The following is a 41,211-nucleotide window of genomic DNA, read 5'->3' on the forward strand; positions in this document are numbered from 1 at the left end:
GGGGCCTTTTGCATTGAAACGCAAGACCCAGTCGCGGATCACCTGGACCGTCACGCCGCCGACCGCACCCGCATCGCTGCGCAAGCCGCCGTCATAGATCACTGCAAGCGCCAAAAGGCGCCGTGTTTGATCGGCATTCACCGAGCCACGGGCTAGATGACGAAGGGTTGGAGCATCAAAGTCATCTCGAAGACGGATAGGGGCGGACATGGCAAACTCCTCATGTTCCCCATCAGGAATCATATTCGCGAAACTTTGGGAATCCAAAAGAGTCGTCAAATTCGTCGCTTGGTATTATTATTAGATGTATTTAATTGTTATTGTGCCTATTAGTGGAATCCGAAGGCATTGCTGTTTTTATAAATGGGGAGAGCAGTGTATTATCGCTTTTTGTAGTTGCTGCCCCGAACTTGGAAAAATCCTGTCCCAGCGGCCCGAATGCCGACCTGAAATTTCGGGTTGCTCATGGTCACGAAATCATAAAAATGTCTGAGATTGTGATCTGGGTGCGCCTGCCCGGCGACACCGCAGGACAGGCCAATTCCCGCCGCTCAAGGCCAGCCTGATAACAGCACTTTCAGGCAAGCCGTCTGCCATCATTTTCGAAAGCACAGTCTCCTTGAACATGCGCAGCGGGCGACGACGCTCTGCGCGTCGTGCACGCTTTTCTCACCCGGGCAGCATCACGATCGTCGATTTGCCGCCCTTGTTGCGCAGGGCGTGGGTGGCGGCGAGGTCCGGGTCTTCCCGCCAGGCCCTGGCCGATTCCAGGTTGGGGAAGGACATGAGGGCGGCGATGTCGGGTTTTTCGCCGGCGGCTTCCAGAACCTGGGGATCCGGATCGACGACGATCAGGCTGCCGCCGTGTCTGGCAAGGGCTTCTGCCGCCTTGTCGCGATAGGTGCTGAGCGTTTCCCTGTCGGTGATCGTGATCAGGGCGATGGCTTGAACTGTCATGTAGGTCTCCTTTTTAAATGACCTGACGAAGCTACTCTGAATGGGGTTTGCGAAAAAATATTCAAATTTGGAAGGTATATGTGCAAATATGCACAGGCGTTAAGTGAGCATGCTGCCGGGAACAGTATCCTGTCGGAAACGGGCAGTGAGGCTCCTGATGAGCGACGGAGGGTAGTATGGACAATTGGGATGACCTGAAGTTTGTGCTGGCGGTCTCCAAGGCGGGCAGTCTGGTGAAGGCGGCAAGGGGATTGAGGGTAACCCACTCCACCGTTTCCCGGCGCCTGTCGGCTTTTGAAAAGCGCATGGGCACCCGATTGTTCGACCGTTTGCCGGAAGGATTCACGCCGACGGCCGCCGGAGAAGAGGCGATTACCGCCGCAAGGCGCATGGAAGCGGAAATCCTGGCGCTCGACACCCGCATCACCGCGCAGGATACCGAGCTTGAGGGCGTCCTCAGGGTCACCGCAGCCCAGCTTCTGTTCCAGGTACAGCTCGCGGACATCATGAAGCAGTTCGCCGAGCGCCATCCGCGTATCGAGCTGGAGATGATCGCGGCGAACGAGGTGTTGAGCCTTCACCGGCGCGAGGCCGATATCGCGGTACGCGTCACCAACAATCCGGACGCCAACCTCTTCGGCCGTCTGGCGACGGGCCAGCGCCGGAGCTTTTACATGTCCCGCGACTTCGCACGCAGATTCAGCGGCACGCTGGGTGTCAGCCACGATCCGGCGCCGCTTGCCTGTGTCGCCTTCAAATGGTGGGGGCGGGGAGTGCCCAAGGATATCCGCGCCCGCTACCCGGGCGCTTATGTTTCTCTTGTCACGGACGACATGATCGCTCATTGCGCGGCGGTGAAGGCGGGCATGGGAATTGGCCGTCTGCCGTGTTTTCTCGGCGACCCGGACCCCGACCTTATCCGCTTGCCCGGCCTTGAGCCGTTACCCTATTTCGATATCTGGATCCTGACCCATCCGGACCTGAAGAACGTCTCCAGGATACGCACTTTCCTGCGGTTCGCAGCCGATGCCTTCAAGGACAAGAGCGCGCTTTACATGGGAACGTGATCTTCGCTCACCTGATTTCAGATCCAGCGGCGCACCCGGCCGAGATAGTCGCGATAGTCCGCGCCGAAGAGGTCGGTAAGGCGCTCTTCCTCCGGCTTGATCTGGAATTCGGTCATGTACCAGACAAAGCCGGGCACGATGATCAGTGCCGTCAGGGTGCCGAGCCAGATGGCCTCCGCCAGCAGCAGCGCCAGGATGCCGAGATACATCGGGTTGCGCGTGAACCGGTAAACGCCGTCGGTGACCAGAACGGAGGCGTTTTCCGGCCTCATCGGGTTGGTCGTCGTCTTGCGCTGCCGGAAGGCCAGAATGGCCTGAATTCCGGGAACCAAGCCGGCAAGGACCAGCAGCACCGCGAGCAGCTTCCGGCCCGGCAGGGCGATGGAAAGATGCGGCATCAGCCAGGCCCCCACCCACAGCAAAAGGGCCGCGAGCACAAGAACAATGACCGGCGGGACTTTCAGCTCCATATCAGATACGCCCCTTGTCGAGTTCGATAGGCTGGCCATGGGGCGTCGCATGGGCGGCTTTGTCCCAGGCGTCCCTCAGGGCGGCCAGTTGACCGCCGGCGGCAACGCCCTTTGCCGTCAACAGCGTCTCGAATGCCGCCAGCCAATGGTCGTAATAGCCGGGTGTTTTTGTGGCATCATTCCCGTTTCCGGAAAGTTCCGCGCCAAGGGCCTGCGTCCATTCCTTCCAGGTAAAGAGCCCGGCTTCATGGGCCTTCACGGTCATCGCGAACACCCGGGCTTCCCATGGCGCGCCGAACACCGGTTCGCCGTCACGGTCCAGCGGCAGGTTTGGCAACGCGTCCTTTATCGATCTCTCAGGCAAGGTCAAGATAAGGCTCCCAGAGATCGAGGCGCAAGCTCAGGTCCGGGTCGCTGTCCGGTCCCCAGATATCCGTGCCGTTGAAAGCGACGCCGTATAGCCAGCAGGGCTGCTCGCCCTTGCCGTGGGCATTGCTGTCAGGAAAGACATGAACGCCGTGGATGACTTCGATGCGCCCTGCGACGTCGCGGGCATAGCGGGGCAGGCGGGTGTGGGTCACAGGATGCATGCGTTTGGTGTGTACCCTGTCGCCGACCCGGAATCTGGCCGGCTGCTGGCTGGCACGGTCCACCGGAGCGCCCTTGGCCAGAACGCTTTCCACCTCTTTCGCCTTAAGCACCCGTTTCACGGATTTCGGCGGCACCAGAACCCTGGCCTGCGTCAGCTCCTCGTCGGTTGCCAGACCATTGGTGACCAGCAGCTTTTCCAGGCCTTTGGTCCAGATCTCGTAATAGCTGGAGGACAGATAGTCGGCCGGTGGCAGCGTCTCGCGGGCGTAGCGCGAGGCGTCAAGCGTCCATGAGCCCGTCGCGCCCATGGCAAGGGTGATGGCGAAGGCGCGTTCTTCCCATTTGGCGTGGAAATTCGGCTCGTCCTGTTCCATTTCAATCGGCCCGAAGCCCATCTGGCCGCCAAGATCCTGAGCACCATTCATGCGGCCGGCTCCTTTACCAGTGGGTCGATAGCCAGTCCCGTGCCGATCATGCTGTCGCGGGTGACAAGCGCGGCGAGATCGTCTTCGCTCCAGCCGTCGGTTCCCAGCGGCCTTTGCGGGATGACCAGATAGCGGACCTCCGCGGTCGAGTCCCACACCCGGATATGTTTGGCCCGAGGCAGCCGGACGCCGAATTCCTCCAGCACGCCGCGCGGATCGCGCACTGCGCGGGAGCGGTAGGGGGCGGATTTGTACCACACCGGCGGCAGGCCGAGCACGGTCCACGGATAGCAGGAGCACAGCGTGCAGACGACCATGTTGTGGGTCTCGTCGGTGTTCTCGACGGCCACCATATGCTCGCCCTGGCGTCCGGTGAAGCCGAACTCGGCTATCGCCGCCGTGGCGTCCGCCAGAAGCCTCTCCCGGTAGTCAGCGTCCGCCCAGGTTTTCGCCACGACCATCGCGCCGTTCTTCGGCCCGATCTTGGTCTCGTAGGTCTCGATCAGCACATCCAGGGCGGGCGGATCGATATAGCCTTTTTCCGTCAGCAGGGTTTCCAGAGCCCTGACACGCAATTCGGTGTCGGAAAGGTCAGAATGGTCATGGTCGTGATCGGACATGAGCGGCTCCTGAAACGCGATATGCCTCATATGAGGATGCGGGTCCGGTGCTGTCAATTCGGCGGCAGCCTTCGCGTGAAATATGTCCCGGTGCCTGCCCTTAAACGGCACTCGCGGCTCTCACAAGATATGAACCGCAGTCACTTTGACGAGACCAGGGCTTATGCCACCGGGCCGGAGTGTCTACTTGCGGCGATCATGATCGCTGAACGGCGCAACTTTTCAGGAAAGTCAGAAAAATCCATGTCCATCACACTCCGGAATCTCCTCATCGCCGGCCTTGTGGCTGAAATTGCATTCGAAGCCTACGCGTGGTTCTTTTCGCCGCTTCTCTTCGGTGTTGTCCTGCAGCCGGCCAACCTGATCGTCGCATTGGCGAATATCGGCCTCGGCATCACTCTTCCGTACTGGATGGGCTTCCTCGTGCACTTCTGCGTCGGGGCCATCGGCTTCTCGGCCTTCGTGCTGCTGACGCATATGGCCACCCGGTTGAATCTCGTTCTGGCAGGAGCTGTCGCGGGTGTGGTCCTGTGGTTCGTCGCGCAAGGCCTCCTTGCCCCGCTGGTCGGACGGACGTTCATGATGGGTTTTGGAGCCTATACACAGTCATCTCTTGTCGGTCATGTCGGCATGACACTGATCGCCGGGATCGTTCTGTACAAGCTGCGCCCTGCGGAAACCCGGGATTTGACCGAAGGTCTCGGCGGCACAGCGTGAGATCGCTTCACTGCAACAGGGCTGCGGTCGAAGCATTGGGTACTCCGCTGTTTCGGCCACAGCATCCATATCCCGCATCCACAATCTCCTCTGGGGGAATCTCTGCCGAGTCGTTTTGCTTCCCCGCCGGGACGCGTCACACTGTGCGCAGGTCAGGCAGATGACGGAGGCAGAAGTGAAGATCGGGCTGGGCGGCGGGTGCCATTGGTGTACCGAAGCCGTCTTCCAGGCGGTTGCGGGCATATCCAAAGTGGATCAGGGCTTCATCAGCTCCGATCCGCCGGAAGATGCATGGTCGGAAGCCGTCATCGTCACTTTCGACCCGGCGGTTCTGCCGCTTGAAGTCCTGATAGAAATCCATCTCAGAACCCACTCCAGCACCTCCGCTCACAAGATGCGCGGCAAGTACCGCAGCGCGATCTATGTCTATGACGCGGGAACGGGCGTGAAGATCGGCCGTGTGCTGCACGCCTTGCAACGTGGCTTCGATGACCCGCTGGTGACGAAAGTCCTCACCCTGACCGCCTTCAGGTCCTCCGACGAGCGCTTCCGCAACTACTACCTGAGCGGCCCGGAAAGGCCCTTCTGCAAGACCTATATCGATCCCAAGCTGGCCCTGCTGAGGAAGGACTACGGCAGGGTTTTGCGGGAACAGGCAGAAGCGGCAGAATAAAGCGTGCCGGAGCGATGTTTGTTTCTTTGGCCTCCCCGTCATTCCAGAAAAGTGCGCCAAAGGTGCACGCAGATCCAGAATCCAGACGTCAGCGTGAGCGCAGCGCACTCAAACCGTCAAACAGCCCCTTCACATCCGGCCACTCGGCGCCTTCATGATGCGCGGCAATCGCCAGAAATTCTTCCAGAAATTCGAAACAGCCCTCGTCATGGGCCAGGTGGTGGGTCAACAGGCCGAGCGGCTCGCGTCCCGTATTGCGGCGGCGGGCGAGCTGCAGGTCGAAGCGCAGCCGGGCGCTTTCCCAGCCGATGAAGCGTACCTGTTTTTTCCATTTGATGATGTCGACATGCGACTGGACCTGATGGGCGCGCGGAAAATTGTGCCAGGTGAAGGTGGACAGACCCGGAAGGCCAATCTCCGGCAGACGGCGGGAGATTTCCGCATCGATCCGGTTCCAGGGCGGCACCATGGCAGCAATGAGTTTATCGCCGAACAGATCCTCCAGCCGCGCCTTGCCCTCCGCCAGTTGACCCATCAACTCCTGAGGATCCCGGCGCGAACCGAGTTCGGCCGCCTTTTCTCCGAGATCCTTGCGCTGAAAATTCTTGTGCTGCCAGCCGTGCTGCAGAACATGGGCATGGGGCTCGTCGCAAAGCCGGTCGGCCAGCGCCCTGGTGGCGTCCTTCGGAATGACCGCAAGGGCGATATCGACACCGTGCCGGCCGGCCAGGTCGAGCATGCGCTCAAGCGCCGGGGTCGGCTCGACCGCATCGTCGTCCCGCCACCAGAAGCGGACCTTGCGGTTTCGGTTCGCGAACCAGTCCAGATGGGCGGTCAGCTCGTCCCTGAAGCGTTGCAGGTCTTGCGTCATCCCTTGCGGCCCTTGAGATCTTCCAGAAGTATATCGGCGCTTTTCTCCGCGCCGCCGAGCATCACCTGGTGATGACTGCGGGGCAGGGCAAGAGCGTCGTCGATAGCGGCTGCCAGCCGTTCCGGGGTCAGACCGGCTTCCGGTACGACGATCGCGCGGCCATGGTTGGCCAGCGCCTGCGCCCGCTGGCTCTGCTCGGTCTCGTTGGCCTGGGCAAACGGCACCAGCACCGCCGCAACACCTGCGATCAGGATATCGAGCACGGTATTATATCCGGCCTGGCTTACAGAAAGCCGCGCGCGTTTCAGCAGCTCGGGAAAATCCCGGCGGGCCCGCTCGACGATCACGCCGTCTCCGGCGCGATGTTGATAGGCGGCAAAGGCCTCCGGGGACACATCGTGGCCGATCAACACCCGCCAGGTCGTGTCCTCCGCGCGCCGGGAAAGCGGGCGGGCTTCCAGCGCGGCCGACAGCAGCCCTTCCGCCACAGCGCCGCCGCCGCAGGAGATGATCACCTCATCCTCGCCGTCACTTGCCTCCGCCGGGGGGCGGTTGCCGCCGCCGACATAGCCGGTGTAGCGCACGAGCGGGGCAACCCGGTCGGCGAAGGGAAAGCTGTCTGCGAGCTGAATGAAATCCGGGTCGGAATGGATCAGGATGCGATCATAGAATCTGAGCGCCCGATCCGCCATCCATTCCTCTTTCCAGAGTTCCTTCTTGCGCACCAGGATGTCACGGATGGAAGTGGCGATGAGCGGCGGCCTTGCACGAGCCCTTGCGGTTTCCAGAAGCGGCGTCAGTTCGAAATCGAGCTGGCGGCGGCCGAAGGGATAGGTTTCCGTCAGCAGCAGATCGAAGTCATCTGCTTCGAACGCTTGAATCGATGCTTTAACGCGGGCGGATTTCCAAGTATCGTCAATATCTTGATTGTCCATAGTGACAAGACGCTTGAAGGCGGCGTCCGGGCTCTTGCAGGCTGGAAGCTCGACGATTGTCAGCGGGCCGGTGTCCAGAGTCGGCGGGATCCTGTTGCCGCTGGCGAGCGTCACCTCTACGCCCCTCGCGGCCAGCGCCTTGCCGATGCCTGCTGCCCGGACCACGTGGCCGGTGCCCAGCAGATGCTGCACATGGATGAAGGCCTTGAAGCTCATGGAACGGCTGTCTCCGTGCGCGCTTCATGGGTTCCCACCGCCTTGCGGACAAAGGCATCCAGCCGCGCCGCGCCCGCATCGAGCGAATGGCGGCTCTCGATATGCCGGCTGGCGGCATGCCCCAGCCGGTCGGCCAGGGAGGGGGCGTCGAGCACACGCTTCAGATTGGCGGCGAAACCCGCCGCATCGCCTTCCGCCGACAGGAGGCCGGTTTCGCCGTCGATAACGATATCCGGCACGCCGAATGTGTCTCCGGCGACAATGCCGATGCCCGCAGCCTGAGCCTCCAGAAGCACAAGACCGTAGGCCTCGCGGATTGCCGGCCAGACGAGCAGATCGTGGCGGGCATAGTGAACGGCAATCCGGTCCCGGGGAAGGGCGCCCAGCCAGGCGACCTTTTCCGGCGGGAACAGCTTCTTCACATGGTCCATGTTCGGCCCGTCGCCGATGATCGTCAATTGCCAGGACCTGTCCCGCACCTGTGTCAGCGCCTCGGCCAGAACCTCATAGGATCTGGTCTTGTCGCCTTCGCGCATCATGCCGACCGCAAGCAGCTTCAAGGGAAGCGCCGCCAGCGGCTTGGCGGCCTCGGACGCCTGACGGTAGGGGGCCGCATCCAGAAACGGCAGCAGCACCTCCAGGCGCGCGTCGGGGACGGCCGCGCCCAAGCATTCAGCATCGGCATTGTGGATCGCGGCAACTGCATCCGCCCGCCGCAGCGCGGCGTCGGCGGCGGCGAAGCCGAAGGCCCAGTCGCCCGTCTGCCGCTTCGGTGCGCGGCTGGCTTCGACAATCGCGTAGGGCAGGGCGAACCGGTCGGCCAGCGCGGGACCGATCCAGTCCGGCGCCTTGTGATAGAGGTGATAGGTCAGAAAGAGATCCGGCCTGTAGCCGGTTTGTTGCCAGTCGGCGGCGATCCGTTCCACATCCCTCAGGGCCTCAGTCTTCACGGCCGCCTGGATCGTGTCGCTTCCATCCTTGCGCCAGGAGCGGAAGGTGCTTGCGACAGTGACTTCGTGCCCGGCCGTCTCCAGCGCCTTGACGATCAGGCGTCCCATCGTCCGGTCCCCGGAGGGAACAGGATGATCCAGCGGTTTCATCGGAGCGGTAAAGGCGATCTTCATGAGGTTCCTTGCTGGAGCGTAAGGCGGAGACCTGGCGCCTCAGAGCACCTTACGAAATTTTTCCGCAAGGCGGTCAAGCCCCGGATCGGTGGCAAAATCCTTCCGCACCAGCCGGGACGCCGCCAGACCGAGCGCATTGCGGCGTGCCGGATCCCGGATGAGCCCCTCCATGGCCTCCGCAAGGTCTTGCTGTGCACCGGGGGGCACAAGAACGCCGGTCTCGTTGTTCCGGATGAGTTCCGGGATGGCCGACACGCGCGTGGACAGGCAGCAAAGGCCCATCGCCTGGGCTTCCATCAGGACATTGGGCAGCCCGTCCCGGTCTCCGGATTTTGCCAGTTTGGACGGTAGGACAAAGAGATCCGCTTGCTGGCAGGCGGAGATGACTTCCTCGCGCGGCTGCGCGCCGCGCCAGTCGATCCTGTCCGAAAGACCCAATCTGCCGGCTTCGGCTTTCAGGGCATCCGACAATTCGCCGCCGCCGATATGGGTGAAGTGCCAGTGTAGGTCTTCGGGGAGCCGGGCAAGCGCTGCAAGAAGGTCGTCATAGCCTTTTTTCTCCACCGCCCGCCCGACGGAGACAAGCCGGACCGGCTCTCCCGTGCCGTCCCGCCAGGACGGCGTCTGGCCGGGGTCCGGAAAGCCCGAGAAGTCCAGGCCGTGATAAAGCAGCTCGACCTTGCCGGGATCGTCCGACAGGCCATTCAGATGTTCGACGTTGACGCGCGTGCAGGTGACGCCCCAGGCCGCGTCGTTGATTTTTGTCTTCAGGTCCCATTCCGGACTGGTCCAGATGTCCTTGGCATGGGCGGAAAACGACCAGCCGCGCCCGGACAGATGGGCCGCGTAGCGGGCGGCCGAGCAGGGCGTGTGCAGGTAATGGGTATAGATCCAGGAAATGTCGTCTGGCAGTTCGTGGGCGAACACGCAGCCCTGTGCCCAGCGGCGGCGGCGGTCGGCGTTGGGCTGGCGGGCAAGATCCGCATCGAACAGGGCCCTTGCAGCTTCATAAGTCGGCTGCTCTTCGGCCCAGCGTTTGGCCCGTGCGACACGCGCTGGGTCGTCCTTCACATATTCGGGAAGATACATCACCTCGGCGGAAATCTGCCGGTGCAGGTCGTGGATGAACGGGTCGTAGGGCTTTCGCAGGGCGACGATCAGCACGCCGATGCCCCGCCGTTCCAGGCCGAGAATTTCCTGGGCGATGAAGGTCTCGGAAAGGCGCGGGTAGCCTTTGACCACAATGGCGATACGGGACATCGATGGGCTCTTGATGCGGGACGCGGAAGGGGCACGGACCGCCGGTTAGAAATTGACCAGTTTACGGCCGTCATCGACCAGCTGTTCTTCGAAAATCCCGCCCACACGGGCGGTGATCACATCAAGTCCACCGAGAAGATTGTCGACACCGGCGGAAGAGGGCGCGGCCATGTCCGGGAGTTCCGACAAGGCTGCCGACATCAGGTCCGAATCCGGATAGCGATCGATCGGCAGAACCTTGAGCAGACCACTTTGTTCAGCCCGTTCTGCCCGGATCGCCTGCTCGCGGCGCGGGATCACGCGCGGCACCATCAGTGTTGGCTTGTCGAAGGACAGGATCTCGCAGAAGGTATTGTAGCCCCCCATGCCGACGATCGCGGTCGCATGGGCGAGATAGGGCTCTATCTGAGGCGTGAAGCGGATGATCTCGACATCGCGCAGATGTTCCGCCCGTTCGCTGAACTGGGCGGCTGCTGCCGCTGGCATGAACGGACCGAGCACGATCAAGGCCGGAAACAGCGGACGCTGCCGGGTTTCATAGGCGCGCATCACCCAGTCCACCATTTCAACGCCGTCGCCCCCGCCTCCGGGAGTGACCAGAATATACGGCTCCTCGCCGAAGGGTGTCGGCGGCGGGTTGTCCTTGACCGCGTTGGGCAGCTCGCGTCGCAGGTAGCCGGTGTAGCGGAGTTTGTCCGCGACGTTGTCCGGCAGGCTTATGCCTTCAAGCGGGTTGCAAATGTCCTGCGGGCCGTAAATCCAGATGTCGTCGTAAAGATCCCTCAGTGCGGGATAGACGTTCTTGCGGTCCCATTCCTCCTTGAGAACCGCCGGGTCGTCCATAACGTCGCGCAGACCAAGCACCAGACGGGTGTCGGTCTCCTTGAGTGCCTCGAGCGTGCCCAGCACTTCTCCGCGCAGACCAAGCGGTTCCTTGTCGACAATGAAAATGTCGGGCTCGAACACCTTGGCCGTGTGTTCGATGATCGACGAGCGGATCGCCAGCGTCTGATCGATATTTATATGCAGGGAAAGCGGCGTGTATTCACCGTTGCGCAGCTTGATAACACCGGGAATACGCACAAAATCCACGCGCGAGCGGAACTCGAAACTGCCGATGATCGGCGAGCCTGAAAGGATCAGCACGGACAGCGTATCGAAATCGCCGACAAGGGAATGAGCGATCGCGCGGCATCGCCGGAGATGGCCAAGTCCGAAGGAATCGTGGCTGTAAATCAGTATCTTCGGCGTCTTGGAACTCATACTGCCCCTGGCATTGTCATGCTTCCCCAAGCCACATTCTTATTGGACAGGCCAAAAAGGTGCAAGAAACGACCATGCACCACCTGAAACCGGGCCCGCACCGGCCTCGCTTCGGCAAGGCGGGACTCGGTCCCGGGCCATGCTGAATTCCGGGCCTCCAACAATGAAAGCTCCCGCCCGTCCGGCATGTGGCAGGGTTCGGGAACCCGCTCGCTATCCTGGCTTCTTGTCCGGACGAAATCACTCATGTCAGTTCAGCCTGTATTCGTAGGGAGTGGCCGAAGGCCTTATGTCTCAAGTGATTGGCCTTTGTCACGTCCCGATATGGCTTGACACGAAACTTTCGACAGGGAACGGTCAAATGACACTATCAAAGTGCTTGTGGCAAATGCTAATCCAGGCTGGCACATCGAATTGGGATCGTTAATATACCGGATATGATCTGCTTGCACATAATATGATCCATGTCTGTTTGGATGAACTGATGGAAAAAAGCCTTTTTAGCTTTATTTGGAAGTATAGCGCCCGGCAACAGATCTACATTCTTCTGGTCACCGTTTTGTCCTATCCAGTAGTCTATGTTCTGCTGGAGTTGCCGAAACTGATCGTGAACGATGCGGTTCAGGGGGACAATTTTCCGCGCAGTATACTGGGCTTCGATTTCGATCAGGTGCCCTATCTGCTTCTTCTGTGTTTTACTTTTCTCGGCCTCGTGGTCGTCTCCAACGGGTTGAAGTTCTATCTGAACGTCTTCAAGGGCCGCCTTGGCGAGCGCATGCTGCGGCGCTTGCGTTTCGAGCTCTTCCAGCGCGTCCTGCGCTTCCGCCTGCCGCATTTTCGTAAAGTCAGCTCCGGCGAGATCATTCCGATGATCACATCCGAAGTGGAGGATGTAGGCGGATTTATCGGCGAGGCCTTCGCGCTGCCGGCCTATCAGGGCGGCATGCTTGTGGTTCAGATCGGCTTCATTTTCATGCAGGACCCTCTGCTGGGTCTGGCCGCGATCAGTTCCTATCCCATTCAGGGATACGTCATTCCTTATCTGCAGAAGCGGGTCGTCCTTCTCTCGCGCCAGCGGGTCCGCAACATCCGCGTGATTGCCGACAAGGTTGGCGAAAGCATCACCGGCGTGGCGGAGATCCATGCCAACGACGCGGCCGCATGGCACTCAGCCGATATTTCCGAGCGTTTGTATGAGAATTTCAGGATCCGCTACGAGATCTTCAACCGGAAGTTCCTGATCAAGTTCCTGAACAATTTCATGAACCAGCTGACGCCGTTCTTCTTTTACCTGATCGGCGGCTATCTGGTGATCGAAGGCAACTTGAGCATCGGCGCGCTTCTGGCGGTGATCGCGGCCTACAAGGATCTGGCTGGCCCCTGGAAGGAACTTTTGTCCTACTACCAGATGACCGCGGACGTCAGCGTCAAGTATCAGACCGTCGTCGAGAATTTCGATCCGCCGGACATTCACGAGCTCGATAGGCTGACAAGCGACGAGAAGGCCGAGCTGAGCGGCGATCTCAAGTTCGATAATGTGAGCTTCTCCGGTGGGGCCGCCGGCCAGGAGGTCATGGAAATATCCCTGACAGTTGCCGCGGGCACCGCCTGTGCCATCGCAGGACCCGACGGCTCCGGCCGCTCCGAAGTGCTGCAGCTCGCTGCGGGGCTGGTGTCGCCCTCGTCTGGCAAGATCTGCATCGGGGATCACGATCTGGACAAGTTGACGGATTCGACGCTCGGCCGTGAAATCGCCTACGTCGGCGGGGCTGTCCATGTGTGGACCGGCACCATCCGCGACAATCTTTACTACGGTCTGCGTCACAGACCGCTGATTCTGCCGGAACGCGACGGCGAAGCCCTCAAGCAGTATAAACGGCGGGTCAGCGAAGCGAAGGAAACCCGCAACCCGCTCTATGATCTCGAAGCTGTGTGGGACGATCTGGAAGCAGCGGGCGCCGACAGCATCCACACACTTGACGAGAAGGCGCTGGAGCTTCTGGAAGCCGTCGGGCTGGACAAGGACATCTACCGGCTCGGGCTGCAGTCCCGGTTCGACCCGTCGATGGATGACACATTCGCCGGAAAGATCCTGAACGTGCGCAAGAATCTTGCGGACCGCATCCTGCACGAACCGGCACTCGAGGGCCTCGTCGAACTCTGGCATCCCGACCGCTTCAACGCCAGTGCGAACCTCGCCGACAACCTTTTCTTTGCTGTTCCCTCCGATCCTGAAATCACCATGGATCAGGTGCCGGAAATGGAGGAGGTGAGGGCGTTTCTCACCGAGACCGGACTTGACGAGAAGTTGCGGAAAGTCGGCTTGAAAATCGCTGAAACCATGCTGGAACTGTTCTCGAACGTCTCCGGCGACAGCGGGCTTCTGGGGGCGTACTCCTTCATCACCCAAGAAGAAATTCCCGAATTCGAGCGGATTGTGCGGATCGCCAAATCCACACAGCAAAGACCCGGGCTGAGCGACGCGGACAAGTCCAGGCTCAGAGGGCTGGCCTTCAAGCTGGTTCCTGCCCGCCACCGTCTGGGGATCATGACCGATGAGCTTCGCGATGAGATCATAGCGGCCCGTAAACGGTTCCTGGACAGTGTGGTCAAGCACAACCCCGGCTTCGTTGCCTTCGATCCGGACGTCTATCTGCCGCCGCTTACCATCGAGGATAATCTCCTTTTCGGCCGGGCAAGGGTCGATCGCAGGGACGCGCGCAGACGCATTGACGACGTCATCCGCACAATCGTGGAAGAGACCGGCTTGCGGCGCCCGATCATCTACGCGGGCTTCGGTTATCATGTCGGCGTGTCCGGTTCCCGTCTGTCGGCGGGCCAGCGACGCCGTATTGCACTGGTCCGGGGGCTTCTGAAAAATGCAAAAATCACCATATTGGATGATATCGCCACAGGAACGACAGAAGACGACAAAGCATTACGCCGTGGTCTTCAGGAAATATTGTCTGGAAAGACTTTCCTGTTCGGGACGTCCAATGCCGAGATAGCGGCCGAATTCGATCAGCGGTTCGTTCTGGACCAGGGGCGTATTTCAGATAAGGGGTAACGATATGGCGGCGAATACTGGAGCGCGGCGGGCTTGCAGGCCCCGGTCCGATGCAGGCATGCGAATAGGACGGGGTATGCATGATCTGTCGGGGAGGCAAAAATGACATTGGAAACCGAAGTCGAAGCCCTGCGAAAGGTCCCACTGTTCCACGGCATTGATGAAACCAAACTGCGTCTTCTGGCATTCATCAGTGACAGGACGGAATATCCGGCGGGCGAACGCCTTTGCTCCCAGGGAGAAGAGGGCGACTGCGCGTTTATCATTCTCGCGGGCGATGCGGATGTGCTCGTTCACACGCCGGAAGGAGAGAAGAAGGTCGCCCAGGTTTCGGAGAATTCCATCGTTGGCGAAATAGCCATTCTTTGCGATGTCCCCAGGACAGCTACACTGGTCGCCGCAAATAACATGGACGTTCTAACGGTTTCGAAAGATGATTTTCTGAAACTACTGAAAGAATTTCCGGATATTTCGCTGGAAGTCATGCGGACCCTGGCTCTGCGGCTTGAGCGGACGACCCGTGATCTGGCCGATGCGCGCCGGGGAGCTGCCGGCGGTTAGGGAGTAATACGTGTCTGAAGAATTTTCGCTTCGCTGTTGGGGCGTCAGGGGATCTACCCCGACACCCGGATCGAGCACATTGCGGTACGGAGGCGAAACCTCCTGTTTCGAGATCCGGGCAGGTGACGCTCTGGTGCTCGTCGATTGCGGCTCCGGAGCGCGAAATCTCGGCATGGAATTATGCGGATGCAGGCCCCGTTCGTTCGATCTGCTGTTCACCCACACGCATCTCGATCACATTTGCGGACTGCCGTTCTTCAAGCCGGCCTATGATCCCAATTTCGAGGTGACCGCCTGGGCGGGGCATTTTCAGGATGACACCAGTCTGGTCGAAATCGTCAGCCGTATCATGTCGCCGCCGATCTTTCCCGTCGCGGCCAAGACCCTGAAGGCGGTCGAATTCAAGTCCTTCACCGCGGGCAAACCCATTCCGCGCACGGACGATCTGGTGATCAGGACCACCCGCCTCAATCATCCAGGTGGAGCATGCGGCTATCGTTTCGAGTATGACGGAAAGTCGATCTGCATCATTACCGACCACGAACACGGGGATCCGGAGATCGATGCCGGCCTTCAGGATTTTGTGCGGGATGCCGATGTTATGATCTACGACGCCATGTTCACCGACGAGGAATATCCGGCTTTTGAGGGATGGGGGCATTCCACCTGGCAAAAGGCGGTTGAGCTGTCGAAAGCCGGAAACGTCAAGACCCCTGTTCTCTTCCATCACGATCCGCGCCGCTCGGACGACGAGCTTGATGAAATCGGCCTTGCCGCCCAGGACGCCTATCCGGGCATGTTGGTCGCACGCGAGGGCATGATCCTGAAACCCTGATGCGTCAGGATGCAATTGCTTGCAGCGGGCATCCGCTCGGATCCCTGCCGCCGCGCCAACCTGATCATCTTTTCGGGCGCGCATCGCCCCGCAGGCAGTAAAATCAGGATTCCCGGTTGTGTCACGATCCATCAGCCGGTCCAGCCCTTCCGCCCGGAGAAGAAACACTCCTCGAAAAACCGTCTGTGAAGAGATGATCCCGTTGCCGGACGGCAAAAGAGCCATTCGGATGTCGGCGGAGAGCGCGACCTTTGCGTCGCGGTTGGAGAACGCCGGGGCAGGGGGCTGACAACCTCCGGAGGCATCATCGATATGCATTTGGTTCCGGCGTTGCTCCAGAGCGCGAACCCTTCTTGGCGGAAAACACTCGCCAGCGGAAGGGACCACTCCAAGGTGGCTCCCGCAGGCGGGTCAGCCAAGCCGTTTCTTCGCGCGCACGTCGCACTGGCCGACAGTCAGCGGTAAATCGATCTGACTTCTTTCGGCATAAAATCCGGAAAATAGCGCTGTTTTTCGACCAAAACGCAGCTTTTTAGCTCAAATTTCGGCATTTTTGTTCGTCTTCTGCGGATCGATAAAATGCCGTGTGGTGTGCCATGGCCAGTCGAAGAATTGCCAAAAGGCAAATTTCCGTTCGAATGGCGATGACTGTTTCATCCTCACCCGTGCCGGAAAAAAGCGTTTCCGCCACGCCGGGGGCAGTTCCGGCGGCAGGATGCGATATGGCCATGCGCGCCGGGAAAAGGGACTGTCCCGAGCGAAAAGCCGGTGGCTTGAGCTTGTATGGCCGCAAGCGTCAACGGAGCCTGTCCCTCCCGACCCGACAGGTAAAAAAAGGGCGGCCCAAACGGCCGCCCAAAAAAACACTAAAGCTAAAAAATTGATCGATTGCCGATTGCAGGAATGCGGGAATTCCTCAATCGCAACCGGGAAACCACCATCGAAGCTCGAAAAAATGCCCCGAATGGCAATCCAATACGATCAATAGTTGTTTACAGGGTGTATACATTAAGTGCATGGTCCATTTGGACTATGCGGTAACAAAACCGTCAACCGAATGGATGGTGTCAGTTATCTGACCTGCAAGTTCATAGACGTGTAGATGAGCATGATTTGTCTGGAGAGGCTTTTCGGTTGAATTTGGAAGATATGGAAATGGCTTTACCTGGCAACGGCAGCGCACCTGACCGGGTTCGAAGCGCGTTCCACACACTCCTTCTCGAGAGATTTTGCCATTATCGGCACCTTTTCATACTCACGCAGGACACGTTGACTCTGGATTATTAAGATCGGGCCTTTTGGTGGGGAGGGATCGTGAGCATTGCTGCTGAGAAATATTTACACCTTTCAAACCTCGCGGTTGCCGCAGCGATGGATCCGGCCGGCTGGCAGCGGCTGATTGACGAAATGGGACAGGCGATCGGAACGCACGTTTGCACTCAGCTCATCGGCTTTGACCAACTGACCCAGGCAGCTCCGCTTGCCTATGTATCGGGTTACGATCCGGATCTCGTGAAGCTTTATGAAACCCATTACTCCGACAAGAACCCGTTTGCGGAAAATTTCCGAAAATGCGCGGTCGGCAGCTCCATTGCTTGTGTTCAGCTCTGCACCCCGGAGAGCTTGAAGAAAACCGGGTTCTACGCGGATATTATCCGTCCGCATGAGGATGCCTACGGCGGCGGAGGCTCGATGCTGGCTCGCGACGCAGACCGCATGATCCTTATCGGCGGTAATATGCGGGCAAAGGACCGCGAGAAATACGAACGGAAATGGCTTCAGTTGTGCGAATTACTGACGCCGGTTATCCGTCAGTCGCTCGAAATCAGCCGCACCATCTCAGGTCTGTCGTTTGAAAAATGGGCGGCCGAGCAGCATATGCTCGGTGCAGGTACGGCGATATTTGTCGTGGATCCAATGATGACGATCCAGCATGTATGCAGCGAGGGGCAAAGGATTCTGGACAGGGGAACACCGTTGGGCAGCGAGTTCAATCGCCGCCTCAAGTTCTGCCGCGATGAGGATCAAAGGCAATTCGCATCTCTTTGCCGACTTCAGCTCAAGGGTGATCACAACATCTTCAAAAGCTGGCATCTGACCGACGGACAGGGCCAGGGATGGACCTGCCGGCTCATGGGACTGCGCACGGGGGAATTGGAGTGGTCGCCTTTTGCCAGCTTCCTGACGCAATCGATCAAGGCCGTCCTGATTGCAATCCGAAAGGATGTCAGCCAGGTATCCACTCTGGACATGATGCAGACGGCGTTCGGTCTCAGCCAGGTCGAAGCCCAATCCGCGCTGCTGCTTGCCGATGGACTGACACTCGCGGAGATCGCGCAGACCCGCCAGGTCAGCATTTATACAGTGCGGAACCAAATCAAGTCGGCCCTGTCGAAATCCGGTTGCCGCCGCCAAAGCGAATTGGTCGGCAAAACCGAACAAATGCGGCTGCAGGGGGGCTGGTAGCTCCAGAAAAGCCGCCAAGGCACGTCGCTATGGGCGTCATCTCACTCGATAGTCAATTTACCGGTCCGCATGTTGCACATTCCGGCTTGAAAGTTGACACTCAGGACCTTCTTTCAATTCGACCCGCGCTCTTTTGAACGCGTTGGCTGTATACCGGATACGCATGAGTTCTTTTCGCGAGACTTTCCGTTACATTCTCCGCGGCGGCCCGCCGGATGCCGGAATACCGGGCAGGGTGCGCGCGGAGATTAGGTCCAGCGAAGCGACTTCGGAGCGGCTGATCGGCTGGGTTCAGCTTGGGCTGGTGTTCTTCTTTTCGACCCTTTACGCAATTGCCCCCAGGGCGGAGGGGTCGGCCGGGTTCAATTTTGTGCCCATTGCTCTCGGCATCTATTTTCTCTTCACGGTGCTCAGGCTGTTCCTGTCCTACAGGTTCGAGCTGCCGAACTGGTATCTTCTGATATCTATCGGCGTCGACATGGCGCTGTTGGTCGGGCTGATTTTTTCCTTCCACATTCAATACGGCCAGCATCCGACATTTTATCTCAAGACGCCGACCCTGATGTATGTGTTCATATTTATCGCCCTGCGGGCGCTCAGGTTTGATCCGCGCTTTGTTCTGACGACCGGGCTGGCTGCCGTCGCGGGCTGGCTCGGACTGGTTTTCTATGCGATTCTGGCGGACATGGACCACATGCGGGTCACTCGCAACTACGTGGAGTATCTGACCGGAAACACGATCCTGATCGGCGCGGAACTCGACAAGACAATGGTCATCTTCGCGGTAACCGTCATCCTCTCCGTCGCGCTCTACCGGGGGCGGTCGATGCTCTTCGAGGCCACCCGGGATCATGCGGCGGCGATGGACCTGCGCCGGTTCTTCGCCCCTGAAGTCGCTGCGTCGATCACGGGCGCCGATACGCAACTTCAGGCCGGGGAGGGCAGCTTGCGGGATGCCGCGATCCTTTATGCCGACATTCGGAGCTTCACCGCCACATCCGCAACCTTGCCCCCGGAGGCCGTTCTGGCGGTCCTTGCGGAGTATCAGAACCTTGTGGTGGAGGTGATCAATCAGGAAGGGGGACGCGTCGACAAGTTTCTGGGGGACGGTATCCTGGCAACCTTCGGCGCTATCCAGCCGTCGCCGACGTTTGCCGCCGACGCATTGCGGGCAGCCACGCGCCTGATCGAAACGGTCGATACCAGCCAAGAGCGATTTTCCGCAGCCGGTTGGCCAGGCTCCCTGCGGGTCGGTACGGCCGTTGCGGCCGGAAAGGTCACTGCGGGGGTGATCGGATCGAAGTCCAGGCTTGAATTCACCGTCATCGGCGATGCGGTCAACCGGGCGGCGAAACTGGAAGACGCCAACAAGGTCCAAAGCACCAAGGCCTTGACCGACAATGCCACCTGGGAACTTGCCCGCGCGCAAGGCCTGCAGACGCCTCTGATCGAAGAGAGACCCGGCGCCGATGTTGCGGGCATTGCACATCCGCTCGATCTGGTCGTCCTGGCCCGCTGATCCGCAGATCCGCCGGCCGGGATACCCGGCTGCCGCGAGGCGTCGGCAAGGATGCAAACATGCTTGACCGGAACACCAATCTCGGTCACCTTGCGGGCAAATTTGACCTATTCGTCAATGGAAAAGATTTAGTCCATTAATTTCAATGGATTGTGGAGGTGAAAATGAAGCTGGACTCAACTTACTCGGCCATCGTTACCGGCGGCGCATCAGGCCTTGGCGCGGCAACGGCCCGCATGCTTGCCTCCCAAGGTGTCAAGGTAAGTCTTTTTGATCGCAACGCCGATCAGGGGCAGGCGGTTGCCGCAGACATCGGCGGGCTGTTCGTGGATGTTGACGTGACCGATCAGGCCAGCGTGGAAGCTGGGTTCAAAACGGCTCGCGCCGCCCATGGCCAGGAGCGTATTCTGGTCAATTGCGCCGGAATTGCGCCGGTTGCCAAGACGACGTCCCGGGGCGAAGCGCATCCGATGGACATGTTCGAGAAGGTGATCGCGGTCAATCTGGTCGGCTCTTTCCGCTGCCTGTCGATCGCAGCGACCGGCATGGCGGAGCTTGAGCCATGCACGGCCGACGGCGGACGGGGCGTGATCGTGTCAACCGCTTCCGTGGCCGCCTTCGACGGCCAGATCGGTCAGGTCGCTTATGCGGCCTCAAAGGCAGGGGTTGCCGGAATGACATTGCCGGTCGCGCGCGATCTTTCCAGATCCGGCATCCGGGTGATGACCATCGCTCCGGGAATTTTCGAAACGCCGATGCTGCTTGGGCTATCTCAGGAAGTGCAGGATTCGCTGGGACAGCAGGTGCCGTTCCCCTCCCGCCTCGGCCGGGCTGCCGAATATGCGCAACTCGTCAGGTCCATTTGCGAAAACGACATGCTCAATGGCGAAACCATCCGTCTGGACGGCGCCATCCGCATGGCGCCCAGGTAATGAGCACCCGGCGGTGCTCAAGCACCGCCGGGAAATGCTGGTGGTCAGGAAACGGTTTCAGGTTGCGTAGCTGACCACTTCGAATTCGATGCCGTCATCGTCGTGGAAATAGAACCGCCGGCCGGGTTCGTAGTCGGCGTGGTTTTTGGTTTCGTAGCCACCGGCCTTGATGCGCGCTTCCGTTTCGTCCAGATCGTCCACGACCACCGCGATGTGGTTGAGTCCGCCATGGGTGTGGTAGCTGACGGCCTCTGAATTTTTTGGTGGCTCGGCGGGCGAATAGGCGGCGACATAGCTGCTGTCATTACCGATATGATAGGTCGTCCCGCCGCCGAGGCTGTCGCCTTTCCAGCGGATACTCCAGCCGAACCAGTCTTCCAGCCGTTTCGCAGTCGCCGCGGGATCGCTCACCGTAACGTTTACATGTTCCAGAAATGCGGTGCTCATGAGATGTCCTTTCAGGGTTTGACTCAATCAGGACACCTGAGATAATTGCTCAAGTTAAGTTGAGGTCAAGAGGGGAGGGCAGGATTTTTGAAAAAACCCGTCAGAGCCGGAGATCTTACCATTGGCGACCTGGCGGACCGCACCGGCCTTTCCGTATCCGCCATCCGGTTCTATGAAGAAAAGGGCCTCGTCCATCCGACCCGCAATCCCGGGGGGCAGCGCCGTTTCATGCGCGCGGATATACGCCGCCTTTCCTTTGTTCTTGTGGCGCAGGAATTCGGTTTTTCCATTGCCGAAATCGCCGAGCAGCTGAAGTTGCTTCCGGACGGCAGGGCTCCGACGAAGGCGGACTGGACACGCATCAGCGGACAGTTCCGCAGCCATCTGGACAAGCGCATCGACCGTATGAAGGCGCTCAGGGACAAGCTGGACGCCTGTATCGGCTGCGGCTGTCTGTCTCTGAAGAGTTGCCGATTGTACAATGCCGGTGACGCAGCCGCCCGGCACGGCCGGGGGCCGCGATACCTGCTGGGCGACCAGCCCGACCATATCGGGGCGGATGAGGACGAGAGCGGGAACCGTACCGATGCTTGAAAAAAATGCGCGCCGGAAAACCGGCGCGCATTTACCGTGAGGATAGCGTGACCCCGTCCGCTCACCGGTTGTCCGGCTGCGACCGAACCCGCCTCAGCCCCAATTGGGTGATCTGGTAGGGACCGCCGTTTCTGGACGCGATCAGGCGTTTGTATTTCAGTTTTCGGAACAGGCGCACTGAGCAGCCGCCCCAGTACCATCCGTTCCGCGTGACGGTATCTTGTTTGACGATTCGGCCGGTCTCGTCCTTTTCCACGAGTATGCAGCCGCCTTGAGCCAGCAGGTGAAGGACCCGCTGTTCAGCTTTGGAAATATCCATTGAGATTGAGTAGTCCGATTTTAAATGCAGAAATGCAGTCACCGCAGCAAATCGCATGCGGTGCTGATGTGCATCGCCCGGCTGTTGTTCAGCCGGGTATTACCGGGTCTCGCGTAATCCGCGCATAAAGCCTCTCAAATGGACGAAAAGCCATTACCATGCCCAAAGGGCAATGTGCAACGTGGAAAGGCGCGAACTATGTTTGGGAAATGTCACGGAGTGACAATTGCAAAAGGTCAGCTGAATTCCGCCGGCCAATAGCCGTTGCCTGGATTGCGGGAAACGGCAACCGCACTGACATCGCTTGAGCCGCAGGTGCTACAAGTGAGGGTCTTGCTCAACGCTGAAACCTTCTTGTCACCGGCAAATCTGAGCGCGTTCATATACCGGAACCGGCCACAGCAGTTGCAATGGATCGCAAGTCTGCGATCTGATTTGCTCAGATCTTCAACGGTGGGATCGTCAGCTTCTATAGATGTAAGTAATGACATGCGGATTAAATCTTATCGAATAGATAAAGTGCTCGACGAAAGCAGATCGTATTATTTGCTTCCTTGGATGAAACTAGCATAAATATCCTAAAAACAAAATGGTAATAATAATGTGAGTGACCATTCATGTTGTTGAGAACTTGTCCGTCCTGTGAATAAGTTTGTTGGTCAGCATAGTAATTTGACCTTTTGATCAAAGATAAACATGAAACTACTGTAGCAATTTGTCGCGTGCACCAAATGAATGTTGAACCAAAAGGTCTCGCTTTTTCGCTTGGCCGACTGTAAGAGGAGCCCATGACGATGCTTTCCGACACTTGGCTCGACCTCTTTGGACTATCGGGTCTATTCAATCCATTCGCACTTATTATCGGTGTATATCTGGGGTGGCGTGCGGACCTGCCGCAAAAGCTCTGGATAGCGGGCTTTGCCGCGGCCGCTTTATCCCTGATTCTGGAAGCCGCCGTTGGAATGCTGCAATTGCCGCTGCCGATCTCGCAGGATGCCGGCGCGCTGGCAATGTTCCCTTTCCGGTTTGTGGGGGGCTTGCTGGCCGGCGGGCTGGCGTACTGGATCCAAAGGAAAAGGCGCCGGACCTGAGGTCTCGACTGCCGCGGCCTGCGGATCTGGCGCCTGTGACCTACTGGTCTTTCAAACTGTTGAACAGTGATGCGTTCGGGCAGTCCGCCATGGCCCTGTCGGCCCCTCGCGGATGATCTGCCAGCCATTTCCGGCAGGCTTCGCTGCGCGTACATCTGACGCATCGGATGGCGGCGGAGCGAAGAGCCTGGCCGGTCTGCACGCCGGCAGGACCATTGTCCATGGCTCCGATCGCCTCAATCATCCTGCCCATCAGTGCCGCGCGTTCGTTGAGGCGCTCCATCCAGTTCACATTTGCTCTCCTCTTGCAGCCCGACCGGCGGCATTCGGCGCTCCCGACCGATAGCGCGAACCTGCCCGATCCGAAAGGCCTTAGCCTTGATCAGCGTCAAGTCTGGGCAAGCATTGCCAAACCGGCCATACTCGGCACTCTCGATTCTCAGATAGTGTGAAACACCCGGGGACGGTGTGATGGTTGAAACGGTGACGGCGCTGCCGATAGCCCAGGGAGCCTCAGGCAGCGCTTCCACCCAGGGGCTGGAGCCGGGAACGGAAATAAAGGCCAGGGTGGAGGCAAACCTGCCCGGCGGAGTTATCCGGCTTGCAACGGCGGATGCCCGGATCGAGTTGCGTGCATCCGCACCGCTTCCCCCCGGTGCGGAGGTCACTGTTGCTGTGTCGGGCAGCAAGCAACTGCCGGAAATCCGCATCACGCTCGCCAATATTCTCCCCAAGGCTCCCCCGCCCGCCATTCAGCCGGAAGCGGCGGGTCAGGCGTCTTCTGGAGCACCACCGCCCACGGGAAGCAATACGATCCTGCGCGCTGATCCGACCCTGACGCATCTGGTTCAGACCTTTTCTACTCCGGATCAGGCAGGTGGACCCGGCTCAGTTGCCGCACGTCCCGTTCAGGCGCCGGGCGCCCAGCCGCCGCTTCCTGGCAGCCCGCAAGCCGCAGGGCCTTCTCAGGGGGGAGCCGTGACGGGCAGCCAGCCACAGGCTCCCGCGGCATCCACTCAACAAGGCGGAGCGGCCCAGTCTGCGGCGGGAAACCCCTCGCTTTCAACTGCCGCTCCCGTGGCTGCCGGACAGGGGGCGGCCGCCACCGTGCCGCCGGTTTCGGCTCAAAGTCCTCAAGCAACGGTGCCCGGCGGGCAGACTGCTCAGGGCGGCGGAAACCCGGTGCTTCCTCCGGCAGCGGGGCAGGCGACCGCCGGAATCTCCACAGCGTCTCCTGCAGGGACACAGGCTCCGCAGGCATCGCCGTCTGCACCGCAAGTCGGCAACTCTCAGGCGCCGTCCGGCCAACCGCCTGTTCTTTCGGGTCAGCCTGCTGCCGGCGCCACTCTTTCTGCCGCATCAACGGCCACCGGCGCGCAACCGGGGGCCGGACAGACTGTGCAAGGCGGGGTGGCGGGCCAGGGACCCGCGCCGGCGGCGGTACAGCTTTCTTCCGCATCCGGCCAAGGTCTGGCGCAAACGCCAACGGGCGCGCCCGCACCCGGGACACAAACCGCGGCCCAGCCGGGACACTCGGCTGGGGCTGCCACACGGGGAGCGCTGCCTGAAACACCGCTTTCCCGTGCCATTCCCGCGCAGCCTTATCCCGCCGCTGCCGGGGGCACAGCGCGGCCTTCCCCGGCCGGGGAGACTGTTCCGGCCGGAAAAAGCGCGCTGCAACTGGCCGCTGCCGTGGTGCGCCAACCGCTGACCGAGCAGCAAGCTGGCCTCGGAGGCATGTTTGCGCAAGTGGGGGCCTTGGTGAGCGCGCAGGCGGCCGGCCAGGTTTCTCTCCCGGATACGGTGGCAAAGGCCATGCAGCAGATTCTCGGGCTGCGATTGAATCCGGCCACATCCACACCCACAGGCAAGGATCTTCAGCAGGCGGTGCGCCTGTCCGGCCAGTTCAGCGAGGTGCCGGCAATGCGTCCGGGCGGCAGCCAGCAACCCCTTCCGGACCTGAAATCCGCACTGCTTTCGCTCAAGACCCTGCTGCAGCAACTGGGCGCGGAGCCTCAGGTAACACGCCCTGCAGGACAACCGGCTGTACCGTCCAGGCACGCGGCACCGCAGGGGCAGACGCAACAGACCGCAAGCAGCTTTTTGGCCGGGAACGTTCCGCGGAACCTCCAGTCTCTGCTTCAGGAGGTGGATTCCGCACTTGCCCGGATGCGTTTGACGCAACTGGTCAATTCGGGACTGGCGGGAGACGATCGTCCGCAAACGGCAGGACGCCCCATGGATCTGGTGCTCGAACTTCCTCTTGCGCTCGGCCAGGAGACCGCCGTGATGCAGATGCAGATCGGCCGGGATGGCGGTGGCCAGGACGGTGAGGAGGAAACTGAACCCGCATGGCGATTGCGGTTCGCCCTGGATCTGACAGCGACAGGCCCGCTTGAGGCGGCGATCAGCCTGCGCGGCGGCGGCACTTACACCAGTCTTTGGGTCGACCGCAGGGAAACCTTCGATAAATTGAACGCTCTTCGCGACACCATGGAGGCGGCTTTCGCGGACGCCGGTCTGGATCTGCAGGAACTCAGGCTGATCCGCGGCCTGCCGCCCGCAACCGCCGCCAGATACGGCGCACTGATCGACCGGCAATCCTGACGGGGAAAAACGCGTGACGAAAAAAGACAGTCCCGGCAAGAAGCTCGCCGTTGCTCTTCATTACGATACTGAAGGCACGCCTCAGGTCACCGCCAAGGGGGAGGGCTCGATTGCCGAACAGATCGAGGAGATCGCCCGCCAGGCCGGAGTTCCCATAGAAGAGAATCCGATGATGGCCGAAGCCCTGTCGCAGATCGAGATAGACCAGGAAATTCCGGTAGAGCTGTATCAGGCCGTGGCGGTTCTCATCGGCTTCATCATGCGCACGGGCAACGCGCCGCATCCGGCATCTCCCGACGAAGTGTCCGAAGCCAACTGAAATGCGCCTGGGGCTCCTTGTACCCTTGTGCGGAAGCCCGTAAAACTCGGCAAACCTGCTCATCCGCGCAAGGAAAACCTTGCAGGCAGGGCAATTCCCGACTAGATCATCAGACCTCTGATCGGAAACGATCGGAGAGCGAAAAGTTGATCGATTTTAGAGTGCTAGAGCCTCACTCCGCTGGAAAAGCGCGCCGCAGCAATGCTTCCCCCGCTGCCGGAACAGGCGCAGGCAAGAATAGAACAGGATTTTTGACGAACATGACGCTTGTCGACGTACGCACACCCGATCCGAAGAAATTCATCAAGGGCGCGACCGGCGATTGGGAAATCGTGATCGGCATGGAGGTTCATGCCCAGGTGACGTCCCAGGCCAAGCTCTTTTCCGGTGCCTCGACCGAATTCGGCAAGGATCCAAACGACAATGTCAGCCTTGTGGACGCGGCCATGCCCGGCATGCTGCCTGTCATCAACGAGGAATGCGTACGTCAGGCGATCCGAACAGGCCTCGGCCTGAAGTCGGAGATAAATCTGAAATCCGTTTTCGACCGGAAGAACTATTTCTATCCGGACCTGCCACAGGGCTACCAGATCTCCCAGTTCAAGCAGCCGATTGTCGGAGAGGGCAAGGTCCTGCTCGACATGCCGGACGAGCAGGTCGAGATCGGTGTCGAACGGCTGCATCTGGAGCAGGACGCCGGCAAGTCGCTGCACGACCAGCATCCCACCATGTCCTTCGTCGATCTGAACCGCTCGGGCGTGGCGCTGATGGAGATCGTCTCCAAGCCTGACCTCAGATGCTCGGACGAAGCCAGGGCCTATCTCACCAAGCTGCGCACCATCCTGCGCTACCTCGGCACCTGCGACGGCAACATGGACCAGGGGTCCATGCGGGCGGATGTCAACGTCTCCGTGCGCCGTCCGGGCGGTGCGTTCGGCACCCGCTGCGAGATCAAGAACGTCAACTCCATCCGCTTCGTCGGACAGGCCATCGAATATGAAGCCCGCCGTCAGGTCGCTATCCTGGAAGATGGCGGCGAAATCGATCAGGAAACCCGTCTGTTCGACGCCGTGAAAGGCGAGACCCGCTCCATGCGCTCCAAGGAAGAAGCGCATGACTACCGCTATTTCCCGGATCCGGACCTGCTGCCGCTGGAGTTCACGCAAGCCTATGTCGACGAACTCGCCCGTCATCTGCCGGAACTTCCGGACGACAAGAAGGCCCGCTTCATCAGTGACTACGGCCTGACCGCCTATGATGCCGATATCCTGGTGGCGGAAAAGGCGTCCGCGGATTTCTTCGAGAATGTGGCGAAGGGCCGTGACGCCAAGCTTTCCGCTAACTGGGTGATCAACGAGTTCTTCGGCCGCCTGAACAAGGAAGGCCAGGATCTTTCCGAAAGCCCGATTTCCGCAGACCAGCTCGGCGCCATCGTCGATCTCATCAAGGAAGGCGTTATTTCCGGCAAGATCGCCAAGGACCTCTTCGAGATCGTCTGGACCGAGGGCGGCGACCCGTCGAAGATTGTCGAAGAGCGCGGCATGAAGCAGGTGACCGACCTGGGCGCGATCGAGACCATCGTCGACGAGATCATCGCGGCCAATCCGGAAAAGGTCGAGCAGGCGAAAGACAAGCCGGGCCTTCTGGGCTGGTTCGTCGGCCAGGTGATGAAACAGTCCCAGGGCAAGGCTAACCCGCAGGCGGTGAACGACATGCTGAAGCAGAAGATCGGCCTGGAGTAACAGCGGCTCCTTTCCTCTTCCCTGCTTCGGAGGGAGGCGGGTGTTCCGGAGAGGGTCTTCAAACGGGAAGCGTTCGAGATGTCCGAAGATCTGGCGAGCCTGTTTCTGGCGCTCGGAATATTCCTGGTCGGTTTTGTCAGCATCGGTCCGAACATCATGGCCGTCATTCGGGTATGCGGCTCGCGCTGGGCGTCGGTATCGGGTCCGGTCTCTGGGCGATCCTGACTGTTTCCGGATTGACCGCGCTGGTCAGCGCCTATGCCCAGGCTGTCACGGTCCTGAAGGTGTTCGGTGCGCTTTATCTGCTCTGGCTGGCGGTTAAGGCCTTCCGCTCGGCCTCAAAACCCGGTGCAGTTTTGACAGCCCGGTCCACCACGGGAAACAATCTGTTTTTACAGGGTCTGGCCATCCAGATGACCAATCCGAAAGCGGCTCTCCACTGGATCGCGATTGTAGGCATCGGACTGGGTGCGGACGCGCCTTTATGGGCCGGAGCGACACTCATCCTCTCCTGCAGCGCCCTGTCTGTTGTCGGATATATGACCTATGCGTTGACATTTTCCACGCAGCCGGTCATCGCGTTCTACCGGCGCGGCAGGCGCTGGATCGAAGCCGGAATGGGCGTGTTCTTTACATTTGCGGCTTACAAATTGGCAAATTATCGCGGCTGACTGCCGGGAATTTCGATCCGTGTGAGCCAAACGGCAGCCAGACAGGAGATTACTCCTGAGCCGAATGGCGACCTCTGCCGAAATATGCCCCGCCGACAGGCCTTTTCTCGCAACATCTTTCGGCGTCTGGAGCATTGCTTCCGCGTGGGGGCTGGCGCTTCTGCCTTTGCACACAGCATGTGCCGGATGCCTGATTTGCGGGCAGGCTGAAAGGTGTTCGCGCGCCTGATGACGACGACGGTGCGCGTTTGAGTGCAAGACCGTCACTTGGCACGGGGGTTGCTTTCCGCTTGGCAGAGAACCCTGTGGGAAAGACCTTTTATGCCGGATCTGGAAGCCGTACTGGCGTCATTCGATGACCAGTCTTAGATTCTTCGAAATTTACCGAAACCCTGAATATCTCTGGCTTCTCGCCCAAGGTGCCTTCGTCAGTGCGGTGCTGACCGTGGGCGGAGGGCTTTGCGGCTTCATCTGTGCCGTGGTGCTGGCGGCGGTGCGTCACTACAAAGTGCCGGTGCTGGCTCAACTGGCCGCTTGCTACGTAGAATTCATCCGCAACACTCCCTTGATCGTGCAGATGTTCTTCATCGCATTCGGACTGCCGTTGCTGCTGGGCTATCAATGGCCGTTCTGGGCACACGCCCTGCTGGCGCTCAGCGTCAATTTTTCCGCCTATTTTGCCGAAATCCTGCGCGCCGGGCTGGCCTCTGTCGGCGACGGACAAGTCGAAGCAGCCGAAGCGCTGGGTCTGCCACGCTGGCTATGCTTCCTGAAAATCAGTCTGCCCCAGGCTGTTGCCACCATGTATCCATCGCTCAACAGCCAGTTCATCTTCCTGTTCCTGACAACCGGGGTCATCTCGGAAATAGGCGTGACCGACCTGACATGGGCTGGCCTGTACATCGACAGCCGCAGTTTCCGTTCCTTCGAGGTGTTTTTCACGCTGACGATAATTTATCTGCTCATGTCTCTGACATTCAAAAGCATGCTGGCAGTGCTCCATGACCGGCTGTTCACATGGAAGGTGGCCCGGTGAAGGATTTTTTCGTCTTCCTGCTCGGCAAGCCTTTCGGAATTGTGGTCTTTCAGCTTCTGGAGGCAACACAGTTCACGATCTATCTGTCCCTGATCGCGTTTGTCGGCGGTGGCCTGATCGCTCTTGCGGTAACGGCGGCCCGCGTTTCGCCGATACGTAGCCTGAAACGGATCTTCACGGTCTACACCTGGCTGTTCCAATCCGTGCCGCTGCTGATGCTGCTGTTCCTGCTCGGTCTGGGTGTTCCGCATCTCTTCTCCATTCAAGTCGATCCCTGGTATGCGGCGGGCTCGGCACTGACGCTCTACACCAGCGCTTATTTATCGGAGGTCTGGCGCGGTGCGATCACAGCCATACCGGCGGGCCAGCACGAGGGGGGCAAAGCCCTTGGCCTCACGTTCTTCCAGATCATGATCCTTCTCATACTGCCTCAGGCCTTCCGCCTGGCGATCGCACCGACGGTCGGCTTCATGGTTCAGATCATCAAGGGGACGTCGCTTGCCTACATCATCGGCTTTCAGGATTTGATGACCATTGGCAAGCGCTGGGCCAACGCACCGGTCCCCGGCACCCAGCCTTTCGTCATCTATCCGCTGATGGCGATGATCTATTTCTCGCTTTGTTTTCCGTTGTCTATGTGGAGCCGGCGCCTTGAAAAGCGCCTCGGATCCGCATTTTCCAAAGGCGGGGCAACCGCCGCCGCCTGAATAAACCGCGCTAGAAAAACATCTTCATGGAGGGTCGCGCTATGTGGAAGAAATCTGTGGCACTGATCGGAGCGGTGATGTCCACCGCTCTTATGCTGGCAAACCCCGCTTCGGCGGAACTGAAAGACATCCTGGAAACAGGCACGATCAAGATCGCCACACCGGAAAATTTCCCACCCTTTGGCGCCCTTGGCGCCGACGGCGAATACGAAGGCTATGACATCGATGTCGCGAAAATGATTGCTGAAGACCTTGGCGTGGAACTGGAACTGGTTCCGGTAACATCCAAGCAGCGCATTCCTTTTCTTGAGACCGACCGTGTCGATCTGGTGATCGCAACGCTTGGCGCCAATCCGGAGCGCGCCAAGTCGATCTGGTTCTCACATGCCTATGCCCCGTTTTTTTCCGGCGCATTCGCCAAACCTGATGTCGACGTCTCCTCGGTCGCGGATTTCGCCGGCAAGAAGATTGCCGTGACCGGAGGCACTCTGGAGGATCTTGCAATCACGGAAGACGCGCCGGATGGTGCCGAGATCATCCGTTTCGGCGACAACGCTGCGACCATCGCGGCTTACGTCTCCGGGCAGGCGGACGTGATCGTTACGGGAAACATGGTGGCGCTCGGAATTTCGAACGACAATCCGGACTTCGATCTGGAGACCAAATTCGTTATCGCGAATTCGCCGTCTTATATCGGAGTGAAGACCGGCAACATTGATCTGCTGCAGTGGGTCAACGTGTTCGTGCTTCACAAAAAACTGAACGGCAAACTGAACGAACTTTCACAGAAATGGCTCAAGACCCCGCTTCCCCCGCTGCCGGCGCTCTGAACCTGCCATCTTTACACTTTCGAAGCGCGCGGGAGCTATGTTTGGAATTGGGTGATGGGACCGATTAGGCGGCGCGTTGATCTGGCGTGGTCTTGACGGCAACGCCGTCGGCGAATTTGATGCCTTCGACGACCATTGGCAACTGATTTTCGCCCTTCAGCCGCCGCCATGATTTTGCAGCGGCCATGACCAGCTTGAAAACCATGAGCCTTGCCGTCCTGTGCGACAGGCTGCCCTTGGTGCGCACGGTCCGGTGCCGGACAGTGGCGAAGACGCTTTCGATCGGATTCGATGTCCTCAAGTGATCCCAATGTTCGGCCGGAAAGTCGAAGAAGGTCAGCAGTGCTTCGCGGTCCTTCGTCAGGCACTCGACTGCTTTCGGATATTTTGCACCGTACTTGTCGACGAAGACGGCGATGGCGGCCTCGGCGGTGGCCCGATCCGGCGCGTCCCGAACTTCCCTGAGATCAGCCTTCATGTTCGGCTGCACCGATTTCGGTACCTTGTTGAGCACGTTGAGGACCTTGTGCTGCCAGCACCGTTGATGACGGGTTGATGGAAAGACCTCCTCGAGCGCCTTCCAGAAGCCGAGCGCGCCGTCACCGACAGCGATCCGAGGTGCCATGGAAAGGCCGCGGGCTTTCAGGTCAACGAGTAACTCGCGCCAGCTCTGCGTGCTTTCGCGCACACCCACCTGAAAGCCGACCAGTTCCTTCCTGCCTTCCGGCGTCGCGCCGATAACCACCAGCATGCAGGCGGCATTGTCCTCCATGCGCGCCTGAAGATAGACCCCATCGGCCCAGATGTAGACGTAGTGGCGGGCCGACAGGTCGCGGCGCTGCCAGTTATCATAGTCACCCTGCCAGTCCTCCTTCAGCCGCCCGATCACCGATGGCGACAGGTTCGGAGCATCCCGACCCACAATCGCGCCAAGCGCGTCCTGAAAATCGCCGGTCGAGATGCCGCGCAGGTAGAGAACCGGCAACAGGGCGTCGAGGCTCTTCGTGCGCCGTGCCCATTTCGGCACGATCGCCGAGGTGAAGGTGATGCGGTCCTGGTCGGAAGCTTCCGGCCCTCGATCGCGCAGCTTGGCCCGCTTGACCGGCACCGGACCAATCCCCGTCTGGATCATGCGTTCCGGCCCATGGCCGTGACGCACCACACGGGCACGCCCATCGGCCAGGCGCTCCTCGGCCATGGCGGCAACAAACGCCTCGGCTTCCGCTTCCACAGCTTGCGCCAGAAGCCGGCGCGCGCCTTCACGCAAAACCGATGTCAGAGGATCGTCTAAAGCGTCAGGATGCGCAAAGGGTAAAACGGTGGTATCTGTCTTCATGGCGTATCGCTCCTTCGTGAGGGTCTGGCAGGCTTCCTAACCCGCCTCGATACGCCGCCTTCTTCAATCCGTCATCACCCAAATTCCGCCATAGCTCCGCGCGCGGCATGCCGCGCGCTTCGTCTGTTTAGAGGGTGCCGCACCACCGATGGTGGAAGCCAAAGCAGCCCGAGCGGGGGCCGTTGGTGCCTACTACGGGCTTGTGCTTGCCCCGAAACCTCACTAGGAAGATGCTCCAAACCGTATGGCAGGCGCACCTTTTTCTTCCGGAACCCTGAATGTCACAGCGTCAGGATACAGTCACACCCGTTCCTTTTCTAGCAACACCTTTCGGCGTCTGGAGCATAGTTGCCGCGTGGGGCCTGGCGCATCTGCTCCTGCGCGCTCTGTCGACCCCTGTTCTGGGCACCGACGACATGTTCGAGAACGTGCTCGTCCAGACGCTGGAACCGGGTTACATGCTGCGCCAGCCGCCGCTGTATGAGTGGCTGCTCTGGTCAGCGCAGCAGGTCTTCGGACCCACTGTTCAGGCCGCGCTTTTCGTCAAATACGGGCTGATCTCGCTAGCCGGACTGTTCCTGTTTCTGATCGCGCGCAAGGCAGTCGCCGATCCGCGTCTCGCGGCGCTTTGTGTCTTCTCCTATTCGCTGTATTACCAGTTCGGCTGGAACCTGCACGAAGGCGTCACCCACACGGTGGTGCTGACAGCCGCCTGCGCGGCAAGCGCCTATTGCTTCGTCAAGGCTCTGGAGACCGGCAGGCTGGGCTTTTACCTTCTCTTCGGCGTGAGCGTCGGCGCCGGCCTGCTCAGTAAACACTCCTATCCTCTTTTCGCGCTGGCCCTGCTTCTGGCCGCCCTGAGCGACGGTCGATCGCGCTCGAGGCTGCGCCTTGACGGACTTCTGCTTGTGCCGCTGGCGGCCGCGCTCGTCTACAGCCCCTATGCGTGGTGGATCGCCAGCGAAGGCTTGAGGCTGCTGTCATCGGTTTCCCGCACCATGGGCGTTACGGCGGATGCCTCCCACATGGCAAGGGCAGGCGAGGGGATCGGCAAACTTGCCTTCGGACTGATCGGATTCTCCGTCCCGCTGGTCCCGTTGCTGTTGCTCTTCTTCTGGCCACGCTATCTGGGACGCAGAAGCCCGCTCGAACCGGCGGTCAACGATGTCGCCCGGCTGTGCGGTCGTACGGTCCTGTTGATGATCGTCCTGACGGCGTTGCTGATCCTGTTCACCGGCGCGACGCATGTGAAGGAACGGCACATGCACCCGCTTCTGCTGCTCCTGCCTGTGTATCTGTTCGCCGATCTTGAGCGTTTCGGCTTTCACAGGCGGTGGCGCTGGCTTGGCGGTGCTGTTGCCGCCGTTGTCGTAATCGGTTTTTTGGCCCGCGTCCCCGGGCTGGTGGCGCCGGACAAGTTCTGGTGCGGCGGCAATTGCCGGCACATGAAACCCTATGTGGATCTGAAGGCGCCTCTCAGCGAACTTGGAGCCGCGAATGCGACGCTGATTGTCGACAACGGCTACACGGGTGGAAATTTGCGTGTGCTCTTCCCGGACGCCCGGATCGCACTCAGGGCAATTCCGGCCAGAACCGCGCCGCGTGAGAAATGCCTCTTTATCTGGGAAGACCGCGAAAGCGAGCCTGCTGAGGCCGCAGAGGCCCGCTTCGCAAAACGGGCGTTCTGGCCGACAGAGGCGCCATTGTCCGCGCGCTATCTGACCGGCTCCTGGCCGCATCTTTGGCGGCCCGAGGGCTGGCGAACCACATGGTGGGGCGTTGCGGAGCTTGATCCGTCCAGTCCGATCTGCCGGTAGAAACGCGCGCCGGCTCCATTCAATTCAGCCTCCGGGCGCCTCAGAAGTCGGATCAGCATGTCGCAGACAATCAGGATTGAACAAGCCCGCCCCGAACACCTCCAAGGGATCGTTGCGATCATCAATGCAGGCGCCACAAGCGTGCGCCGGGACAAGGAACACTCCAACTGGAAGTCATATCGCCCGGCATTCGACGCCCTGTGCGCAGCGCCGGAAGCCGATATCTATGTGGCCGTGAATAAGGACGGCGAAGTCATAGGCACTTTTCAGATCCATTTCCTGAAGGGGATCGCCTTCCAGGGCCGCCCGCGGGTGGAGCTTGAAAGCGTGCACGTGCGCCAGGACCAGCGCGGAACCGGCATCGGCCGTCTGATGATGGACAAGGCCGAGGAACTCGCCAGACAGGCGGATGCCTGTTTGCTGCAACTCACGTCCAACAGGGAGCGCGAGGGCTCGCATCTCTTCTACAAACGCCTTGGTTACGACCAGAGCCACTTGGGATACAAGAAGATGCTGGTTTGAGGGGAACAATGCTGCCGGCGGAAATCAGGCTACCGCAACCAAAGCGCTGTTCAGTTTACCTTCTGCCAGATCTCTTTTTCGCAGACGTTGAACACTACGCGCACACAGCCCCGAACTTCCAGCTTTGAGCCACCCGTCTTGCGGATGGTGGCATTCGCACTGAAACCGCGCCGCGGATCGTAGACGCGGCCACGCCAGCTGTTGCTCTCCGGTTTCATGCGCCAGAGCACCGTCAACCCGAGAACCTTGCGGTTGCGCTTGGAGGCGTCCCGGTTCTTGGCATCCCGCGTCGAATGGACCGTATGGCCCTTCGGCGGATTGAAATTGACGATCTTGCCGCACGGGACCTTGCCGCAATCGGCGATCCTGATCACTGCGCCTTCCGGTGTCCGCCAGGTGCCGGTGATATCCGGAGCCGCCCAGGCGGTCCCGCCCGCGAATACAATGCCCGAAGCGACCAGGCCGGCCTGAAGGAATTTTCCAACAAACCCGGTATGCGAAAGATGAGATCTGAACATATGCAAGAATTTGCCCCGCCGCAGTGCTGGTAGGAATTGCATGATATTCTTTACCGGCAATTGCGACAGAGCGATGGCCAAATCGCCAGGATCTGGCTGTCTGACCCAAATGTCCGGGGATTATTGAGCGCGGGTCCAGGTCTCGCCCTTGCAGATCAGCCCGGCCATGACGCAATCCTCGAGTTTCAGCTTGTCCGCGCCTGTCAGCGCAATGAAGCCGGTATAGGTCTTGCCGTCCGTGCCGGTCGGCTGCATCGATTGCACGATCTGCACTCCGAGCAGCGGCCTGCCGCGCTTCGCGGCATCCGGATTTTCCGTGTCCTCGCGGGGGTCACGCAGCCAGACCAGCTTGCCGCGGAGCGCGCTGCCACACGGGGCGATCCGGGTTTTGGATGCCCCGTTCGCGCGCACCCAGTCGCCGCTGGCATCCGCCGCAAGCGCAGCCGTCCCGGATGTCGCCATCAAGGCCGATGCAACGATCACAGTGGTCAATAAGGATTTCAGCATGTTTTCCTCCCGACAAGACACGCTTGATCATCCGTTTACGGAAAGGGAATGTTGAGCCGCGTCATTTGACTGGAAACCCGTCTCCCTGCGTCAGCATCGAAGATTTTTTCAGGAACGGCCCGAATGCATCGGAAGGGGTGCATGGCCACCATGGCGATTGACGTTAAGGCGGGTATTCTTGTGAGGAAAGGAATTCATGGTGAACAAACCCTTGATCCCATCTGTAGATTTTTCAGCTAATGGCACTGATTTATAAGGTGAAATCGAAATCACATGCTTACTGTAATATGAATTTCAGACTTATTTAAAACTTTATTCGCATTACGTTAAACTTACATTTTAACTAGCTATTTAATCGTAACTGATCAAGTACTTGTCAAGAAACGACAGGGAAAGCTTCGCAAAAGCTTGCGTTTCTAGGGAAGTCTTACAGAGATAGAAAAGGGGACCGTTATGGCTCGTTTTGAAATGCACTCGGCCGACATGGCCATCATGGGCGAAAAGCCTGTTACCGCCGACATTCTGTTTCAGATGGGCCTGGACAGCGCCTGTGGCCGCCACGGCAGCACAGATCTGGTCACCGCGCACAAGTGGTTCAATATTGCGGCCCTGAAGGGCAATGGCGATGCTGCCCGCTACCGCAAGGAAATCTCCGGCGAAATGAGCCCGGCCGAAATCGCCGAAGCTCAGCGCTCGGCTCGTGAATGGCTTTCAATGCATTGAGGCCGCTGAAGGCTGCCTGCCTCAAGGTCACTCAGTTGCAGGATTGGTTCTGACGCAGCGGCTGACCCGCCGCGTCAGGAGTGTGGACATTTCAATGAAGCATTTGCCCGATCAGTGGATCGGGGCAAGGCCGAGCTCGTCCCATTGCGCGCGGACGATCGGCGCGCCAAGCGCATATTCAAAAGCGGTGATCGCCGAGCCGCCGGCATCCAGCTGGCATTTATAGGCGATTTCATACCAGATCCGATTACTCCGCAGGGCGCCTGCCGGAGCAAACACCACGTTGTCTTTCCGGAATGAATTGCGCAGTGCATGCGGCACGAGCCGCGTCGGGCGGAAGTCTGGTAGCGTGTGGCGAACCTGCTCCATGGCCTCAAGCGCGCAAAGCTGCTCGATCCTGTCGTCTCCCGTCACCTGCGTCAGCGCCTGCCGGGCCTGTGACGACCGGGGATCTTTCAACACATCGCTTGCATAATATCCCGTTGCACTCACCCACCTGATATCCGGGGTCTGATCTTGCGGCACGCTCCCTGCCTGCGGGGGAGGCGGCACTGATTCTGTAACGGCAGCGTCAGGCGTGAGGGCCGCTTGTTCCGCCGGTTCCGCCAACACCGCTGCTTTACTGTCCGCTGCGGGGCTGCCGAGCTCCGAAAGCCCTTCTGACAAGGGAAGGCGAGATTGCACCACGATTTCAACCGACATCGGCTCGGGCGCTGCAGGGACCGCCCGCTCGCGTGCGCTCTGGCTTGCCAGAACCGCGAAGACCAGGAGATGAATCCAGATCGCGCACATCCAGGGAAACCGGTCTGCGATCAGATGGTTGATATTCGCGCGTTCTGCGAACTCCATCGATCCTCCCCCCTTGTTTCCGCCAATCCCACGCGTATCGGAGGCCAAAGACTGTGTCGGATTTATGGTTCGCGGACGTCTGGCGGATGCAACCCGCAGTCCCTGCAAGTGGTGGCTGGTTGACCCCGCCGCCGGGCAACGTCAGCTTGAGCAAGATGTGCCCTGCCGCCGATTCGATCCCGAACCGGCCATCTGCCTGTGCGCTTCTCTCGCCGGCACGCCGGTTCCAATCACTTCGCCCGATGCCGCAGTGGCTAGGGGGAAGCTGTTCAAATTTTTCCGGTTTCGCAGAATAAATTGAAACGATTTTGTAGCCGGATGGCGGCGTGAAACGCCATAAGCCTGTTTCCACAGGGAGGCCGGATGGGAAATATATCTTTGTGATTTTTAAACGCCCGCAATTATACCAATCTGTGAAATAGAAATTCGAAGGGACTTTCCTTGGGGCCGGAAGACATTGCAACTTTGATAAACGCCTATTCTGCGTGTCGTACGCGTCTATTGGCTCTTGGTTGCTCTGTTCAGGTGCTCAATGATTTTGAGGAAGTGGGCCCGCTGCTGACGAACGCCGGCAAGGATGTCACCCCGTTTTTTCAAAGCCGCTTCTTCGACTTCAACAAGCATAACGGGTTTTGTCATGTGGCTCTGGCCGACGGCGAACCGGTTTCGTTTTATTGCAGCCAGCTCTTCGACACGGGGGGCATGGACTATCTGAACTATCACCGGATGCAGCTGTCGCGCATCTATGGCAGCGAGTTCCCGGTCGACCCGTCCTGGGTATGTCCGCCGATGCTGAAGATCAAGGGTAAAGTGATCTATTCCGGTGATGCGCTGAACGTCCCGGGATACGCCTCGGCGCGAAAGTCCCTCGAACGCCTTGCGCTGATCTCCAGAATGAACCTCTATCTGGGCTTCGTGACCTGGCGGGCGGCGATTGCAAGTGTCGGGCTGGCGCGGGCTGACAGGGTGGGCAAGTCCCTGGGCGAGGTCTATGGCGCGCTACACACCTACCCTTACGCGACCAGGTGGCTCAATCTTCCGCCGGACAGACGCCAGGACGACATGTTTCTCTTCAATTCCGCCAAAGATGTTCTTTATCTTGCAAGAATTGAAGTTCGTGAAACTGTGTCAGCGTCGGAAGCGTCAGATTGACGAGCACCGGGCTGGGCGCGCCCAGCCAGAGACGATCGATGAGCCGGTAATAGCTGACCGGGATGCCTTTGAGAGCACCGGGCGGAGTGACTTCCATTTCCACCAGCTCGCAAACGCGGTGACCCTGAGCGGCCCTTGCGAAGCCCCCCGCCACGGCGGCATCGAACCGCGGATCCTGACTGCGTATCGCGGAGGCGAAATCGGCGCCGAACTGGCCGGCCATCACATCCTGAATGTAGCTGCTCTTGCCCACATAGCCGATTTTGGGGATGTGATCCCCATCCGCACGCGGGGACGTGAAGACCACACGGTCGAACAGCGGCATGCCGGGACGCAGAACGCCGGACGTGTGTTTGAGGAACGCGTCGAGTTCCTGAATAAGCTGCCCTGACAGGCCTTTCATGTTGGCCGGGTCGATGCGCTTGATGTGCACTTATATACCCTCCGCAATTTGCAGAAGCTTTGTTGTCATTCGAAACCGCCTGCGGGTTCCGTTGCCCGCTTCACGATCAATCTTCCGTCGGCCGGTTTTCCAACCCCAAGCCCATGGCAGGGAAGAAGACAAAGCTCTCGTCAGGAAAGCCGGATCCTCGAACCCGTTTGCGAAGGCACATGCAGCTTTGTCATGAAGGGGCGGCGGATGCATACGATCAGCGAGCCTTCCTCGCCGTTTCGGGCGTATGCATCGGGGCAGGCTGGGTATTGTTCATCCGGAACGTTTCATTGTTATTTATGAGTTCACACCTGATCTTCAGCATGTCGCCCGGCTCGCTGCGGAGTTTCATGAACATGTCCCGCCGCTCCGCGATGCCGGTGTGACGTCATCCACCTTGAGCTAATATACCAATGAATTGGTTTACTATTGGTTCCATCGGACGAGGAGCAATCGGCGATGCTCCGCATGACCCGCCACACTCACGAGGTCACGACCACACCAAACAGCAAAATTCCGCCCTTTTTCCGCCAACTCTAACCCACGGAGTGGTGCATGCCTTCCGTGACAAGCATGTGAAAATTGCAGTCTTGCCCGGGATCTTTCCCGGAGGATCTTCCAACATCGCAAACGGAGCCCGCACAAAAAAGCCCGTATTTTAGCTAAAAGCCCGGTGCTGTCACATTGTTCGTTTAGTAATAAATTCTGTGTAGCTGCGCGAGCATGAACAAAGCTGCCCCGACTTACAAAAACCATCGCTATCCGATTGAAATCGGCTCACGCGCTGTTTGGCTTTATTTCCGCTTCAATCTGAGCCTGCGTTTTGCAACTGCGCATTGGTCGCGAACTTCGCAGAGTGATGCAGCGATTTCCTCTATGCCGACTACGCGAGTATCCGCACATCAAATCCGATAGAATGCGCCTTCGCCACGATCCGCCGCCGGATAAAGCGCACCAAAGGATGCATCAGCCGCGACGGCATGCTCCACACGATGTTCAAGCTGGGTCAGTGCGCCGAAAAAAGCTGACGAAAATTAAGTGGCTTCGTTCATCTCGCCGACGTCATCCAAGGCGTCGATTTCATAAACGGCATCAAACCAAGACAAGGCCGCTGCGCGATAATCATTCGGACATCAGATATGACAGTTGTTGCTCTCTGGTTTCTCTACTTCCAAGGCCGAGAAGTATTTTACCGTGAAGGTCCGGGGGAATATTGAACTCGTTGGACCCATTTGTCGAAACCGCCGCTTTCAAGACCTGTTGCAAAGCAGCTGACTGGTCCTCTGCCTCGTCAATACCGAGCGAATAGGCTCTGTCAAACCAGATGATCGCCGAAACTAGATTCTTGTAACTGCCGTCGATACCGTCACGATAGTGCTCTCCTCGCTTAAAATAATCCTGCGGAAGTGCGAAAATGTTGTCCCTAATTCCCTGCAGACCTTCTTGGGCTGCAATGTGCTGCGCTTCAATCTTATTGGTTCTTTTGTCGATGAAACTTTGAGGCAGAAGATGGACTTTACCCAAACCCTCAAGCATTCTGTGAAAAAGAGTATTACGTCCGGAATAGCAATTTATCTGATTATTGGTAGTGTCATTGTCACTTCTTAATATGAAGAATGACCAAATCTTCTCAATATTCTTATGAGGTAAGTTGATCTCAGGAAATGAGCGCCGATCCCCTTCTGGCGTCTTGGCATTTATCGTATCCAGTCGCTTTAAGCCTTGATAGACTTTTTTGAAATCCAGATCACCTAGCCCCGCCTGAATAGCATTTGCTGCCTTAGAGTAAGATTTATCCTGACTTGACTTTTTCCATTTTATGCACTTTGCGCGGGTACTTCTGAAGAAATTGGCGAGCCTATCAGACAGTCCCGTATGATGTTTCTGGTTTGATCGCACATTTTTATCTTCAGAGCGAGCAAATCGGTTGGAACTGCTGACGAGCGAAGATCGATGTACGCCCGATGAGGCGTTGAGTGATATACTTGAAATTGCACCGGATCTTATCGCAGCATCACGCACTTCTAGCTCTCCTTAAACCTTTAACGTCTGACCGGCATAACCGACAATGATCAGCGTAAGAGTGCTGAATGATACAGAAAACGTCGCGGCACTTGTGCCGACTTATACCAAGCGACGAATTTGACGACTCTTTTGGATTCCCAAAGTTTCGCGAATATGATTCCTGATGGGGAACATGAGGAGTTTGCCATGTCCGCCCCTATCCGTCTTCGAGATGACTTTGATGCTCCAACCCTTCGTCATCTAGCCCGTGGCTCGGTGAATGCCGATCAAACACGGCGCCTTTTGGCGCTTGCAGTGATCTATGACGGCGGCTTGCGCAGCGATGCGGGTGCGGTCGGCGGCGTGACGGTCCAGGTGATCCGCGACTGGGTCTTGCGTTTCAATGCAAAAGGCCCCG

42 protein-coding genes and 4 pseudogenes are annotated in these 41,211 nt (G+C 59.2%); 26 read left to right on the forward strand and 20 right to left on the reverse strand.

The genetic code is table 11. From position 1 onward, the window contains the following. Together OA90_RS28740 and OA90_RS25245 are read right to left on the reverse strand one after the other, a co-directional pair. A pseudogene (locus OA90_RS28740) lies at window positions 1-210 on the reverse strand (IS630 family transposase); the annotation flags it as partial. 459 nt (window positions 211-669) lie between these two features. Further along, a complete protein-coding gene (locus OA90_RS25245) occupies window positions 670-957 on the reverse strand; it encodes a DUF1330 domain-containing protein (protein WP_068419469.1) in 288 nt (95 codons plus the stop codon). A gap of 176 nt (window positions 958-1,133) precedes the next feature. Between OA90_RS25245 and OA90_RS25250 the strand changes: the two genes are divergently transcribed. Further along, window positions 1,134-2,024: a LysR family transcriptional regulator gene (locus tag OA90_RS25250; protein WP_068419471.1), complete on the forward strand. Its 891-nt coding sequence runs from the start codon at window positions 1,134-1,136 to the stop codon at window positions 2,022-2,024. 17 nt (window positions 2,025-2,041) lie between these two features. Here the strand turns inward: OA90_RS25250 and OA90_RS25255 are convergent, their stop codons facing one another. Genes OA90_RS25255 through nthA form a run of 4 tightly spaced genes read right to left on the reverse strand, consistent with a single transcriptional unit; the run spans window position 2,042 to window position 4,130 of the window. After that, complete coding sequence (locus tag OA90_RS25255; RefSeq protein WP_068419473.1) at window positions 2,042-2,494, reverse strand: isoprenylcysteine carboxylmethyltransferase family protein; 453 nt, start codon at window positions 2,492-2,494, stop codon at window positions 2,042-2,044. A 1-nt stretch (window position 2,495) separates the two neighbouring features. Continuing rightward, a complete protein-coding gene (locus OA90_RS25260) occupies window positions 2,496-2,864 on the reverse strand; it encodes a nitrile hydratase accessory protein (RefSeq protein ID WP_068419474.1) in 369 nt (122 codons plus the stop codon). Beyond that, window positions 2,851-3,510 carry a nitrile hydratase subunit beta gene (gene nthB / locus OA90_RS25265; RefSeq protein ID WP_068419476.1) on the reverse strand — a complete coding sequence of 220 codons (660 nt, stop codon included), beginning with the start codon at window positions 3,508-3,510 and terminating at the stop codon, window positions 2,851-2,853. The genes OA90_RS25260 and nthB overlap by 14 nt, the downstream gene beginning before the upstream one ends. Continuing rightward, window positions 3,507-4,130, reverse strand: coding sequence for a nitrile hydratase subunit alpha (gene nthA / locus OA90_RS25270; RefSeq protein WP_068419478.1), 624 nt, complete (start codon window positions 4,128-4,130; stop codon window positions 3,507-3,509). Before nthA ends, nthB begins: the two co-directional genes overlap by 4 nt. Window positions 4,131-4,373: 243 nt before the next feature. On the opposite strand from nthA, the gene OA90_RS25275 reads away from it, so the two are divergent. Beyond that, complete coding sequence (locus tag OA90_RS25275) at window positions 4,374-4,847, forward strand: hypothetical protein (protein ID WP_068419539.1); 474 nt, start codon at window positions 4,374-4,376, stop codon at window positions 4,845-4,847. A 160-nt stretch (window positions 4,848-5,007) separates the two neighbouring features. Continuing rightward, window positions 5,008-5,520, forward strand: coding sequence for a peptide-methionine (S)-S-oxide reductase (locus OA90_RS25280; RefSeq protein ID WP_068419480.1), 513 nt, complete (start codon window positions 5,008-5,010; stop codon window positions 5,518-5,520). 88 nt (window positions 5,521-5,608) lie between these two features. On the opposite strand, the gene OA90_RS25285 is transcribed toward OA90_RS25280, so the two are convergent. Genes OA90_RS25285 through OA90_RS25305 form a run of 5 tightly spaced genes read right to left on the reverse strand, consistent with a single transcriptional unit; the run spans window position 5,609 to window position 11,189 of the window. Next, window positions 5,609-6,391 carry a polysaccharide deacetylase family protein gene (locus OA90_RS25285; RefSeq protein WP_068419482.1) on the reverse strand — a complete coding sequence of 261 codons (783 nt, stop codon included), beginning with the start codon at window positions 6,389-6,391 and terminating at the stop codon, window positions 5,609-5,611. Then, complete coding sequence (locus OA90_RS25290; RefSeq protein WP_068419484.1) at window positions 6,388-7,542, reverse strand: glycosyltransferase; 1,155 nt, start codon at window positions 7,540-7,542, stop codon at window positions 6,388-6,390. The genes OA90_RS25285 and OA90_RS25290 overlap by 4 nt, the downstream gene beginning before the upstream one ends. Next, complete coding sequence (locus tag OA90_RS25295) at window positions 7,539-8,666, reverse strand: glycosyltransferase family 4 protein (protein ID WP_068419486.1); 1,128 nt, start codon at window positions 8,664-8,666, stop codon at window positions 7,539-7,541. Before OA90_RS25295 ends, OA90_RS25290 begins: the two co-directional genes overlap by 4 nt. A gap of 39 nt (window positions 8,667-8,705) precedes the next feature. Next, window positions 8,706-9,926: a glycosyltransferase family 4 protein gene (locus OA90_RS25300; protein ID WP_068419488.1), complete on the reverse strand. Its 1,221-nt coding sequence runs from the start codon at window positions 9,924-9,926 to the stop codon at window positions 8,706-8,708. 45 nt (window positions 9,927-9,971) lie between these two features. Then, window positions 9,972-11,189 (reverse strand): glycosyltransferase, encoded by a 1,218-nt coding sequence (locus OA90_RS25305; protein WP_068419490.1) that lies wholly within the window; start codon window positions 11,187-11,189, stop codon window positions 9,972-9,974. Window positions 11,190-11,673: 484 nt separating this feature from the next. On the opposite strand from OA90_RS25305, the gene OA90_RS25310 reads away from it, so the two are divergent. From OA90_RS25310 to OA90_RS25340, 6 genes are all read left to right on the forward strand, one after another. Continuing rightward, window positions 11,674-14,256: an ATP-binding cassette domain-containing protein gene (locus tag OA90_RS25310; protein WP_068419540.1), complete on the forward strand. Its 2,583-nt coding sequence runs from the start codon at window positions 11,674-11,676 to the stop codon at window positions 14,254-14,256. Between the two features lie 102 nt (window positions 14,257-14,358). After that, window positions 14,359-14,817 carry a Crp/Fnr family transcriptional regulator gene (locus tag OA90_RS25315; RefSeq protein WP_068419492.1) on the forward strand — a complete coding sequence of 153 codons (459 nt, stop codon included), beginning with the start codon at window positions 14,359-14,361 and terminating at the stop codon, window positions 14,815-14,817. 10 nt (window positions 14,818-14,827) lie between these two features. Continuing rightward, window positions 14,828-15,652, forward strand: coding sequence for an MBL fold metallo-hydrolase (locus OA90_RS25320; RefSeq protein ID WP_068419494.1), 825 nt, complete (start codon window positions 14,828-14,830; stop codon window positions 15,650-15,652). Window positions 15,653-16,966: 1,314 nt separating this feature from the next. Further along, complete coding sequence (locus OA90_RS25330; protein ID WP_156510640.1) at window positions 16,967-18,118, forward strand: hypothetical protein; 1,152 nt, start codon at window positions 16,967-16,969, stop codon at window positions 18,116-18,118. A 163-nt stretch (window positions 18,119-18,281) separates the two neighbouring features. Next, on the forward strand, window positions 18,282-19,637 hold the full coding sequence (locus tag OA90_RS25335; protein WP_068419500.1) for an adenylate/guanylate cyclase domain-containing protein: 1,356 nt from the start codon (window positions 18,282-18,284) through the stop codon (window positions 19,635-19,637). 164 nt (window positions 19,638-19,801) lie between these two features. Further along, entirely contained in the window at window positions 19,802-20,569 is a 768-nt protein-coding gene (locus OA90_RS25340) for an SDR family NAD(P)-dependent oxidoreductase (protein WP_068419543.1), read from the forward strand. 57 nt (window positions 20,570-20,626) lie between these two features. Here the strand turns inward: OA90_RS25340 and OA90_RS25345 are convergent, their stop codons facing one another. Next, window positions 20,627-21,016, reverse strand: coding sequence for a VOC family protein (locus OA90_RS25345; RefSeq protein ID WP_068419502.1), 390 nt, complete (start codon window positions 21,014-21,016; stop codon window positions 20,627-20,629). 87 nt (window positions 21,017-21,103) lie between these two features. On the opposite strand from OA90_RS25345, the gene soxR reads away from it, so the two are divergent. Next, window positions 21,104-21,610, forward strand: coding sequence for a redox-sensitive transcriptional activator SoxR (gene soxR / locus OA90_RS25350; protein WP_068419504.1), 507 nt, complete (start codon window positions 21,104-21,106; stop codon window positions 21,608-21,610). 61 nt (window positions 21,611-21,671) lie between these two features. Here the strand turns inward: soxR and OA90_RS25355 are convergent, their stop codons facing one another. Further along, window positions 21,672-21,929: a YjhX family toxin gene (locus tag OA90_RS25355; RefSeq protein WP_068419506.1), complete on the reverse strand. Its 258-nt coding sequence runs from the start codon at window positions 21,927-21,929 to the stop codon at window positions 21,672-21,674. Between the two features lie 788 nt (window positions 21,930-22,717). Here OA90_RS25355 and OA90_RS25360 point away from each other — a divergent pair. After that, on the forward strand, window positions 22,718-23,020 hold the full coding sequence (locus tag OA90_RS25360) for a phosphatidylglycerophosphatase (RefSeq protein ID WP_068419509.1): 303 nt from the start codon (window positions 22,718-22,720) through the stop codon (window positions 23,018-23,020). A gap of 40 nt (window positions 23,021-23,060) precedes the next feature. Here the strand turns inward: OA90_RS25360 and OA90_RS25365 are convergent, their stop codons facing one another. Beyond that, a complete protein-coding gene (locus tag OA90_RS25365) occupies window positions 23,061-23,303 on the reverse strand; it encodes a DUF6455 family protein (protein ID WP_068419511.1) in 243 nt (80 codons plus the stop codon). A 188-nt stretch (window positions 23,304-23,491) separates the two neighbouring features. Between OA90_RS25365 and OA90_RS25370 the strand changes: the two genes are divergently transcribed. The 8 genes from OA90_RS25370 (at window position 23,492) to OA90_RS25400 (ending at window position 30,932) form a co-directional block, all read left to right on the forward strand. Continuing rightward, a complete protein-coding gene (locus OA90_RS25370; protein WP_068419513.1) occupies window positions 23,492-25,627 on the forward strand; it encodes a flagellar hook-length control protein FliK in 2,136 nt (711 codons plus the stop codon). Window positions 25,628-25,640: 13 nt separating this feature from the next. Further along, entirely contained in the window at window positions 25,641-25,946 is a 306-nt protein-coding gene (locus OA90_RS25375; protein ID WP_068419515.1) for an EscU/YscU/HrcU family type III secretion system export apparatus switch protein, read from the forward strand. Between the two features lie 260 nt (window positions 25,947-26,206). Continuing rightward, window positions 26,207-27,688 carry an Asp-tRNA(Asn)/Glu-tRNA(Gln) amidotransferase subunit GatB gene (gatB, locus tag OA90_RS25380; protein ID WP_068419517.1) on the forward strand — a complete coding sequence of 494 codons (1,482 nt, stop codon included), beginning with the start codon at window positions 26,207-26,209 and terminating at the stop codon, window positions 27,686-27,688. Window positions 27,689-27,766: 78 nt separating this feature from the next. After that, on the forward strand, window positions 27,767-27,913 hold the full coding sequence (locus OA90_RS28745) for a hypothetical protein (protein ID WP_156510641.1): 147 nt from the start codon (window positions 27,767-27,769) through the stop codon (window positions 27,911-27,913). Beyond that, window positions 27,862-28,359 (forward strand): LysE family translocator, encoded by a 498-nt coding sequence (locus OA90_RS25385; RefSeq protein ID WP_082837273.1) that lies wholly within the window; start codon window positions 27,862-27,864, stop codon window positions 28,357-28,359. Before OA90_RS28745 ends, OA90_RS25385 begins: the two co-directional genes overlap by 52 nt. Before the next feature lie 355 nt (window positions 28,360-28,714). Next, entirely contained in the window at window positions 28,715-29,395 is a 681-nt protein-coding gene (locus tag OA90_RS25390) for an amino acid ABC transporter permease (protein WP_068419519.1), read from the forward strand. Next, window positions 29,377-30,102, forward strand: coding sequence for an amino acid ABC transporter permease (locus OA90_RS25395; protein WP_082837274.1), 726 nt, complete (start codon window positions 29,377-29,379; stop codon window positions 30,100-30,102). The genes OA90_RS25390 and OA90_RS25395 overlap by 19 nt, the downstream gene beginning before the upstream one ends. A gap of 41 nt (window positions 30,103-30,143) precedes the next feature. Then, entirely contained in the window at window positions 30,144-30,932 is a 789-nt protein-coding gene (locus OA90_RS25400) for a transporter substrate-binding domain-containing protein (RefSeq protein ID WP_068419521.1), read from the forward strand. 64 nt (window positions 30,933-30,996) lie between these two features. Here the strand turns inward: OA90_RS25400 and OA90_RS25405 are convergent, their stop codons facing one another. Then, window positions 30,997-32,268 (reverse strand): IS256 family transposase, encoded by a 1,272-nt coding sequence (locus OA90_RS25405; RefSeq protein ID WP_068419523.1) that lies wholly within the window; start codon window positions 32,266-32,268, stop codon window positions 30,997-30,999. Between the two features lie 278 nt (window positions 32,269-32,546). Here OA90_RS25405 and OA90_RS25410 point away from each other — a divergent pair, with 278 nt between their 5' ends. Both OA90_RS25410 and OA90_RS25415 read left to right on the forward strand, forming a co-directional pair. Then, entirely contained in the window at window positions 32,547-34,085 is a 1,539-nt protein-coding gene (locus OA90_RS25410) for a glycosyltransferase family 39 protein (protein ID WP_068419525.1), read from the forward strand. 57 nt (window positions 34,086-34,142) lie between these two features. Continuing rightward, window positions 34,143-34,607 carry a GNAT family N-acetyltransferase gene (locus OA90_RS25415; RefSeq protein WP_068419527.1) on the forward strand — a complete coding sequence of 155 codons (465 nt, stop codon included), beginning with the start codon at window positions 34,143-34,145 and terminating at the stop codon, window positions 34,605-34,607. A 50-nt stretch (window positions 34,608-34,657) separates the two neighbouring features. On the opposite strand, the gene OA90_RS25420 is transcribed toward OA90_RS25415, so the two are convergent. Continuing rightward, complete coding sequence (locus tag OA90_RS25420) at window positions 34,658-35,125, reverse strand: DUF2147 domain-containing protein (protein ID WP_068419528.1); 468 nt, start codon at window positions 35,123-35,125, stop codon at window positions 34,658-34,660. 120 nt (window positions 35,126-35,245) lie between these two features. Next, window positions 35,246-35,632, reverse strand: coding sequence for a DUF2147 domain-containing protein (locus OA90_RS25425; RefSeq protein ID WP_068419530.1), 387 nt, complete (start codon window positions 35,630-35,632; stop codon window positions 35,246-35,248). A 453-nt stretch (window positions 35,633-36,085) separates the two neighbouring features. On the opposite strand from OA90_RS25425, the gene OA90_RS25430 reads away from it, so the two are divergent. Next, a complete protein-coding gene (locus tag OA90_RS25430; RefSeq protein WP_068419532.1) occupies window positions 36,086-36,355 on the forward strand; it encodes a hypothetical protein in 270 nt (89 codons plus the stop codon). 111 nt (window positions 36,356-36,466) lie between these two features. On the opposite strand, the gene OA90_RS28225 is transcribed toward OA90_RS25430, so the two are convergent. Next, a complete protein-coding gene (locus tag OA90_RS28225) occupies window positions 36,467-37,204 on the reverse strand; it encodes a DUF930 domain-containing protein (RefSeq protein WP_082837275.1) in 738 nt (245 codons plus the stop codon). 525 nt (window positions 37,205-37,729) lie between these two features. Between OA90_RS28225 and OA90_RS25440 the strand changes: the two genes are divergently transcribed. Further along, on the forward strand, window positions 37,730-38,356 hold the full coding sequence (locus OA90_RS25440) for a hypothetical protein (protein ID WP_156510642.1): 627 nt from the start codon (window positions 37,730-37,732) through the stop codon (window positions 38,354-38,356). Here OA90_RS25440 and OA90_RS28750 read toward each other — a convergent pair. Continuing rightward, window positions 38,277-38,789 (reverse strand): hypothetical protein, encoded by a 513-nt coding sequence (locus tag OA90_RS28750; RefSeq protein ID WP_156510643.1) that lies wholly within the window; start codon window positions 38,787-38,789, stop codon window positions 38,277-38,279. The genes OA90_RS25440 and OA90_RS28750 overlap by 80 nt on opposite strands. 723 nt (window positions 38,790-39,512) lie before the next feature. Here OA90_RS28750 and OA90_RS29650 point away from each other — a divergent pair. Continuing rightward, window positions 39,513-39,611, forward strand: a pseudogene (locus OA90_RS29650) (IS6 family transposase); the annotation flags it as partial. A gap of 62 nt (window positions 39,612-39,673) precedes the next feature. Then, window positions 39,674-39,886: pseudogene (locus OA90_RS29125) on the forward strand (IS256 family transposase); the annotation flags it as partial. A 25-nt stretch (window positions 39,887-39,911) separates the two neighbouring features. Here the strand turns inward: OA90_RS29125 and OA90_RS25455 are convergent. Then, window positions 39,912-40,811 (reverse strand): hypothetical protein, encoded by a 900-nt coding sequence (locus OA90_RS25455; protein WP_156510644.1) that lies wholly within the window; start codon window positions 40,809-40,811, stop codon window positions 39,912-39,914. A 189-nt stretch (window positions 40,812-41,000) separates the two neighbouring features. Here OA90_RS25455 and OA90_RS28755 point away from each other — a divergent pair. Further along, window positions 41,001-41,211: pseudogene (locus OA90_RS28755) on the forward strand (IS630 family transposase); the annotation flags it as partial.

The sequence above is a fragment of the Labrenzia sp. OB1 genome (assembly GCF_001624695.1).
Lineage (GTDB): Bacteria > Pseudomonadota > Alphaproteobacteria > Rhizobiales > Stappiaceae > Roseibium.

Coding starts and splice junctions, on each gene's coding strand:
- OA90_RS25245 (WP_068419469.1), bottom strand. CDS start 957: ATGACAGTTCAAGCCATCGCCCTGATCACGATCACCGACAGGGAAACG.
- OA90_RS25250 (WP_068419471.1), top strand. CDS start 1,134: ATGGACAATTGGGATGACCTGAAGTTTGTGCTGGCGGTCTCCAAGGCG.
- OA90_RS25255 (WP_068419473.1), bottom strand. CDS start 2,494: ATGGAGCTGAAAGTCCCGCCGGTCATTGTTCTTGTGCTCGCGGCCCTT.
- nthB (WP_068419476.1), bottom strand. CDS start 3,510: ATGAATGGTGCTCAGGATCTTGGCGGCCAGATGGGCTTCGGGCCGATT.
- nthA (WP_068419478.1), bottom strand. CDS start 4,130: ATGTCCGATCACGACCATGACCATTCTGACCTTTCCGACACCGAATTG.
- OA90_RS25275 (WP_068419539.1), top strand. CDS start 4,374: ATGTCCATCACACTCCGGAATCTCCTCATCGCCGGCCTTGTGGCTGAA.
- OA90_RS25280 (WP_068419480.1), top strand. CDS start 5,008: ATGACGGAGGCAGAAGTGAAGATCGGGCTGGGCGGCGGGTGCCATTGG.
- OA90_RS25285 (WP_068419482.1), bottom strand. CDS start 6,391: ATGACGCAAGACCTGCAACGCTTCAGGGACGAGCTGACCGCCCATCTG.
- OA90_RS25290 (WP_068419484.1), bottom strand. CDS start 7,542: ATGAGCTTCAAGGCCTTCATCCATGTGCAGCATCTGCTGGGCACCGGC.
- OA90_RS25295 (WP_068419486.1), bottom strand. CDS start 8,666: ATGAAGATCGCCTTTACCGCTCCGATGAAACCGCTGGATCATCCTGTT.
- OA90_RS25300 (WP_068419488.1), bottom strand. CDS start 9,926: ATGTCCCGTATCGCCATTGTGGTCAAAGGCTACCCGCGCCTTTCCGAG.
- OA90_RS25305 (WP_068419490.1), bottom strand. CDS start 11,189: ATGAGTTCCAAGACGCCGAAGATACTGATTTACAGCCACGATTCCTTC.
- OA90_RS25310 (WP_068419540.1), top strand. CDS start 11,674: ATGGAAAAAAGCCTTTTTAGCTTTATTTGGAAGTATAGCGCCCGGCAA.
- OA90_RS25315 (WP_068419492.1), top strand. CDS start 14,359: ATGACATTGGAAACCGAAGTCGAAGCCCTGCGAAAGGTCCCACTGTTC.
- OA90_RS25335 (WP_068419500.1), top strand. CDS start 18,282: ATGAGTTCTTTTCGCGAGACTTTCCGTTACATTCTCCGCGGCGGCCCG.
- OA90_RS25340 (WP_068419543.1), top strand. CDS start 19,802: ATGAAGCTGGACTCAACTTACTCGGCCATCGTTACCGGCGGCGCATCA.
- OA90_RS25345 (WP_068419502.1), bottom strand. CDS start 21,016: ATGAGCACCGCATTTCTGGAACATGTAAACGTTACGGTGAGCGATCCC.
- OA90_RS25355 (WP_068419506.1), bottom strand. CDS start 21,929: ATGGATATTTCCAAAGCTGAACAGCGGGTCCTTCACCTGCTGGCTCAA.
- OA90_RS25360 (WP_068419509.1), top strand. CDS start 22,718: ATGACGATGCTTTCCGACACTTGGCTCGACCTCTTTGGACTATCGGGT.
- OA90_RS25365 (WP_068419511.1), bottom strand. CDS start 23,303: ATGGAGCGCCTCAACGAACGCGCGGCACTGATGGGCAGGATGATTGAG.
- OA90_RS25370 (WP_068419513.1), top strand. CDS start 23,492: ATGGTTGAAACGGTGACGGCGCTGCCGATAGCCCAGGGAGCCTCAGGC.
- gatB (WP_068419517.1), top strand. CDS start 26,207: ATGACGCTTGTCGACGTACGCACACCCGATCCGAAGAAATTCATCAAG.
- OA90_RS28745 (WP_156510641.1), top strand. CDS start 27,767: ATGTCCGAAGATCTGGCGAGCCTGTTTCTGGCGCTCGGAATATTCCTG.
- OA90_RS25385 (WP_082837273.1), top strand. CDS start 27,862: ATGCGGCTCGCGCTGGGCGTCGGTATCGGGTCCGGTCTCTGGGCGATC.
- OA90_RS25390 (WP_068419519.1), top strand. CDS start 28,715: ATGACCAGTCTTAGATTCTTCGAAATTTACCGAAACCCTGAATATCTC.
- OA90_RS25395 (WP_082837274.1), top strand. CDS start 29,377: ATGGAAGGTGGCCCGGTGAAGGATTTTTTCGTCTTCCTGCTCGGCAAG.
- OA90_RS25400 (WP_068419521.1), top strand. CDS start 30,144: ATGTGGAAGAAATCTGTGGCACTGATCGGAGCGGTGATGTCCACCGCT.
- OA90_RS25405 (WP_068419523.1), bottom strand. CDS start 32,268: ATGAAGACAGATACCACCGTTTTACCCTTTGCGCATCCTGACGCTTTA.
- OA90_RS25410 (WP_068419525.1), top strand. CDS start 32,547: ATGTCACAGCGTCAGGATACAGTCACACCCGTTCCTTTTCTAGCAACA.
- OA90_RS25415 (WP_068419527.1), top strand. CDS start 34,143: ATGTCGCAGACAATCAGGATTGAACAAGCCCGCCCCGAACACCTCCAA.
- OA90_RS25420 (WP_068419528.1), bottom strand. CDS start 35,125: ATGTTCAGATCTCATCTTTCGCATACCGGGTTTGTTGGAAAATTCCTT.
- OA90_RS25425 (WP_068419530.1), bottom strand. CDS start 35,632: ATGCTGAAATCCTTATTGACCACTGTGATCGTTGCATCGGCCTTGATG.
- OA90_RS25430 (WP_068419532.1), top strand. CDS start 36,086: ATGGCTCGTTTTGAAATGCACTCGGCCGACATGGCCATCATGGGCGAA.
- OA90_RS28225 (WP_082837275.1), bottom strand. CDS start 37,204: ATGGAGTTCGCAGAACGCGCGAATATCAACCATCTGATCGCAGACCGG.